Source organism: Mesorhizobium sp. CNPSo 4670, assembly GCF_057784235.1.
This window is the reverse complement of the sequence record NZ_JBWJFQ010000002.1, coordinates 503,300-560,153: the sequence shown is the minus strand read 5'-3', so window position 1 is coordinate 560,153 and position 56,854 is coordinate 503,300. Positions and strand designations below refer to the sequence as shown.

The following is a 56,854-nucleotide window of genomic DNA, read 5'->3' as shown; positions in this document are numbered from 1 at the left end:
TGCGGCTGTTGCCGCCGCCATGTTCCCTGACCAGATCGGCAATGCCGGCGGCCCAGCGGCGGACTTTTTGTTCGGTCAGTTCGCCACCATAGAGATACATCCATGAGACAGCGGGCCGCACCTCGTCGACGACGCCGGAATGGTCGGACAGGTGCTCGCAGGAAAAATAATCGAACAGCACCACCGGCCCGTCGGTGGCGACGAAACAATGCCGTGTCGGGTTGTGCGCCACCCACAGCTGCATATTGGTGGAATCGGTGGCGTAGCGGATGTTGACCGGGTCGTAGAGTAGGGCGCCGGCATAGTCGCGGCGGTTCAACTCGGCACGGATGCGGTCCAGCCGGTATCGGCGCATCGTCGGCAGATCGGGAGCGGCAATACCTGCCGCCGCCCATTCAGCTTCCGCCTGCGCGCCATAGCCCAGCACATGCTGGTTGAGCGACGCCGCCTTCTGGCGGGAAGCGTGGCGCAGCGCCTCGATCGAGCCAGGCTCGAACGGCATGATCTTGCGATGGCGGCCAAAGCTGCCCTTCGGCCCCGCGCTGTCCATGACCGAACCTCAGGTCCGCATCTTCTCGCCACTCGGGTCGAAAGGCGCTTCGACGTTGATGCGGGCCGGGCGCCGGTGTCCCAAGATCTCGATCTCGAACAGCCCGGCACTTTCGTCCTCGGCGAGTGCTGCCGGGACGTAACCCTGCGCCATCGACTTCTGCACATAGTGCGCATAGCCGCCTGATGTCACCCAGCCGACCACGCGCCAGTCGCCGTCAACGATGCCGCGCACGGCCGAAGCGCCTTCAGCTGCCTTGGAGCCGCGTATTTCCTCGCCGCCATCGTCGAAGCGCGGCGCGCCGTAGCCATGCGGCTTTTCCACCGTGCCATAGTCCTTGGAGACCTTGGCCCAGATCGGCTCGTCGCCCATCACATCGGCGTCGGCGGCATCGACGATGAAGGAGACACGGCGCAGTTTTGGCCCCTCGGCCTGTTCCTTGGCGGCAGCCTCGCGGCCGATGAAATCGTTCTTCTCGAGCTTGATGAAGCGATCCATCGCGCCTTCGAACGGTCCGTAGATCGGCCGCAACTCGCGAAACCAGGTCGGGAAGTTCTTTTCCAGGCGCATCGACAGCAAAGCGCGCATGCCGAAATCGACGAGGCCGAATTCCTCGCCGGCATCCTTGATCGCCTTATAGACAAGGCGCTGGTAGGCCGGCGCCATCCAGATCTCGTAGCCGAGATCACCGGTGTAGGTGATGCGATTGACCAAACAGGGCGCACCGCCGACCGCCATCTCGCGGAAATCCATGAAGCGGAAGGCTTTTGTCGAGATGTCGACATCGACGAGCTTCTGCAAGAGGTCGCGGGACTTAGGCCCGGCGATCGACAGACCGACCAGCGTCTGGTCGAAACGGTGGATGCGCACGGAACCGTCCTTAGGCAGATGCTTCTCGAACCAGCGCATGTGATATTTCTGCGCCGCCGACGAGCCCCAGATCATGAACCGGTCCTCGCCGGCCTTGGCGATGGTGAAGTCGCCGATCAGCTTGCCAAATTCGTTGATCATCGGCGTCAGCACGATGCGGCCGGTCTTCGGCATACGGTTGGTCATCAGCCGGTTGAGGAAATCCTCCGCCCCTGGTCCGGACACTTCGTATTTGGCGAAGTTGGCGATCTCGGTGACGCCGACGCGCTCGCGGGTAGCGCGCACTTCCTCGCCGATCGGCCCAAAATCATTGGAGCGGTGGAAGGAGACGATGTCTTTCGGCTCCTTGCCCTTCGGGGCAAACCAGAGCGGGGTTTCGAGACCCCAGGAGTCGCCCATGACGGCGTTATTGGCGAGCATCGTATCGTAGAGCGGCGTCGTCTGCGCCGGGCGTGCGGCCGGCAGTTCCTCATTGGGGAAGCGGATGGAGAAGCGGCGCGAATAATTTTCGCGCACCTTGGCGTTGGTGTAGCGCAGGCCGGCCCATTCGCCGAAGCGGGCGATGTCCATGCCCCAGACGTCGAAGCCTGGATCGCCGTGGACCATCCAGTTCGACAGCGCCAGACCGACGCCGCCACCCTGGCTGAAGCCGGCCATGACGGCGCAGGCGCACCAGAAATTGGTCAGGCCCTGCACTGGGCCGACCAGCGGGTTGCCGTCGAGCGCGAAGGTGAAGGGGCCGTTGATGATCTGCTTGATGCCGGCCTTCTCGATGCCGGGGAAATGCTTGAAGCCGATCTCCAGCGACGGCGCAATGCGGTCGAGGTCGGGGGCGAGCAATTCATGGCCGAAATCCCACGGCGTGTTGACCGGCGACCACGGCTTGCATGCCTTTTCATAGGTGCCGAGCAGGATGCCGTTGCGCTCCTGGCGGGTGTAGATCTCGCCCTTGAAGTCAAGCACACCGATCATCTCGCGACCGGTCGACTTGTTGAATTCCTCGACCTCCGGCATTGGCTCGGTGAGCAGGTACATGTGCTCCATGGCCAGCACCGGCAATTCGACGCCGACCATGCGGCCGATCTCACGTGCCCACAGGCCGCCGCAGTTGACGACATGCTCGGCATGAACCGTGCCCTGTTCGGTGACAACGTTCCAGGTGCCGTCGACCTCTTGCGTCAGCTCGACGACGCGGTTGCGTAGCACGATCTCGGCACCGAGCTTCTTGGCCGCCTTGGAATAAGCGATCGTCGTGCCGGACGGATCAAGATGGCCCTCGACCGGATCCCACATGGCGCCGACGAAGTTGGTCTCGTCCATCAGCGGGAACATCGCCTTGGCTTCGGACGGCGTGATCAACTCGGTGTCCATGCCGAGATAGCGGCCCTTGGCGTGGGCGAGCCGCAGGAAGTCCATGCGCTCCGGCGTGTCCGCCATCATCACGCCGCCGGTCAGGTGCAGCGAGCAGGACTGGCCGGAAATCTCCTCGATCTCCTTGTAGAGCTGCACCGTGTAGGCCTGCAGTTTGGCGACGTTGGGGTCGCCGTTCAGCGTGTGGAAGCCACCCGCCGCATGCCAGGACGAACCGGAGGTAAGCTCCGAGCGCTCGATCAGCATGATGTCGGTCCAGCCGGCCTTGGCCAGATGGTAGAGAACCGAGCAGCCGACGACGCCGCCGCCGATGACAACTGCTTTTACATGAGATTTCATCAAGATAGGTCCGTTTTTGCGTAAACTGAATCAGGTTTTTGGGTCGGCGGTGGAACGCCTCGACGCCGAGGTCAGCAGTCGTCGCGTGCCATTTAGAAGTCGGTCGGCGCACCGCCCTCGGACCGGCGCTTTTCGACGAAGGCGTTGAGTTCCTCGCGAATGGCCGGGTCCATATAGGGCTCTTCGTAGGAGGCCAGGCGCTCCTTCCACACCTTGTTGGCCTTTTCCAGCGCTGTCGGCGAGCCGGCTTCCGCCCAGGTCTCGAAATTGCGCCAGTCGGAGAGGATCGGCGAGTAGAAGGCGGTCTTGTAGCGGTCCTGCGTGTGCTGGGTGCCGAAGAAATGGCCGCCGGGGCCGACTGACTGGATGGCGTCGAAGCCGAGCGCTTCTTCGGACAGGTCGAGCGGGGTCAGGAACTCCGCCACCATCTGCAGCAGGTCGATGTCCAAAATGGTCTTCTCGTAGGAGCAGCGCAGGCCGCCCTCGAGCCAGCCGGCCGCGTGCATCATCAGATTGCCACCGCCCTGGATGGCACCCCACAGCGAGAACACGCTTTCGTAGGCCGCCTGCGCATCGACCGTGTTGGCGGCGCAGGTGTTGGAGGTGCGGTAGGGGATGTTGTAGCGGCGGGCAAGCTGACCACCGACCAACTGCGCCTTCATGTACTCCGGCGTACCGAAGGCCGGTGAACCGGACTTCATGTCGACATTGGAGGTGAAGCCGCCATAGCCCACGGGCGCACCCTTGCGCACCATCTGGGCAAAGGCGATGCCGGACAGCGCTTCGGCGTTCTGCTGCACCAGCGCGCCGGCGATCGTCACCGGCGCCATGGCCCCCGAAAGGGTGAACGGCGTGACGACGACGACCTGGCCCTTGCTCGACATCTGGATGATGCCTTCCATCATCGGCACATCGAGCTTGAGCGGCGAATTGGTGTTGATGATGGTGAAGACCGACGGCTCCTCGAGCAACTGCTCGTGGCTGATGCCGCGCGCGATCCTGGCGATCTCGATGCCGTCGACATTGCGCTCCTTGCCGAGCGAATAGATGTGAAACACCTTATCGGTCAGCGTGGCGAGGTCGCGGACGCACTCCAGGTGCCGGACCGACGGATGGATATCGGTCGGCTCCACCGGATAGCCGCCGGTGCAGTTCAGGATGTTGTGCATCTGAGCGAGCTTGAGGAAGTTGCGGTAATCCTGCTGGTTGCCGGGCCGGCGGCCGCGGTCGATGTCGGAGCAGTTGGGCGCCGATGCCATCATCGAGATGATCAGATTGTTGCCGCCGAAGCGCACATTGTGCGCCGGGTTGCGCGAGTGGATGGTGAACTCCGACGGGCAGTGCGATACCAGTTCGAGGATCATGTCGCTGTCGAAGCGAACCCGTTCGCTGCCGTCACGCACGTCGGCGCCATGCGCCTTCATGATGCGGCGGGCCTCGTCATGCAGAACATCGACGCCGATTTCCCTCAGCACGCGCAAGGAGGCGAGATGGATCGATTCCAGCTCGTCGTCCGAAACCAGCCTGGTCGGCGCGAGCGGGTTCTTCAGCTGCCGGAAAGCCGGCTGCTCGAACGCGGCCGAACCGCCGGCGCGCTTTCCAGCGCGGCCGCCACGACGGGCGCGGTCGGTGGCCAATGCCGGTTCTGCAGGTTGTAGGGCGGCGGTCATGATGGTCCTCGTACGATGCGGTAGCGGGCGGCATAATGGACCGGCGACCCGCCGGTCGTTGCGGAGGCGGCGACCACTAGGGCGAGGGAAGCGACATGCCGGAACGGCAGTTGCACGGCAAGAATATCGCCCCGATCGCGGCGATACGCTGGCCTGGGACCAGCGGCCGGATCGACGCTAAGTGAAACGCGTTACACATCCGTCTTTTACTTCTGCTATATTGGCGCGCCGAACGTCTCTGGAGGGAACGCCATGCCTGACGTCGTCAAAGTGCGCGCCGCGACAAACAACGAAGTCGCGTTCCTTTCCTGGGATATAGACGGCATGATCCCTGGCTGCCTCGGCTTCGAGATCGTGCGCATCTATCCCGACACTGGCGAGGAACGTTGCCTGGCCTCCTGGGTGCCTTTCAAGGGCCAACGCAATCCACGGTGGATTCCCCAGGATACCGGCGTCTGGCCGGTGCAGAAGACTTTCTGGCGCGATCTCACTGTGCGGCGTCGGCGCGACAGCATCGACCTCAGGCCAGAGGGTGAAATGATCGCCTACCGGGTGCGGCCGGTCGGCGACATGAAGCCGGGCCTCGACCCTGTGCCGGTGCGCCCCGACCAGGTCGTCGATGGCAAACCCGCCTACACCGGGCCGGCGCGTCCGCTCGGTTATCTCGGCCAGGGTGCGGTCAGCCCGCCGATCTTTCTCGGGCAGATGTTCGGCAAGGCGCGGGTTGCCTTCACCAACGGCGTGCTGTCGACGCAATGGATGTCGCATGCGCTGCAAGAGGCCGGCATCAAGGTCGGGCAGCGCGACAAGATCAAGGCGGTGCTGCAGGATCCGACCAGCAAGATACGCGCCTATCTGCATGGCGATGTGCCTGATGTGCTGACCAGCCTGCTGAAACGGGCCAAGACCGAAGGCGGCACCGTCAGGCTTGCGCTCTACGAGCTTGGCGACGACGAGCTGTGCGACGCCATCGTCGCGGCCAAGGACGTCGTCGAGGTCATTCTTGCCAATTCGGGCAGGGACGACCAGACCAAGGCCTGGGACGTCGGCAATGCGCCGTACAGGAAGCGTTTGCACGACGCGGGCGTCGTGGTGAGCGACCGCCTGTTCAACAACAACCATATTGGCCACAACAAGTTTGCCGTCTACCGCGACGCCCAGGGCAAGCCGCAAGCGGTGATGACCGGCAGCACCAACTGGACGTCGACGGGCATCTGCGGACAATCCAACAACGCCTTCATCCGGGACGATCCAGCAATGGCCGAGATCTTCGACGCCTATTGGCAGCGCATGAAGGCTGACGTGTTCCCGCCGCCGGCCTCGGAAAGCGCCGCCGGTCACGTCGTGCAGACGCAAGGCGTGCCGTTTCGTAGGGAAAACCACCTGCGCAATCCGCTGAACGGCGTCACGGCGACGCTGGACGGCATGACGGTCTGGTTCTCGCCCAATGATCCCGACCGCAACAAGAAGGACATCTCGGTGCGGCCGGTCGACCTCGAGGATGTCTTCGCCCGTATCAAGGCGGCGAAGCGCGCGGTGCTCTTCCTGGTGTTCAATCCGTCGCTGCTCGGCGAAAACTCGATCGTCGACGAGGCCGTCGCGGCAGCCAAGGCCGATCCGAATTTGATCGTGCAAGGCGCGATCAGCGACGAAACCGCGATGCCCAACTATGTCGCGCCGACCAAGGATCCGGTCACCCACAAGTCGAACAAGGACGGCAAGTCGCCCTTCGTCTTTCCGGAGAAGGTCTGGGAGATGCCAAACGTCTCCATCGTGCGGGCGGCAAACCTGACCGGCGCCACGATCGCCCGCGATTTCCAGGCGGAAGTACTGACCGTCGGCCATGCGATCGTGCACGACAAGATCGTCATCATCGACCCGATGGAGGACAACGCCACCGTCATCACCGGCAGCCACAATCTCGGTTACAAGGCTTCGTACGAGAATGACGAGAATATGGTGATCGTAGAAGGCGACAAGACTTTCGCCGCCGCCTATGCGGTGCATATGCTCGACGTGTTCGACCACTACAAGTTCCGCGCCTGGCGCAGGACGATCGGCAAGGGACCTTCCGACGATGACGGGATCTCCATCGACGACAAGTGGCTGAAGCCTTACGCCGACGGCAAGAAGGGGGCTATCGCCCGGTATTTTCCGTAGCCTCCACCAGGTTCAGCACCTGCCTCCATTCGATGAGGGACCGATCGGCTTCAGCCGACAGCACGGGTCCGGTGGCGCAAGCGGATTTCGCCGTCCGGCCCTTCCTTTCCCCAAATCGAACCAGTAGCTAGTCGGGCTTGCCGGCGGGATGGCCTGCACTTTCACATGGATGACAGTATCAGCATGGTCGCGACCGGCTCGAGCGAAGGCGAAGCGGGAACGCAGTGGGCAGCGCTTGCCGGCGTCACCGCAGCACTTGCCATGTTCGGCGCCGCGCAAGGGCTGAGCTCGCCGCTGTTCACGCTGCTGATGCAGAAGCAGGGAATGTCGCCCGCGCTGATCGGCTTGTCGGCGGCGATGATGCCGCTCGGCCTGATTCTTTCGGCTTCCTTCGTGCCGGCCGCGGTGCGGCTGGTCGGCGCACGCACGCTGGCGGTCGGCTGCTCGCTGATCGGCGCGCTCTGCTTCCTGGGCATCGGCTATCTGCAGGACTGGGTGGCCTGGTTCGTCATCCGCTTCATCATCGGCGTGGTCATCAATCCGCTCTACATACTTGGCGAGGTCTGGGCGCTATCGCTGGCGCCGCCATCGCGGCGGGGCCGGGTCATGGGCGTGTTCAACACGCTGCTGGGCGCCGGCTATGCGGCCGGGCCATTCGCACTGACCCTGCTGGGCACGTCGGGCTGGGCTCCATTCCTTGTCGGTGTCGCCGGCTTTACACTCTGCGCGGTGATCCTGCACGCCGTCTCTTCCAGGCTCACCGGTTTCGAGGATGACGGCCAACCCGCCAGCGGCCTTGTCGGCTTCGCCAAGGTGGCGCCGGCACTGCTGCTTGCCGTCCTGGTTTCGGCCGCGGTCCAGCAAAGCACCTATGCGCTGTTGCCGGTGTTTGGCGCCAGCTACGGCCTGGCGGAGGCCGTGCTTGCCTCGCTGGTGATGGCGCTTTCGCTGGGCAACATCCTGCTGCAGATCCCACTCGGCCTGCTGGCGGAACGTTTTGGCGGTCGTGCCATGATCATCGTCTGTGCTCTGGCAACCGCGACTTGCGCGCTTTTGCTGCCGCTGCTGGTCATGACGCCGCTGATCTGGGTCGTGTTGCTGGTGATGGGCGCCGTCGGCTACGGCGTCTACACGATGGCGCTGGTCGAACTGGGCAGCCGCTTCAAGGGCTCGGTGCTGGTCGCCGGCAACGCTGCCTTCGCGCTGATGTGGGGCGTCGGCGGTATTGTCGGCCCGCCGGGTGCCGGGCTGCTCATGCAAGGCATAGGCCCGCTCGGCCTGCCGGTCGTGATCGCCGGTCTCGACGCGTTGCTGGTGATGTTCGCGCTGTATCGCTCGTCCGTGCGCCGGAGCGGCAAGGCATGATCACGAACGGTTCGAGCGACAGTGAGACCGCGATGCAGTGGGCGGCGATCACCGGCGTGATCGCGACCGTCTCGGTGTTCGCGATCGCGCAAGGCCTGTCCTATCCGCTGCTGAGCTTCATCCTGCAGCGCCAGGGCGTCTCACCGGCGATGATCGGCCTGTCGGCGGCAATGACACCGATAGGTTTCATCGTCTCGTCACCACTGATCCCGGCGCTGGCGCGCCGGTTCGGGGCAGGGCGCACGGCACTCTCCTGCGCGGCGCTTTCGGCGATCGTGCTGGTGCTGATCGGCTGGACGCAGGATGTCTATCTGTGGTTTCCCCTGCGCTTCCTGATCGGCGTCGTCACCAACCCGCTTTACGTGCTGAGCGAGATCTGGGTGATCGCGCTGGCGCCGCCGGCCCGGCGCGGCCGCGTCATGGGCGTCTATTCGACGATCATCTCGGCCGGCTTCGCAGCCGGGCCGCTTTGCCTGCTTGCCGTCGGCACAGAGGGCTGGCCGCCCTTCCTCGTCGGCATTTTCGCCTTCGTGCTGTGCGGCATCTGCCTGGCCTCGGTGCTGCCGCGTCTGCCCAAGGTCGACGAGGCCGGGCATCGGGTTTCCGTCCTGGGCTTCGTGCCCTTGGCGTGGCTGCTTCTGTTTGCCGTTATCGTTGCCGCCGGCTTCGAGCAGGGCGCGCTGGCCTTGCTGCCCGTCTATGGCACCCATCACGGCATCACTGAGACCCGCATGTCGGCGCTGCTTTCGGTGATGATCGCCGGCAACATCGCCATGCAGGTGCCACTTGGCCTGCTGGCCGAAAGGCTCTCCGCGCGTCTGGTGCGGCTTGCCTGTGTCGCGATCACGGTGCTTGGCTGCCTGCTCCTGCCGTTTCTCATCGAGACGCCACTGATCTGGCCGATGATCTTTGTCTGGGGGGCGGTTTCCTACGGCATCTACACGATGTCGATCATCGAGCTCGGCGAGCGCTTCACCGGCTCGACACTGGTTGCCGGCAACGCCGCCTTCTCCCTGATGTGGGGCGTCGGCGGCATCGCGGTGCCGCCGCTGGCCGGCACAGCGATGGATGTTCTGGGTGCAAGAGGCCTGCCGATTATCCTTGGCCTGATGTGTCTGGCGCTGGCGGTTGCGAGCATCGTTGGTCGAAGGTCAGTCTGACGCTATTGTGGGATGCTGCTGCTCGTCATCGCCTCGCCATCTCGAAATTGCCCATATGTCACAATGGGCGTGACGTTCCTCAGGGTGCATCCGGCGCAGCATATCCTGAAGTTCAACGGCACGATCAAAGTCGGGTATCAGCCCAACTTGAGATAACTCCGAATTCGCAAACACGTCGGGAAATCCACCGCAGTTGGTCAACGCGCTTATGGAACCTTCTTGATCCAACAAGTCGTAGCCCAGGAAGATGAAACCGCCCCAATCAATCGAATGCACGTCCGTCGACGGCTTTCGAATTACGCTTAAAATATTCAGTTCGTTCGTATCTGCCAGTTGCGAAAGCAGAAACTCCAGGTCCACAAAGAAATCGAGCATCCAGTCCTCGTTGACAATGTGGGGCCAGTAGCTGTCCTTTGTCTCGCCAAGCGCGACCGGACCAAGCATTCCATCGAGGGTGACGACTTCGGTCAGTTGGGTGAGGCCCGACCACTCGATGTATTTCGTCCATTCCGTGCCCCTGGACGGATCAAATCTCTCTTTCGCAATGTAGAGAAATTGCATGAGGCTTCCTCGTAGCGACACATGGCCGGATAAGGTTTCGCACTTGATGCGGTATGGCGGGTCGCTTCTTTCGCGCGTTCCAATTGAATTTCGGTAGTGACATGACGATGTTTGCGACACCGAGCCTTGATGAGTTTACCGGAGACCCTATGACCAAGTCGACCACACAGACCCTGCCAAATTCCACCCCTTCGACCGAAGATCCCTTTCTCTGGCTGGAGGACAGGACAGCCAAGCAGTCGCTCGACTGGGTGCATGGTCAGAACGAGGTAACGGTCGGTGAATTGCAGGGCGATCCGTCCTATCAGGCGTCGTTCCAGACCGCGCTCGACCTGATGACTGCCGAGGACAATATCGCGGTCGGTGCCGCGATTGCCGGCCATGCATACAATTTCTGGCAGGACAAGACCAATGTGCTCGGGCTGTGGCGCCGCACGACGGTCGCTTCCTACAAGACCGATAAGCCCGACTGGGAAACGATCGTCGACTTCGACCAGCTAGCGGCCAAGGACGGAATCAAGTGGGTGTTCAGCGGCGCCAGCCGGCTCCATCCGGACTTCAACCTCTGCCTTGTCTCGATGTCGCCGGATGGCGGTGACGCCAGCGAGATGCGCGAATTCGACATCGCGACCAAATCCTTTGTCGAGGGCGGATTTCGCGCACCCGCGTCCAAGTCCGGCTTCGGCTGGCTGGACAAGGACACCGTCATCGTCTCGGCGGCTTTCGAGGACGAGGACAAGACGCAATCCGGTTATCCGCGCGTGGTCAAGCTGTGGAAGCGCGGCACCAAACTGGAAGACGCGACACCGATCTTCGAGGGGCGGAAGGAGGATCTCGCGGTTGGCGCTGGCGTCGAGTTCGACGGCGACAGACGTTATCTGATCCTGGCCCGGACGCTCGATTTCTTCGCCTCGCATATCTTCTTGCGGTTGCCTTCCGGCGAGAACAAACGTCTGCCGCTGCCTGACGACGTGACCGATACGGCGATCTTCAGGGACCAGCTCGTCTTCGGCGTGCGCAGCCCGTGGACGGCGCCGGATGGCACCTCGTGCAAGCCTGACGGTCTCTATTCGCTGGATTTGGCACACTGGGTCGAGGCTGGCACGCTCGGCCCGGTGGAGACCTTGCTGGAGCCGGCATATCGCGTGTCGATTGCCGGCATTGCCCGCACGCAGGACCGCCTGTTCATCAATCTGATGGACAACGTGCGCGGCAAGGTCGTCGTCTGCGAGCGCAAGGATGGCGGCTGGTCGCAGAAGCCCGTGGCACTGCCCGAGAACGGCAATGTCGGCATCAGCCACGCCGAGCATTTCGGCTCCAGCGTTTCCTTCTCCTTCACCGACTTCCTGACGCCGAGTTCGATCATCTGGTCGGACGACGATGGCGAGACGCTCGCCACCGTGAAGTCGCAGCCGGCCCGCTTCGATGCGGCGCCGCTGATCTCGGAGCAGTTCGAGGCGCGCTCGAAGGACGGCACGATGATCCCGTACTTCGTCGTCCGGCGGCGCGACCAGAAGGGTCCGGTGCCGACGCTGCTTTATGGCTATGGTGGTTTCGAAGTCCCGCTTCTGCCAAGCTATGCCGGCGTGCGCGGCAGGCTGTGGCTGGAAAGGGGCAATGCCTATGTCCAAGCCTGTATTCGCGGCGGCGGCGAGTTCGGCCCGGCCTGGCATCAGGCGGCGCTCAAGGGCAACCGCCAGAACGCCTTCGACGATTTCGCCGCGGTCGCGCAGGACGTCGTCAAGCGCGGGATCGCCACGGCGGCTTCGCTCGGCATCCAGGGCGGTTCGAACGGCGGCTTGCTAACCGGCGTTTCCATGACGCAGCATCCCGAGTTTTTCGGTGCCGTCATCATCGAGGTGCCGCTGCTCGACATGCTGCGCTACACCGAATTGCCGCCTGGTGCCTCCTGGATGGCCGAATATGGCGATCCGTCGAAACCGGAAGATGCGAAGTGGCTTTCGGCCTATTCGCCCTACCAGCATGTCGCGGCCGATGCCGCCTATCCTCCGGTGCTGCTGACCACCTCGACCGCTGACGACCGCGTCCATCCCGGTCATGCGCGCAAGATGGCGGCCCGCCTGCAGGAAGCCGGCCACGCCCGGACGCTGTTCTTCGAGGAGACCGAGGGCGGACATGGTGGACGCGGCGACCGCCGGCCGCAGGCGGCGCAGACGGCGATGAAATATGTGTTCCTACAAAGGGCGCTGAGCGGCAAGGCATGAGCCGAAGTCTCGGCGCTGCAAAAGCAAAGGGTGGCTCACCTCGACCGCCCTTTGCTCGCTCTTTGTTTTGATGCAATTCCCAGGGGAAAGCGCTACGCGCTTTTCCCGGGAAAACCGCTTCACTCTTTTCCTGGAATTGCTCTAAGGTGCCGTCCATGGCTCTCGTCAGAACATTGGCTCCCTTATTTGGGGCTCGCGCATTCCGTGTCGCGGTGACACCGTCACCGCGCACGCTGCGCGCCGAGCTTTTGCGGCTGTGCGCCCGCATCGGTTATTCACCACCTGCTTGCCTCTGACGCATTCGCTCCCGGCACGGCCGGATAGAATCCAGAGGAAAGATCAGATCAATGACCTATCAGAATTATTCGCTGAAGCAGCTTCAGCAGATCGACGCCGCGCACCATCTCCATCCGTTCACCGACCACAAGGAATTGCGCGAGGCCGGCTCACGCATCATCACCCATGCCAACGGGCCGTTCATCTACGATTCCGAGGGGACTGAGATCCTCGACGGCATGGCCGGGCTGTGGTGCGTCAACATCGGCTATGGCCGTGACGAACTGGCCGAGGCCGCCTATGCGCAGATGAAGCAGCTTCCCTACTACAACTCCTTCTTCAAATGCTCGACGCCGACGCCGGTGCTGTTGTCCAAGAAGCTGGCGGAAATCGCGCCGAAGCACGTCAACCAGGTGTTCTACGGGTCGTCCGGTTCGGAAGCCAACGACACGGCGCTTCGCCTTGTCCGCCACTACTGGGTGCTGGAAGGCAAGCCGGAGAAGAACCGCATCATCTCGCGCAAGATGGCTTATCACGGCTCGACCGTCGCCGGCACCTCGCTCGGCGGCATGGATGCCATGCACAAGCAACTCGGCGGCGCGGTGCCCAACATCGTCCATGTGATGATGCCTTATGCCTATGAACTGGCACTGCCGGGCGAGAGCGATCATGACTTCGGCCTGCGGGCGGCCAAGGCCGTCGAGGATGCGATCCTCGAAGCCGGTGCCGACAAGGTTGCGGCCTTCATCGGCGAGCCGGTGATGGGGGCAGGCGGCGTGAAGATACCGCCGGTCAGCTACTGGCCGGAAGTGCAGCGCATCTGCCGCAAATACGATGTCCTGCTGATGCTGGACGAGGTCATCACCGGCTATGGCCGCACCGGTGAATGGTTCGCATCACAAACGCTCGGCATCGAGCCGGACACCATCACCACGGCCAAGGCACTGACCTCGGGCTACCAGCCGCTGTCGGCATTGCTGGTCGGCGACCGCATCGCCGCGACACTGGTCGGGAAGGGCGGCGAGTTCAATCACGGCTATACGTATTCCGGTCATCCGGTGGCCTGTGCGGTGGCGCTGAAGAACCTCGAGATCATCGAGCGGGAAGGGCTGGTCGATCGCGTCAGGAACGATACCGGGCCGTATTTCGCCAGGGCGTTGCAGGAGCGTATTGCCGGGCATGATCTGGTCGGCGAGGTGCGCTCGATCGGGCTGATGGGCGCGATCGAAATCGTCAAGGACAAGGCGACCAAGGAGCGGTTCTTGCCGTCGGGAAGTGCGGCGGTGACCGTGCGCGACCACGCGATCGCGCATGGCATGATGCTGCGCGCCACCGGCGACACGATGATCCTGTCGCCGCCGCTGATCTGGACCCGTGACACGATCGACATGGCTTGCGAGCGCATCTCAAAGGCGCTGGACCTGGCGCAGGCGGATCTGCGCAAGCGGTAGGGATCGGTACCTCGACCGGGCGTTCTCGATGGGAATGCCCGGCTTCGAGAAACATTTCGTTGGGGAACGAATTTCACCCTCAGCGCTTAGTGTGCGGGTCAGCAGCCGACGTGGCTGCGACAAGGGGGCTGTTTCCATGAAAAAGACCGGCAAGAGCCGACGGCTGCAAGATGCAGCCAGCATCGGCGGTGACCTGATGCTGGCGCCGATGGTGGCGCTGATGCGACTGCCGTTGATGGCGCTGGATGCCGGGAGCAGCAAGCCATGGGGCACGGAGACGGCGCGCGCGGTGAACGAGAAGACCGTAGCGATGGCCGAAGGGGCGTTTGCGGCGCAAATGTCCTTCCTGCAGTCGGCATCGCGGTTCTGGCCGGAAATCCTTGCCGGCCGCACGCCGTCGTTGTTCAACGGCGTCGCGGCGGAACGGTCGATCAGCGCCGCACTGAAGCCGGCAAGCCGTGCGGTGAAGGCGAATTTTCGCCGGCTTTCCAACAAGGCCTGACAAAGAAAGGCCGCTCGGGAAAAACCGATTCCCGTTTTTCGAGGTCATACGCTAGAACCCATCAAGCACATCTGCCGATGGGGGAACATCATGGCCGGACAGCCGCTCAATCAGCCCGCCGAAATTCCGGCCGAACTTGACCGCTGGAACTGGGGCGCCTTCTTCCTCAACTGGATCTGGGGTATCGGCAACAGCACCTTCATCGCGCTGCTGGCACTGATCCCTGTCGTCAACATCGTCATGATCATCGTACTGGGTGCGCGCGGCAGTCGCTGGGCCTGGCAGAACCGCGCCTGGCGCGACGCGGAACAGTTCCGCAAGACGCAACGTAACTGGGCGATCGCCGGCCTTGTCATCTGGGTGGTCAGCATCGGCGGCTGTGCGGCGATGGTCGGCGGCATTCCTTACGTCCTGAAAGGCAGCGATGCCTATCATATGACCATGGACAAGCTTCGCGCCGACGACCGCGTCAAGGCCGCCCTCGGTGATGACCTGACCGAGAGTTTCTGGGTCGGTGGCCATCTCAATGTCAATGCGAATGGGGCGGGCGATGCCCAGTTCAGCATTCCGGTCCATGGCGCCAAGGGCAAGGGCACCGCCTTCTCGACCGCTCTCCGGACAGCGGGTACGTGGAGCCTGCGCCTGCTGGTTGTCAGGGTCGAGGGCGCCGATGCACCGATCGTGCTGATCAATGAAGATCATGTCGCGATCCCGAATGCGGCAATCGGTATATAAAACAGGCTGCGCTGATGAAACCGGCGGAAATGCAAAAACCGCGCTCCAATGGGAGCGCGGCTTTGCCAGATACGCATGGCGTTTCGCTACGCAAACACTTGGCGAAACTTACGGGCTCCGGTACGCGAGACCTGATCCGGAGCGCCGGGCGGATGCGATATGTCCGCCTCGCATTCCGTTTTACAGAAACATCGTTACCGGGGGGTTATCGAGAGCTTAAGCAAACCTAAATTTGACCGGTTTCTCTCAAGATACGCAAAAAACCCAGTTATATTAGGAGCTTATGGATTGGCTCCGCGTAGAAAATTAATGATTCCGGAAAAATCGGCGCCTGCATGCCCTTGAGCGTTGAACAGCGCATAGAGCTGAGCCGCCTCAGCACCAAGCGGGGTCACAGCGCCGGACCCTTGTGCTGCCTCCTGCGCCAGCTTCAGGTCCTTCAGCATCAGAGCGGCGGCAAAGCCTGGCTTGTAGTCGCGGTTGGCGGGCGAGGTCGGCACAGGACCGGGAACCGGGCAGTAGGTGGTCAGCGACCAGCACTGGCCTGACGAGGTCGAGGCGACGTCGAACAGCGCCTGATGCGAGAGGCCGAGCTTTTCCGCCAGCACGAAGGCTTCGGCGACGCCGATCATCGAAATGCCAAGGATCATGTTGTTGCAGATCTTGGCGGCCTGTCCTGCGCCGTCGCCGCCGCAATGGACGACACGCCCGGCCATTGGCTTCAAGATCGGCTCGGCGGCGGTGAAGGCATCGTCGGAGCCACCGGCCATGAAGGTCAGCGTGCCGGCCGCCGCGCCGCCGGTGCCGCCCGAGACGGGTGCATCGATGGACAGCAGGCCGTGTTTGGCGGCAATGGCATGCGCCTTGCGCGCCGATTCGACATCGATGGTCGACGAATCGATGAACACCGCGCCTTTTCTGGCCTTGGGTGCGATATCCTCATAGACCGACAGCACATGCTTGCCGGCCGGCAGCATGGTGATCACCGCATCGGCGTCCTTCACCGCGGCTGGCGCATTGGCCATGATGACGACGCCATGCTCGCGGGCGACCGTCAGGTTCTCCGGCATCAGGTCGAAGCCATGCACGGCATGCCCGGCCTTGACCAGATTGGCCGCCATTGGATTGCCCATGTTGCCGAGGCCAATGAAGGCGATCGTCGTCATTGTCTGTCTCCCAGGTTCTTCTGGCGTCAGCGGCCGATCAGGGCTCGCGCGATGATGACGCGCATGATCTCGTTGGTGCCTTCGAGGATCTGGTGGACGCGCAGGTCCCGCACCAGCTTCTCGATGCCGTAATCGTGCAGGTAGCCGTAGCCGCCAAGCAGTTGCAGCGCGTCGTTGGCCACGGTGAAGCCGGTGTCGGTGACGAAGCGCTTGGCCATCGCCGACCATTTGCCGGCATCCGGCGCCTTGCGGTCGAGCTTTGAGGCGGCTGCGTAGAGGAAGATGCGCGCCGCCTGCAGTTCGGTCTCCATATCGGCCAGCCTGAACTGCAGCGCCTGGAACTGGTTGATCCTGGAGCCGAACGCCTTGCGCTCGGCGGCGTAGGACAGCGCCTTGTCGAGCGCCGATTGTGCGCCGCCCAACGAACAGGCGGCGATGTTCAGCCGGCCGCCGTCGAGCCCGGCCATGGCGATGCCGAAGCCGGCGCCTTCGCCCGACAGCAGGTTCTCCGCCGGCACCTTGCAGTCTTCGAAAATGACCTGCCGGGTCGACTGCATATGCCAGCCCATCTTGTGTTCGTTGGCGCCGAAGGAAAGGCCGGGCGCGTCCTTGGGCACGACGATGGTGGAGATGCCTTTAGGCCCGTCGGAGCCTGTGCGCACCATGACGGCGTAGACATCACTGTCGCCGGCGCCCGAGATGAACTGCTTGGTGCCGTTGAGGACGTAATCACCGCCGCTCTTCACAGCGCGCGTCTTCAACGCCGCGGCATCCGATCCAGAGCCCGGTTCGGTCAGGCAGTAGCTCGCCAGCCATTCCATCGACGTGAGTTTCGGCAGGAAGCGCTGGCGTTGCACCTCATTGCCGAAACGATCGATCATCGAGGCGACCATGTTGTGGATCGAGATGAAGGACGAAAAGGCCGGATCGGCTTGCGAGAGCGCCTCGAAGATCAGCACCGCGTCGAGCCGGCCGAGCGCGGAACCACCGACATCGTCCCGGACATAGATGCCGCCGAGGCCCAGCGGCCCGGTCTCGCGGATCACGTCGGCGGGGAAGTGTTTCCTGCGGTCCCAATCGAGCGCGTTCGGCGCGACGCGGTCGGCGGCGAAGGCCTGCGCCGTCTCCTGGATGGCGCGCTGTTCTTCGTTGAGTTCGAACTGGCTGGTGCTCGCATCGACCGCGGCGTCCATGGCGTGCTCCCTATGTGCTGGCCAGCTAGTTTATGTTGATATTCAGGTGATGCCGGCCTGCAAACGTCGGTTTCCTGCGCTTCCGGTGCTCACGTACTTTAAGTACGCTCCGCTCCGGTTCTCCAAAACCGCCGTTTTCGGCTCGGCCTGACCTGAATCTCAACACATCTTAAGCTCGCTGGCCTGTTGTTTTTGGCTTTGCGCGCGCACCAATCTAGACCAATGATGCCGCCGCGCAACCCGACCTCCCGCGGAGCGGCTGTGCATCAATGCATGTCCGGAGCGAGATGTGACGACAAAATTCGATGAACTGCTGGAACGGTTCCACGCCTATCTCGCTTCCGTGGACGACGCCCTGGTACGCGACGCAACGGCGGGGATCGGCTGGGACATGCCAGCCCGCGCTCTGGAGCCACATCCGCTTGGCTGCCTGCGCCACCTCGATCGCGCCGCCGAACTGGCGCCGCCCGATGCCAAGCCGCTGGTGCGATTGCTTGCGGAACGTCGGAATGATCTCCGCTGGGGGCAGACCTATAGTAAGGCGGATTTCGGTGAGGCATTCATCGACAATTACGGCTGGCTCGAAGTGTTCGGCACCCGTGGCCACTTCGCCAACGACAAGGTTGCGGCCGGCCTGCTGATTCTTGGCCCGGATATCGTCTATCCCGACCATCATCATGTTGCCGAGGAGATCTATATCCCGCTGACCGGCGGCACCGAGTGGAGGATGGGTGAGAGCGGGTTTTGCCGGCGCGCGGCCGGCGAGATCGTCCACCACGCTTCCAACGTCAACCACGCAATGCGCACCGGCATGGAGCCATTGCTGGCGCTTTACATCTGGCGCGGCGGGCCACTGGCTGCAAAATCCACGATCACCGGAACCGTGGCGCAGGGCAGGGGCTGATGGCCAAGGCGATCATGCTGCAAGGCACGGGTTCGGATGTCGGCAAGACGGTGCTGGTCGCCGGTCTTTGCCGGGCAGCAAAAAAGCGTGGGCTGAAGGTGCGGCCCTTCAAGCCGCAGAATATGTCGAACAACGCTGCCGTCGCCGACATTCCCGGCGACAACAAGGCCGGCGGCGGCGAGATCGGCCGCGCGCAATGGCTGCAGGCGATCGCCTGCGGTGTGGCGCCGTCGGTCCATATGAACCCGGTGCTGCTCAAGCCGCAGACCGATGTCGGTGCGCAGGTCATCGTGCAGGGCAAGGTGTTTGGCGAAGCAAGGGCGCGCGACTATCAGGCGCTGAAGGGCCAACTGATGGACGCCGTGCTGGACTCCTGGAACAAGGTCGGCGAGGGCGCCGACCTGGTCATCGTGGAGGGCGCCGGTTCGCCGGCCGAGATCAACCTGCGCAACCGCGACATTGCCAATATGGGCTTTGCGACCCGGGCCAACGTGCCGGTGGTGCTGGTCGGCGATATCGATCGCGGCGGCGTCATCGCCTCGGTGGCCGGCACGCATCTGATCCTGCCGGAAGAGGACCGGCGCATGATCGTCGGCTACCTCATCAACAAGTTTCGCGGCGACGTCTCGCTGTTCGACGATGGCATAAGGTCGATCGAGAAATTTACCGGCTGGCGGTGTTTTGGCGTGGTGCCGTGGCTCAAGGCGGCAGCGCGGCTGCCTTCGGAGGATTCGGTGGTGCTGGAACGGCTGGCGTCCGGCGAGACGCGCGCACTGAAGGTGGCCGTGCCGATGCTTGGCCGCATCGCCAATTTTGACGATCTCGATCCGCTCAAGGCCGAACCGCAGATCGAGGTGGTGTTCGTGCCGCCCGGAAGGCCGTTGCCGGCCGATGCCGGGCTGGTGGTCATTCCCGGCTCCAAGTCGACGATCGGCGATCTCCTGAAATTCCGCGAGAACGGCTGGGACCGGGACCTTCTTGCCCACCGCAAGCGGGGCGGCCATGTCGTTGGCATTTGCGGCGGCTTCCAGATGCTTGGCCGCTCGGTGCACGACCCGGACGGCATCGAAGGCAGCGTAACCGAAGCCGAAGGGCTTGGCCTGCTCGACGTCGAGACGATGATGGAACCGGAGAAGACGGTGCGCAATGTCAGTGCCCGCTCGGTACAATTCGACCTGCCGCTCGAGGGTTACGAGATCCACCTTGGCCGCACCACGGGTCCGGACACCATGCGACCGTCGGCGATCATTAATGGTGTCGAGGATGGCGCTGTCTCCGCCGACGGCAAGGTGATCGGCACCTATATGCATGGCCTATTCGGCGCCGACGGCTTTCGCGGCAAATTCCTCGAAAGCCTCGGCATCAAGGGTGGTGGCATCGATTATCGGGCAGAAGTCGAGCGGGCGCTGGACGAGGTCGCAGCCGAGCTGGAAATCTATCTCGACTGCGATGCGATTTTCGCGCTGGCGCGCTAGACCTTGCCTATGCCTTTTCGCCAGCCTTCGGCCAGTAGGTGCCGAACGACCAGACATTGCCTTCCGGATCGCGGCAGATGAACTCGCGGCTGCCATAGTCGCGGTTGGTCAATTCCTGGATGATCGTGGCGCCGGCCTCCCTGGCTTTGGCATAGGCGGCATCGGCATCGTCGACGGCAATGTAGATCGACTTGCCGCCGCCTAAGCCGGGCTCGCCAACCATCTTGCCGTAGTCGTCGTCGCGCAGCGTGCCCAGCATGATCATTGACGAGCCGAAAACCAGTTCGGCATGGTGCACGACATCGCCTTCGCCATAGCGGGCACGGACGCTGAAGCCGAAGGCTTCGCACAGCCAGTCGATCATTCTTGCCGCGTTCTTGTAGCGCAGGGCGGGGTAGAGACGCGGCGCTTCCGTGGTGGTGGGCATGGGAACTCCTTCAGTTGGGTAGGTCGATGAACCTGGTTTGTGCATACCCAAAACCGCTGCGCACTTTTGGGCGACATGCATCACTCTGGTCGAAGGCCGTTCCAGCGTCTTGAAGAAATGTTACCTGGCAAGTGCGGTCGGCGTCTCGCCGGCAAGGTCGCGGAATTCGCGTACCAGATGCGCCTGGTCGGCGTAGCCGCAATCGGCGGCGATATCCGCCCAGTCGACGGTCTGCTGCCTTGACAGGCCAAGCGCCCGGTTGAAGCGCACGATGCGCGACAGCGTCTTGGGGCCGATACCGATCGTATCGGAAAAGCCGCTGGCGAGATGCTTGCGGCTCCGGCCCAGCCTTTCGGCAAGCGCCGAAATGCGGGTCCGGCCACCAGAGGTGATGATGCGGTCATAGGCCCAGGCGATTTCGAGCGGCGTTTCGGCGGCATTCTCGAGACGGCTCGCGACGAAGGCTTCGGCGATGTCGAAACGCGCCGCCCAGTCCGGCGCGTTGCCAAGCCGTTCGCGCAGAGCCATGCCTTGGGCGCCAAGCACGTCGTCGAGGACGACCATGCTGTCGGTCAGTTCGCTCATCGGCTGGCGGAAAAACCGGCGTGCGCCGAGCGGCGTGAAGTTGACCTGGACGCAGCAGGCGCCACCGAAGGATTCAATCACCACCGGTCCGGCAAAAAGGCCGGCGGCGAAACTGGCGAAACGGTCATTGTCGCCCGGCGCCTTGCCGAGGCCGATGGCGAAGGGTTCGGCAAAGCTGATCACCAGCGGCACGATCAGCGATGCATATTCGACATTGTGGAAATGGCCAGGAGCCGTTTCGCGATAGCCGCAGATGTCGGTGACGATGCCTTCAAGTGCAGGACCGGGCAGGCGCCGGCGCATCTCGCACCGCCCGGCGACGGAGTGGTCCTGTTCCTTCCGGTGCTGCATCTCGACTGGCATCGGCTATCCTTCCGCCGAGGCAAATCTAGCAGACCATTGACAAGAATCAAAAGCGCCCGGCTTTTGGCCGGGCGCTCCAGGTCCCCACTTCAAGGGAAACTGGTCAGGCGCCGCGCATCAAGCAGCCGCCGGCAAGCACGATGAAGGCAATAAGAACAATCCACACCGATGCGAGTGGAATGAACGCAAGAACGCCAAGAGCGGCGAGAACGCCGATGATGGCGATAACAACTGCAATGATGAAAACAATCTGGGTGGGTGCGCTAAGATTCATGTCTGGCTCCTCGCAACATGATTCGAACAGCGGCATTCTATCAGGGCGCGTGATCACACACCAATCATGACGCGCAGCGGGTTCGTCGGGTCGGCCAAGAGCTTCACCGCCAGCGCAAGGCAGACGACCACCAGCAACGGCTTGATCAGTCTTGCACCGATGCGCATGGCCAGACTGGCGCCGACGCGGGCGCCGAGAAATTGGGCAACGCCCATCATCAAACCGATCTTCCAGTAGACGACGCCGACCGCGGCGAAGACGATGAAGCCGCCGATGTTGGAGGCGAAATTGAGCAGCTTGGTATGCGCAGTCGCCTTGAGGACGCCGAAACCGGCGAGTGCGACGAAGGCCAGCATGTAGAAGGAGCCGGCGCCGGGTCCAAACAGGCCGTCGTAGAAGCCGATTGCGGGCGCGACAGTCAACCCGAACAGGAACGGTGACAGCCGCTCGGCACGGTCGACATCACCCATGTTGGGTTTTATGGCGAAATAAAATGCGATGGCGATCAGCAGAAGCGGCAGCGAGGCGCGTAGAATATCGCCCGGCACAATCGTTGCCAGCAAGGCACCGGCAGTGCCGCCGGCAAGCGCCAGCAAGGCTGACGGCAGCTGTCGTCGCAGGTCGACATGGCCATTCGCGGCGTAATGGATTGTGGCCGAGCCAGAGCCGAACATGCCTTGCAGTTTGTTGGTTCCAAGCGTTTCGATGGGTGAGAAACCGGCGAGAAGCAGTGCGGGAATGGTGATCAATCCGCCGCCTCCGGCGATCGAGTCGACAAAGCCCGCGGCAAAGCCGGCGAACGCCAGCATGGCGACGGTCTGGATGGTGAGGTCGATCATCTGAAGTGTGGAAATGTCCGGTGGGCTGAGATATCGGGCGTTCGACCACGACGGCCCTGTTTGCGCAAGGCCGATTCCGCGCTACCTCTATCCAAGCGCGTCGCGCTTGGGTGGAATCATGCGACGCATCTGAATCGGAAAGGGGCTCCTGATGGCATTCGCATTGCTGGACCAGATACGCTCGATCTTCGACGGCGACCCGGGCGTGCGCAAGGTGGCGGACGATCCGGTCCTGTCGGCGGAACTCTTGATGCTGTTCCGCATGATCCTGGCCGACGGGTCGGTCAGCGAGAGCGAGATGGTTGCCTTCCGGCGCATCTGCAAGGACGCCTTCGGCATTGCCGAAACCAGCATCGACAGCGTCATCGAATATCTCAACGAGTTCGGCTACGAGACCAACGGCTCGCAGGCCATTGCGTTGTTCCGCGATCTCGACATCGAACGGCGCAAGCAATTGGCCCGCCACATGGCCGAGATCGCCAAGGCGGATTCGCAACTGGCCGAGAGCGAGGTGCGGCTGCTCCGGCGCACGCTCGACCTGCTCGACATCAGTCCAGTCGACGTGGTCAAGCCGGAAGGCTGAGGTAACGGTTTCGTTAGCTGCGGGAGCGTTTGAATGGCCTTTGCCGACAGCTATCTGGGACAATTGCGAGCGCTAATCGGGAATCGTATGGTGCTGATGCCGGGCGCTCGCATCGTCGTCGCGCCGACGGCAGCATCCTGTTGCAGAAACGAACAGATTTTGGCTTGTGGGGCCTGCCAGGCGGCAATGCCGAGGAAGGCGAGGGCCTGGAGACCGTGGTTATCCGCGAGGTACTCGAGGAAACCGGGTTGATCGTCAGCGATGTCGAGCCGTTCGGGTTTGGCTGTGACCCGCACTATGAAACCTTCCAGTTTCCCAATGGCGATCGCGCCCAGTTTTTCGCGCTGATGTTCTACACGCGCTCCTTTGAAGGCGAGCCGGCCGTCACCGATGACGAGAGCAGTGCCGTCGGCTGGTTCGCGCCCGACGACTTGCCCGAAATGTTGCCCAATATGGCCCGCAGCATCGATGCCTATCTCCGGTTCAGGACCACTGGAAAATTCCAGATGACCTGATGGGGCTAACCTTGTTCCTGCATTCGCCGAGCGATTGCCCGGTGCAGGTCCGGGGCGGCGGTGACCAGCGCCTTGGCGGCCTCGGATTGCGGGTGATCCAGCACCCCGTTCGTCTTGCCGCGCTCGACGATCTTGCCGTCATGCATGACCAGCACCTCGTCGGTGATGGCGCGGGCGACGGTCAGGTCGTGGGTGATGAAGAGATAGGCGATGCCGAGTTTTTGGTTGAGCTCGGCGAACAGGTCGAGGATCTGGGCACGGATCGAGACGTCGAGCGCCGAGACCGGCTCGTCGGCGACGAGAAGCTTGGGGCGGGTGATGATGGCGCGGGCGATTGACAGGCGCTGGCGCTGGCCGCCGGAAAACTCATGCGGATATTTGTCCATGTCGCGCTGGTCGAGGCCGACCTCGTGCAGCGCATGCGCCACCATCTCGCGACGTTCGGCGCGCGTCGGCTTCTTGTCCAGCACATGCAGGGGTTCGGCGACCAGTTTTTCGACCTTCTGGCGCGGGTCGAAGGAGCCGTAGGGATCCTGGAAGACAACCTGCATGTCACGCCGGGCAGGCTTCAGCTCCGCTTCGTTCTTGCCGGTGATGGCCTCGCCGCGAAACCGGATCGTGCCCGAGCTTGGTCGGTCGAGCGCCAGGATCATGCGGGCGAGTGTTGACTTGCCGCAGCCGGAGCGGCCGACCAACGCCACCGATTGGCCCGGCGCCATCGACAGGGACACGTCATTGACGGCACGGATATCAGGGGCACGCTTCAACATCGAGGTGCGCCGGCCGGGATAGTCGCGGGTCACGCCCTCGACCTGAAGCAGGGGTTGACCCGATCCGACGCCATGCCGTCTTGCCCGCGCCGGCACATGCATCGAGGCCTGCGCCAGCTGGCGCGTGTAAGGGTGGGACTGTTCGGACAGCGTGCGCGCCGTGTCGCCGGCTTCCATCACCTCGCCGTGGCGCAGGATGGTGATGCGGTCGGCCATCTCGGTCACCACCGCGAGATCGTGCGAGATCAACAGCAGGCCCATCCGGCTCTCCGCGACGAGGTCGCGCAGGAGGTCGAGGATCTGGGCTTGCAAGACAACGTCGAGCGCCGTCGTCGGCTCATCAGCAATCAGCAGCTTCGGCTTCAACGCACAGGCGATGGCGATGACGACGCGCTGTCGTTGGCCGCCGGACAGTTCGTGCGGATAGCGCGACAGCGGGAATTTTGCCGAGGGCAAGCCGACGCGGTCGAGCATTTTTCGCGCACGCTCATCGGCCTCGGCGCGGCTTGCCCTGGTGTGCCAGCGTATGCCTTCGGCGACCTGTTCGCCGATGGTCTTGACCGGATTGAGCGCCGTCATCGGCTCCTGGAACACCATGCCGATGTCGTCACCGCGCAGCGCGCACATCTGGTCCTCGGTTGCCGCGAGGATGTCGATGCCGTCGAACGAGACGCGCCCGGTGGCGCGCGCGGCATGAGGCAGAAGCTGCATCACCGTCAGCGCGGTCATCGACTTGCCCGAGCCGGATTCACCGACCAGCCCCATCACCTCGCCGGGCGCGACAGAAAGCTCCATGCCTCTGAGGATCGGCGTGTCGCCAATGGTCAGCGACAGGTTCTCGATGTCGAGCAGGCTCATCGCTGCCGCCGCGATTTAGGGTCGAGGATGTCGGCGATGCCATCGCCCAGGAGGTTGAGCCCAAGCACGGTGACGACGATCGCCATTCCCGGAAAGATCGCCATCCATGGCGCCACTGCCATGCGGGTCTGCGCGTCGAACAGCATGCGGCCCCAACTCGGCATTGGCGGCTGGGCGCCAAGGCCCAGATAGGAAAGCCCGGCTTCGGCCAGGATGCCTAGCGCGAACTGGATGGTGCCTTGCACCAGAAGCAGCGTGGCAATGTTGGGCAGCACATGTTCGATGCTGATCTGGGTGCTGCTCTTGCCGGCGGCACGCGCGGCAAGAATGAACTCGCGCGGCCAGATCGCCAGCGCGCCGGCGCGGGCCACGCGGGCAAACACCGGAATGTTGAATATGCCGATGGCGATGATGGCGTTGACGGCGCCCGGTCCGAAGATGGCGGTGATCATGATGGCCGACAGCAGGGCGGGGAAGGCGAAGACGAGATCGTTCAGCCGCATCAGCGCCTCGTCGACGAGGCCACCGCGCGCCGCTGCAAAAGCGCCGAGCGGCACACCGATCCCCATGCCGATGCCGACCGCGACCAATGCCACGGCAATCGAATTGCGGGCGCCGACCATCACCATCGACAGGATGTCGCGGCCGAAATGATCTGTGCCGAACCAGTGCGCCAGCGAGGGGGCTTGCGTCTTGTCTGATATCACCAGTTTCGTGACGTCGTAGGGTGTCCAGACGTAGGAGATGATCGCCATCGTCAGGATCAGCAAGGTGATGACGAAGCCGGCAACGAAAGCGGTGTTCCTGAACGCCTTGGCCAGGATACTGCCTAACGTCTCCTTGGGGATGTCGATGTGCAGCGTCATTGCCGGCTCCTCAGGCGCGGATCGACGACTGCATAAGAAAGATCGACGAGGAGGTTGACGGCAATAACGGCGGCGACCAGCAGCATGACGACGCTTTCGACGACGATCAGGTCGCGCTGCGTGATCGCCTGGAACACCAGCCGGCCGAGCCCGGGCAGATAAAAGACATTCTCGATGATGATGGTGCCGGCAAGCAGGAAGGCGAACTGCAGGCCAAGAATGGTCAGCACCGGGATCATGGCGTTGCGCAGCGCGTGCCGCCACAGCACTGCGCGATAGGGCAGGCCCTTGGCGCGGGCGGTGCGGATATAGTCCTCGTTCAGCACCTCGTTCAGCGCCGAGCGGGTGACGCGCGCCAGGATGGCGGCCTGCGGCAAGGCAAGTGCCACTGCCGGCAGCAGCAGCGATTTCAGCGCCGGCAAGATGCCGGCGCCCCAGCCGGGAAAGCCGCCGGCCGGGACCAGCCGCAGCCAGACGGCGAAGACATAGATCAGCATCAGCGCGAACCAGAAATTGGGGACAGCGACGCCAAGCTGAGCGGCGCCCATCGCCACCGTATCGCCGGCCCGTCCGCGCCGGCTGGCCGAAAACAGGCCGACCGGAATGGCGATGACGGTGGAGAGCGCCAGCGCAATCAGCGCCAGCGGCAGGGAGACAGCCAGCCGCTCGCGCACGAGATCGATGACCGGCACCGAATAGGTGTAGGAGCGGCCGAAATCGAGACTGAGCAGGCCGCCGGCCCAATGCAGGTAGCGCCAAGGCAGCGGCGCGTTGAGGCCCATCTGGTTGCGCAACAGCTCGACCTGGTCGGCGCTGGCGTTCATGCCCAGCATCAGCCGCGCCGGGTCGCCGGGCAGGATTTCCAGCACGGCGAATACCACCATGGAGGCCAGCACAAGCGTGGCAATGGCGATGGCGAGGCGCTTGAGGAGATAGGGCGTCATGAGACCGCTGCGTTGCCGAGGGCAAAGAGCTGGGAATGGTATCGCTCCGTACCACCCCCCTCTGCCCTGCCGGGCATCTCCCCCGCAAGGGGGGAGATTGCGCTCTCACCGTGGCTCTCGCCAACCACCGATGTTGTGCAAATCAATAAGATCGCAAAACGGGAGCCGTCGGCCGAACTGCCGATCTCCCCCGTTGCGGGGGAGATGCCCGGCAGGGCAGAGGGGGGTGGGACGGAACGCAAGTTCCGCAGGAAAGAATGAGTCTTCAATCCGACCACTTCACCTTGGTCAGGTCATTGGCCTGGATCGGAGCGTTTTCCCACAGCCCTTGCAGCTTGGCATCCCATACGCCGACCTTGGGCAGTTCGAAGAGGAAGCCGACCACGGCATCATCGGCCAGGATCTTCTGCGCCTGTCCGAGCAATTCCTTGCGCTTGGCCTCGTCGGAGGTGAGGTTCAGATCGGTAATCACCTTGTCGAAGGCCGGATTGTCGTAGTTGAAGTAATAGTCCTTGCGCGAATAGATATCGATGTCGTTGGGCTCGGTGTGCGAGACGATGGTCAGGTCGTAGTCCTTCTTGGTGAACACTTGATCCAGCCACTGCGCCCATTCGACCGGGATGATCTCGAGATCGATGCCGACGTCGCGAAGTTCCGAGGCGATGATCTCGCCGCCGAGCCGCGCGTAAGAGGGCGGCGGCAATTTCAGGGTCGCCTTGAAGCCGTTCTCCAGTCCTGCTTCCTTCAGCAGTTCCTTGGCCTTGGCGACATCATGCGGATAACGGCCGGTGAGGTCGACATAGTCCTTGTTGGCCGGTGACATGTGCGAGCCGATCGGCTGGCCGAGGCCGGCCGAGGCGCCGTCGATGAGCGCCTTGCGGTCGAGCGCATAGGAGATCGCTTGTCTCACCTGCAATTTGTCGAAAGGCGGCTTCTTGTTGTTGATCGACAGGAGGGTTTCGCCTTCGGTCGCGCCGATCACCACCTTGAAGCGCGGGTCGTCCTTGACCTGCGCGACGCTGTCGGCATCGAAGAACGGGAAAGCCTGGATGTCGCCAGACAGCAGCGCCGGCACATAGGCCGCGGCATCCGGCACGATGCGGAACTCGGCCTTGTCGAGGAACGCTGGCGTGCCCCAGTAATTGTCCGATTTGACCAGCGTGATCGACGATCCCTTAGCCCAGCTCTGGAATTTGAATGGGCCGGTGCCGATCGGCTTCTCCTTGTTGGTGTCGGCCGATTCCGGTGCCACGATCACCGCGTCGCCCCAGCCCATATTGTAGAGGAAGGACCCTTGAGGGTTCTTCAAAGTCACCTTGACCGTAGCCGGGTCAACCACGTCGACCTTGTCGATCGCGGCGAACAAGCCTTTCTGCGCATTGACCGAATTGTCGGCGCGGGCGCGGTCGAGCGAGAACTTCACGTCGCTGGCGTCGAAATCGGTGCCCTCGTGGAATTTGACGCCGGTGTGCAGCTTGAAGGTGTAGACCTTGCCATCATCGGAAATGGCCCAGCTTTCGGCCAGATCCGGCAGCACCTCGCCATTCGGCCCGATGCGGGTCAGGCCCTCGAACACATTGGCGTAGAGAACCTCGTCGATGGCCGCGGCAGCACCGGCGGTCGGATCGAGATGCGGCGGTTCGAGCGGGATGCCGACGACTAGGTCGGTTCGCGCGGCGAATGCCGATGTGCCAGTGGCCAGGGACAGCACCGCTGCGGCCAGGATGGTTTTCCACAATCTCATCGTGCGACTCCCCATGCGTTTCAGACGTGCTCAAACCCGGGCGATAGAAGCGTGATTTGGCCACGGAGTAAATTGCGTTTCGTTCTGCCCGGCAGGATGGCTGGGAATGTTTTTGCCGTGACAGCCCTGTCGGCTGGTCGAAGCTTGTTGCGATGCGAAGCTATCCCTCTTCCGTGCCGCGCAGCAGTACGTTGAGCCCGATCGCCATCACCTTGGCCGCTTCCACCATGTCCGATATCCCGACCCATTCGTCCGGCCGGTGGGCGAGGTCGAGAATGCCCGGGCCATAGGCGATGCAATCATAGATGTGGCCGATGCGGGCAATGTGCTTCTGGTCGTAGGTGCCGGGCGAGATGACATAGTCCGGTTCGCGGTCGAAGATCGCCATGATGCCTTGCGCCACCGCCTTGACCACGGGCGCGTCGCGCTCCGTCATCAGCGGCAGCACTTCCATCAAGTCGCGGATCTCATAGTCGAATTTTTTCCGCTCGCGCTTCAGCCGGTCGAGAATGCCGGTCACTTCACCTTTGACCGTGTCGAGGTCCTCCTCGAGCAGGAAGCGGCGGTCGATGGTCAGCCGGCAGGAATCGGGCACGTTCGGCGAAGGCAGGCCGGGCCGGAAATCCTCGGTCTGGCCACCGTGGATGGAGTTGATGTTCATGGTCGAGCGCTTGGCGCCTTCGGGCACGACCGGCATGCGCGTTGTCTTGCGGTCGAGCGCGGGGAACAGTTCATCCTCGAACGCCTGCAGCACGGCGCCCATATGGCGCACCGCATTGTCGCCGAGAAACGGCATCGAGCCGTGCGCGATCTCGCCCTTGGTCTCGATCTCCGCCCACCAGACGCCGCGATGACCAAGGCAGATGCGGTCCTTGTTCAGTGGCTCGGGAATGATGACGTGGTCGACCCTGGGTTTCGAGAAATAGCCGAGCCTGGCCAGATGGGCGACGCCGCCGAAGCCGCCGGACTCCTCGTCGACAGTGCCTGATATTTCGATGGCGCCTGGAAAGTCGGGAAACACCTCCATGAAGGCCTCGGCTGCAATGACCGAGGCGGCAAGGCCGCCCTTCATGTCGCAGGCACCACGGCCGTAGACCTTGCCGTCCCGGACGACGCCGGCAAAGGGATCGACGGTCCAGCCGTCGCCCGCCTCGACAACGTCGATATGCGAGTTGAAGTGGACGCAGGCACCCGGCGACCGTCCGTCGAACCGTGCAACGACATTGACACGCGGGTAGCGATCGCTGTCGCCGGGCGTGCCTTCGGCGCGGATGAATTCGGTCTCGAAGCCACTCTTCTTCAGTCGCGCACTGAGATATTCGGCGCATGGCCGGTAGGCCTCGCCGGGTGGGTTGATGGTCGGAAATCGGATCAGGTCGGCGGTCAGCGCGACGACATCGTCGCGCCGGTCATCGATTGCCTTGAGGAGTCGCTCGTTCATCCGACGAGTTGAGCAGCGATATCAGCGGTTTTGCAAGCCCGCCGATGAACAGACCCGTGCGACGTGTCGTGGCGGCAACTATCGCGCGAAATCGTTCAAATTCGCTGCTTTGGATTGGCGAATTGGTCAAGGAGTGTGTGTTATCCGTTAGCTGCCATTAAAAAGATGAAAAACAACGTGATGGCAGGCAAGTAAGGGGCAATCAAAGGGGTTTGATCGCATGAAAAAGACTGTTCTCATGGCAGCCGTGTTTGTCGCGATGCTGTTCGGAGCTGCGGGGCAAGGCTGGGCGGCCAGCCTCGTTGCAAACATAGACGTGTCGTCGCAGACGATGACGGTCAGATACGGCTTTTCGGTTTACCGGTGGAGCGTGTCCACCGCGCGATCCGGCTATTTCACGCCGCGTGGCACCTATCGGCCGCAACGCACGGCACGGATGTGGTATTCGCGCAAATACCATATGTCGCCAATGCCTTATTCCGTTTTCTTCCATGGCGGCTATGCCATCCATGGAACCGGCGCCGTCAGGCAACTCGGCAGGCCGGCATCGCATGGCTGCGTGCGGCTGCACACGGCCAACGCCGCGACCTTCTATTCGATGGTGCGGGAAGTGGGTTTCGGCAACACGCGGATTGTCGTGACGAACTAGGCCGTCGGCATATTCCGGATCGCGGCGCAGTCTTGTCTTTGTTAGCCGGTTCAACGTCGGTGGGGCGCTGAACCGGTCCAACCGTTTGTTGGCACTTTCGGTGAACTTGCTTTGGCTGTCGACGCCAGTGGCAAGTCGGAACGCGTACATTCCTGGCATGGTGTAGCTGCCGACTGCCGGGCCTCTTTGTAAAGTGGCGCCAATTTTCATTACCATGTGGAAAGCATTGGTATGAGACGTTCCGCCGGTGGTGGCAGCACCTGGGCGACCAGTTTCTATATTAGATGTCTCTTACTTTTTGCAGGCCGGTCAATCGGTAACCAGAAGTCTCGCCACTGCGCACCGATTGTCGGAATTGACAGATGCTCTCCCAGCCAGAAATGGACGATCGTGTTTCCAGTCGACCCGCCGGGGTGGTTATTCTTGGTGGGGCGCACGGGACGCTGGCGCTGGCCAGGAGCCTTGGCGCACAGAAAGTGCCGGTCTGGTTGGTAAGCGCGGACACACCTTTGCCCCGCTTTTCGCGTTACGCGCATCGGCAGATGATGTGGCCCGGCCCCGAGGATGACGGCGCCGTTGCCTTCCTGCTCGACCTGGCTGCGACCCAGCGATTGGGCGGCTTTCTTCTGGTTCCCGGCGGCGACCCTGAAGTTCGCCTGGTGTCGCAATCCATCGAGCAACTGTCGGACGTATTCGACGTGGTGCTGCCGCCGTGGCAGCACCTGAAATGGGTTTGTGAGAAGCCACTTCTGTATCGCCGTGCCCGCGAACTGGCGCTCGCCATTCCGCAGACCTACGAGTTTACTTCGCTGGAGCAGGCAAGGGCGGCGGAGCTTCGCTTTCCCGTCATCCTGAAGCCGAACATGGGCGGGCGCAGCCGTTTTGCTCGCGCAAAGGTCATTCTCGCCAACGACCAGGCGTCGTTTTTGACAGCCTACAAATGGGCCGCCGAAGAGATCGGTTTCGAGAATGTCGTCATTCAGGAAATGATACCGGGAGGAGGAGAAAACCAGTTTTCCTACGCGGCGCTGTGGAACCGGGGTGCGCCGGTGGCCGAGTTCACTGCCCGCCGCAGCCGGCAATATCCGGTCGATTTCGGCTACACCAGCACGTTCGTGGAGGTCGTCGACGAGCCGCAACTGATCGACGCCGCGCGCCGTCTTCTTGGATCCATCGGCCACCACGGACTGGTGGAGGTCGAATTCAAGCGCGACCCCCGCGATGGCTCGTTGAAGATACTCGATGTCAATCCGCGACCCTGGACATGGTTTGGGCTTGCCGCTGCCGCGGGCGTCGATCTCGGCGCCATGCTTTGGGCGATCAGGTCGGGCCGCGAGGTCGGGGCGGTCTCGGCGCGACCGAATACATCCTGGATGTATTTGGTTCGGGACTTGGTGGCCGTCAGCAAGTTGATCTCAAGTGGCCGGCTGACAAGGCAAGCCTATTTGCGCTCGTTCGGTTCGGTACGGGCATGGGCGACATTCACGGCAAGCGACCCAATGCCGGGCCTGATCGACATACCCTTGACCATGTGGAGAGTGCTGACGAGGCGAATACTTCGCAGGCGGTGAAACCATTAACCGACAACGCCAGGTCATCTGCCGGACAGGCGGTAGGATGCGGTTCATTTCCGCATTCTTAACCTGGGAATGTTTAGGACGACAGGGTGTCCGACCGGGTTTCAGTCGGGATCAGGCGTCGAGAAAACGGAACCACGAGACCAGCGACATGACCGCTCCCATGCCCAGGATCGACTGCGAGGTGGCTGTGATCGGTGTCGGACCCTTCGGGCTGGCCGTTGCTTCCGCGCTCAAGGCGGCGGGCATAGAAACGCTTGCCTTCGGTAGCGCCATGTCTTTCTGGCGCGATCACATGCCAAGAGGCATGAGGCTGCGCTCACCCTGGCACGCGACCTATATCGGCCACACCAAAGGTCCGCTCTCGCTCGATTCTTACGCTGCGGTCCTTGGAATCTCGCCGCGCGAACCGCTGCTGCTTGAAAACTTCGTCGACTATGGACTGTGGATACAGGCCCAAACGGTTCCCGATCTGGATACGCGCATGGTTGGCCGGGTCGAGACGGCGAGGGGAGGGTTTCGCCTCGCCCTTGCCGAGGGTAATGCCGTCCATGCGCGGCGTGTCGTTGTTGCCACCGGGCTGATGAACCAGCAGATGATCCCCGCCGTCTTCGATGGAATGCCCGCCGAACTGGTCAGCCATGCCAGCGAACATGCCGGCTATGAGGCCTTCCGCGGCAAGCGGGTCGCCGTCATCGGGCGCGGGCAGAGTGCTTGCGAATCCGCGGTGCTGCTCAAGCGAAGCGGGGCGGATGTCGAACTTGTCTGCCGTGGCGACATCCATTGGCTTGGGTATCGAACGCTCTCGGGAAACAAAAGCTGGAGTTTGCGCGACTTCGCTTCGGAGCGTCTTGCGTCTCCCTCTAGGGTCGGCCCCTTCCCACTGTCCTGGCTGGTCGAAGTTCCAGGCTTCGTGCACCGGTTTCCGGAGGCAGCCAGAGACGGGCTCAACATCCGCAGTCTTGGGGCCGGCGCGTCAGGCTGGCTGAAGCCGGACTTCGATGGAATAACGGTCAATGCTGGCAGCAGGATTGTCGGTGCTGCCGCCAAGGACCACGCCATTGAACTGCGGTTCGAGAAGGATGTCGCCACCTTCGATCACGTGCTGCTGGGAACTGGCTACCGGATCGATATCGCTAGGCTCGGGCTGTTCGCGCCCGATGTGCTTGCCGCGATTGCGCGCCGGCAAGGGGCCCCGGTGCTCTCCGCGGGGTTCGAATCGAGCATTCCAGGCCTGCATTTCGTCGGTGCGAGCGCCGTCGGCAGCTTTGGTCCGCTGATGCGTTTCACCGCCGGCACTCCCTTCGCCGCGCGCAATGTCACGCGTTTCGTCAAGGCCAGAAGCAAGAGCTACGCTCCGGCGCGAAACTGAAACACCGCGTAGTCGATGGTTCGGATTGCATCGAGAAAGCCGGGCATCGGCGGCACGGGAAGTTCGATGAAAACGCCGGCCTCGCGGATTGCCGGCCTTGCCCAATCGATGGCGCGATGGCTTGAGCTTCCGTAGACGATGAAGCAGTCCCGCCTGTGCCGTTCAAGCGACGACACGAGATTCTTCAGAACGATGTCGAAAACGTCCTTGGAAAAAGGATTGTAGAAATAAACCACCAGCGGCGCATCGGGAAATTCGTAAGCCGCCGCGTCCGCCTCGATGACACTGAGCGCGCGGCATTTCTGCGACGGATCCCTGAAGCGCCTTATGTTGCCCCTGGCGATTTCGACCAGTTCGCGAGCAAACTCCACCCCGATGATCTCTGCAAACGGATAGCGCGACGCCAGCAACAGCGTTCGCGATTTTCCTGAGCCGATATCGATGAATGTATGGCCCTGGAGGTCCTGGGGCAGCGACTTCATGATGAAATCAAAGGTCTTCGGCGAGGTGCATACGGCTTCGTTGCCCTTGCTGCGATGCGGGCCGACGACATCCAGCGCGGCGAGCTGGATCGAACCGGCCGTATCGACATCGTGCCGGCGATCCCATTTTCGCGCGAGGCGGTCGGCGACGATATAGCGGACGTTCCGCACGATAAAGCCAACGCTCGCGCCGATCCCATGCTGACGAACGAGCCTGACCGGCTCTAGCAAGCCTCGCTGGCGGATAAAGGACCAGGCCCTGCCAAAACGGTCAAACGAGCGGTCTTCGAGCCTATCCCGGTCGGCGCGACGCGTTTGGACACTAACCATGCAACGGTCCCAGCCGATGAACATCCCTGGGATATCTGCGCCCCGGCCGTTTAAGATTCCCTGACCAACAAAGCTACGAATGTTAGGACCGGTGGCCAATCAACGGGCTTAGGCGCCAGCGACTGGCGCTCCCGCCTGCGGGGGCCGCTTTCTGCGCCGGCCGCCGATCTCCCACCTTTTGTGGAACCACATCCACTGGCCGGGGTCTTCGCGCACCCAGCGCTCGACGACGTCGTTGAGAAGCTGGGTGGTGGCGCGGACATCGACGATGCCGTCAGCGGTCCGCGGCAAGGTCAGCTTGTCCTCGATCTCGAGCCGGAAGCGGTTACCCGGAAGCCTGACGCAGCGCGCCGGATAGACGTCGCAGTCGTAGTGACGGGCAAGGGTTCCCAGGACGCGATTGCTCTGGCAGGGGCGGCCGAAGAACGTCGTCTCCAGGCCGTTGGTGAATTTCTGGTCGACCAAGACACCGATGTTGCCGCCATTCTCCAAGACCCCGGCCAACGCAAACGAGGCGCCGGCCATCGATGGCAGCAGTGATCCCATCGTCGAGCGGCGCGTCGAGAGGATGTAGTCGGCGAGATAGGGATTGTTGGGCGGGCGAAACAGCGCCGTGATGTTCATGCCGAAGGTTGCGGCGGCCACCGGCAGCAATTCGAAATTGCCGAGATGGCCGGTGAAGACGATGTGCGGCTGCTTTTCGGCCGCGATCTCGATGAAGTGTTCTATCCCCTTGACCTCGACGCGTCCCGGACTCGTGGCGGCTGGATCGTAGTCGAACAGGGCGTCGAGAAAGATGTATTCGGCGGCCAGGCGGGCCATGTTGCCCCACATATCGGAGGCGATGGCCTGGATTTCGGCTTCGCTCTTTTCCGGATAGGCCTTGCGCAGATTGTCGACGGCGACCTGATGGCGCCCTACCCGGGGGCCGACACGGCGCGCGACGCGGTCGGCGAAATTCAGTGCGCTGTCGGCCGGCAGCAGCCGCAGGGCCGAGATGATCATCATCGCCGCACGCGCCACCAGCCAGTAGTTCAACTGGCGCAACTGCCTGCCATAGCGAAATTTGAGATCCCGGCGAAACTTCTTGAGCACTGAGGTCAAGCTCTAGTCGACGCGCAGGATGATCTTGCCGAACACGTCGCGGCCTTCCATGCGCTTCAACGCGGCATCGATATCGTCGAAGCCGACTTCGGTGTCGATGACCGGTGCGACCTGTCCCGCCGCCATTTTCTGCATGGCGTTGGCCATGTTCTCCATGCGGCAGCCGAAGGAGCCGAGCAGTTTCAACTGCTGCTGGAACAGCTGCATCAGGTTGATCTGCGTCGAGACGCCCGAGGTCGAGCCGCAGGTTACCAGGCGACCGCCGCGCTTCAGGCACAGCATCGAGGCGGCAAAAGTGTCGGCGCCGACATGTTCGAAAACGACATCGACGCCCTTCTTCTTGGTCAGCTTGCGCACGACGCCTTCGAAACGGTCGTCGCGATAGTTGATGACATGGTCGGCGCCGAGCGCCCTGGCCTTGTCGATCTTGTCGTTCGAGCCGACCGTGGTGATGATCGTGCAGCCCATCCGCTTCGCCAGCTGGATGGCCGCCGAGCCGATGCCGGAGCCGCCGGCATGGACAAGGATGGTCTCGCCTGGCTGCAGCCGGGCATTGTCGAACAGCATGTGCTCGACGGTGCCGAAGGTGACGGGCGCAACCGCGGCACCGATATCGGTCACGCCGGGCGGGGCGGGGACCAGAAGGCGTGCCGGCAGGTTGATCTTTTCCTGCGCGAAGCCGTCAAGGTGGAAGCCGTGAACCCCCGAAACATGCTCGCAGAGATTGTCGCGGCCTTCGCGGCAGGCATGGCAAAGGCCGCAGGTGCGCGCGCCGTAGATCGAAACCAACTGTCCGGGCAGCAGGCTGGAAACGCCGGGACCGACCGCCTCGACCTCGCCGGAGGCTTCCGCACCGACGACCAGCGGCAGCTTGCGCTTGGCGAAGGCCATGCCGCGCCAGCCCCAGACGTCGATGTGGTTCAGCGCTACCGCCTTGATGCGCAGCGTGACTTCGCCAAGTGCCGGCGGCGGGGGAGGCGGCAGGTCCACCGTTTCAAGACGGCGGTCCTCGATAAGTTGCAGTGCGCGCATGGAGCCTGTCGGTTCTGATTGGCGGAAAAAGGTCGCTTAGACCGGTTCCCGCGCCATGACAAGGCAAGTGTTCTGGCCGCCGAAGCCGAAGGAGTTCGACAGAACGGAGCGAACCTCGGCATTGCGCTTCTCGTTCGGCACCACGTCGAGCACGATCGCGGGGTCGGGATTGTCGTAGTTGATGGTCGGCGGAATGACGCTTTCGCGCATCGTCATCAGCGAGAACGCCGCCTCGACAGCACCGGCCGCCGACAGTGTGTGGCCGATCATCGACTTGTTCGACGAGACCGGCATCGAGCCGATCCGCTCGCCGAACACCGTCGACAGCGACAGGTGCTCCATCTTGTCGTTTTCCGGCGTCGAGGTGCCATGGGCGTTGACGTAGTCGATCTCGTCTTTGCTCAGGCCGGCATCGGCAAGGGCGGCACGAACCGCCGCGATTGCCGGCGAACCGTCGGGCTTCGAGCGGGTGCGATGGAAGTCGTCGGCCTTCTCGCCGCAGCCGCGCAGGATGCCAAGAACGGTGGCGCCGCGCGCGAGTGCGGCCTCCAGCGATTCCAGCACGAGCGCGCCGGAACCCTCGGCCAGCACGAAGCCGTCGCGGTCCTTGGAGAAGGGTTTTGAGGCTTTTTCCGGGATGTCGTTGTGGGTCGAAAGCGCCGACAGCAGCGAGAAGCGGATCAGCGCCTCTGCGGTCGCCGAACCGTCGGCGCCGATCGACAGCGCCCGGTCGCATTCGCCGCGGCGGATCGCCTCGACACCGAGCTGGATGGCGGTGGCGCCGGAGGCACAAGCGGTCGACAGCGTGATTGGCAGGCCGCGTGTGCCGAAACGGTCGGCGAGACGGTCGGCGATCGAACCGAACTGGGTGGTCTCGAAAATGTCTGTTTCCTTCAGCCCGCGGGCCACCCGCAGCAGCCTTTCGGCGCCGGCATCCTGTTTGTCGGAATTGTAGAGCGAGAAGCGTTCGTGCCAGTCGAGTTCGACCGGTGGCGATGCCAGAAACAGAGGACCACCGAAATCACTTGAATTGAGACCGGCTTCGGCCACGGCCTCGTACGCGGCGGTTTCGGCCAGTTCGTAGGTGAGGGGACTGGCGCCCTTCGAACTCGACGCCAGGAAGTCGACGGTGCCGGAGATGCGGGTGTTGAGATGGTCGACCGGAAAGCGGGTTATCGGGTGGATGCCCGACTTGCCCGAGGTCAGCGCCGCCCAATTGTCGGCCTTGCCGACGCCAAGTGACGTCACCACGCCGATGCCGGTGACGGCGACGATCGGCCTGCCCATGTGATCGTTCAGATTGGCCATCCGGGAGCCCTCGAGCGTTTGTCGTTGCAGCATGGATCGCAGGGCACCGCCTCAGGCGGCGTTGACCAGCGCCATGCCCTCGAATTGGTGATAGCCGATCGCCGTTGCAAGGACGGTTGCGGGAACGCCTTCGAATGGGCTCTCGGCAACGGTATCAAAAACAGGGTAGGCGGCCTTGCGGTCGACGGCGAGTGCGGCCAGCGCCACGGCGAAGGGAAACTGCGCTTCCTTCATGTGTCCGGTCAGCGTCGAGAAGCCGCGAGAAGCGATGGCCGGATTGGCATCGAGCGCTGCTTTCTCGGCGCTGGTTGCCGCATGAGCGCCCGACGCGCCCGACAGGGCAAGCAGCTTGCCGTTCGGCAGCGCCGCCTGGCTGAGCAGCGCGGCGATCTCGGTGTCGAGTTCGCCCCGTCGCCGCCTAGCGCGGCCGGAAACGATCGGCCCGAGTTCGGCATAGATCTTGCGCCTCCGGCTCGTCGCGTGTTCGCGCTGCTCGAGCACCAGGAAGGCAGCACCGGAGCCTGACACCACGCCGCCACCTTCAGCGCCCTGTCTTTGCCAGACCGGCTTCCACGGGCCGCGATGCAGGTAGCCGGCAAGCTCGTAGCCGAGCAGCATGTCGGAATGTTCGGTCTGGAAGGCGCCGCCGACCAGAATGTGCGTCGACTGGCCCGAGCGGATGCGCGCGGCGGCCGTCTCGACGGCGGCGACGCCCGCACCTTCCTCACCCATGAAGGTTCTGGACGAGCCGGTTACCTTATGGACGATCGAGATGTTGCCGGCGAGCAGATTGGAAAGCTGGGCCAGGAACAGTGTCGGCCGCAGTTCGGTCGTCAGCTTCTCGTTAAGCAGCACGTCGCGGTCGTTGCGGCTTTCCGAAGCGGCGAGAATGGCAGCATCGACCGCCTCGTCACGCTCGCCGCCACCGGCGGCCACAACCATGTCCATGGTCGTGCAGAGTTCGTCATTGCCCTTGATGCCGGCGTCGTCCAGCGCCAGGCCGGCGGCATAGGTGCCGAGCCTCTGCCAGGTCTCCATCTGACGCTGGTCGCCGCGCTTGGCGATCTGCAGGTTCCAGTCGATCTCCGGCAGCGGGTGGACGGTGTAGGGGGCGAAACGCGCGGCCTCGAGCACCGGCTGCAGGCCGGGCTGGGCGAGCTTCTGCCAGTGGGCGTCCGGACCCTCTCCCAGAGAGGAGACAAGGCCGATACCAGTGATGACGACGTCGCGGGGGCTGCTCATGGGCGGCTTTGTGGGTCAGGCGGCAGAGCGCGTCAAGGTCGCGCGCTCAACTGACGTCAGGCAGTCTTGGCGGCGACCAGCGCGTCGATCTTGGCGCACAGGTTCTTCATGACGAAGTAATCGTCGGTCGAGGCCTTGCCGTCATTGACCTCCTGTGTCCACTTTTCCAGTGGCACCTTGATGCCGAATTCCTTGTCGATGGCGAAGACGATGTCGAGGAAATCGAGACTGTCGATGCCGAGATCGTCGATCGTGTGGCTCTCGGGCGTGATGGTGTCGATATCGATCTCGCTGGTGTCGGCAATGATCTTGGCGACTTTGTCGAACGTGGTGGACAAGAGGCTTTTCCTTCGGTTGCGGGCGGAATCTGTCCGCATGTGTTTGGGCGCTGTCTAATCGGTTTTTCCCGGCAGGAAAAGGCCTGATACGCGGGGCGCAGATGGGTAGGGCGCTCAAGAAACGCAAGAAGGGCCACCGGTCGACCCGGCGGCCCCTCCCATTGACGTTGCGTAAGCTCAGCTGTCGCGGAGCTTGACCAGGTCGTTGAGCAGCCCGCCCGTTCCGTTGTGGACGGTCAGCCGCTCGACCTTGCCGGCGATCGTTTCCAGAGCCTCGAGCTCCTTTAGCCGCAGCATCACCGGGTTCTCCGCCATCACCCTGGCCGTGTTGAGCAGCGAACGCGTGGCGTTCGTCTCCTCGCGGCGACGGATGATGTTGGCCTCGGCCTGCTTTTCGGCCGACACCACCTGGTTGAGGATCTCGCGCATCTCGCCCGGCAGGATGACATCCTTGAGGGCGATATCGCTGACCTCGACGCCGATCTCGGCCATGTCGGCACGTACCTTGGCCGCCGCTTCCTCGTCGATCGTCACCTTCTTCTCAAGGATCTGGTCGAGCGTCAGCGCGCCAAGCGTCTTGCGGAAGGCGTACTGCAGGGCACGGTAGAGGGCTTCGGAGAAGTCCTTCACAGCACTCACCGCCTTGACCGGATCGACGACCCGGTATTCGGCGGCGATGTTGACGCGGATCGTGACGCGATCCTTGGTCAGCACTTCCTGCCCGGCAACGTCGAGCGACTGGCGCTTGAGGTCGACGACCTTGATCTGCACCATGCGTCCGACATTCCAGAAAGCATGCACGCCCGCCGTCAGCGTCCGCACAAGGACACCGTCGATGAACAGCAGTCCGGCCTGACCGTCGACGACCGGATGGACGGACATCAATTCCGCCTTCCGGGCCTGGCCGAGCCGGCGCATGACCGCCGCGTCGATGGCGAGATCGACCGACGTGTCGATCAGCGTCACCTTCCACGGACCGACATCCGTCCACAGCACGAGTTTGCGATCCGGCGCCAGTACGGCATGCAGGTTGCCGTCACGCTCGATGACGGCGACCTCCGTGCGCCCGGTGCGAACGACGGTGAAGTGGTGCGCGGCCACGTCCGGCAGCTTGTCGAACAACGCCTTCTCGTATGCCGAAACGAATTCCGGGTTCTTCAGGTCGTGCCGCGACACCTCGAGGCTTCCGCGCCGGTTGGCGAGCCAATGTTCGCCTGGCAGCAGGACAGCCTTGATCTCACCCTTGTAGAGGGTGAGGGCACGTTCGTTTTCCCTTACGAGGACGCGCTCGCGTCCAAGAACCTTGTCGAGAATGGTCATTGTCTTACTCCTGTCGGGCATGGCCCCATGCGAGGCGTCAAGTCATGCGTCGATCTTCCCTTCGCTTCTCGTTTCACATCGTCTCTTGCGTCATGGTTCGGGCACGAATGATCCGGGGACTGGTGGCATCAATCCGTGGCGGGCCTTCGAGAGCGGATCGCGGGGCAGCGAAGCGGACGCCGGAGGCCGAAGCCTCCCTTGCCGGCGACGTTGCGCCTTGATCGTCACCGCGGGCCTGGCCGCGAGCCGATGGCGTCAGACTTTCAGGATGACCCGCGCCCGAAAGCTTGGGCCGTCCGTCCGATCTTCAGCATTCCAGTCCCCAGACCGTTTTCAGATAACACCTGGCAGGGTGTTGGCTTATCAGGCCAATGGAGAAGGATTCGAACCTTCGACAATCAGAACCTAAATCTGATGCTCTACCAAACTGAGCTATCCGTGGTGCAGACAGCAGGAATCGAACCTGCGACCTCCGGACCCAAATCCGGCGCTCTTCCGCTGAGCTATATCCGCGATCCCAATCCCCAAAGCGGCGCCGTATACAGGGCGGCAAACCGCCTGCACGGGCGGAGACGAAAGCTCCAACCGTTGTGCTCACTTCGGTTTTCGTGACCGGGTGCGCGCCTATAGCCCCTGCGACGGGTTGTCGCAAGCGGTATTGTCGTGGCCAATTCGCGGCTTCTTTCTTGGTGGCATTTCGGCAACACCGCGTCCCAACGTCGACGACGAAGCGCCAGCCTGTCAGAACGTGACCCGGCCGAGCACGCGCAGGCCGTCGCCTTGCGGCTCGACGACCACGGCCTCGCCTTCGCGCGGCGAGACGCCGGTCAGCGCCACGATGTCTTCCAGATGGGTGACCATGACCAGATTGTCGGAGCCGGAATAGGCGCGGATTTCCTTCATGATCGCCGCGATCTGCGCCGCCTTCTGCGTTTCGTCGCCCTTCAGGAGATCGAGCGGCGCAAACAGCTCCGGCTCGGCCTCGAAGGCGATGCGCGCGGTGTCGAGGCAGCGGCAATAGCGGCTGGACAACACCCGCTCGATGGGTGCCGCCCGCGCCGCAAACAAGGCGCCGATCTTGCTCGCCTGCTGCTTGCCGCGCGCCGACAGGTTGACCTGGGTGGCACAGCTGTCGATGTCGAAATTGGCCGGATCGGTGGTGCCGGTGACCATGGCATGGCGAAGCAGCACGACATGGCCGCCATCGCGCAACAGCGCCCAGCCGGCGTCCGTTGCGTGGGCCGCGGCCGGGATGGCGAACAGAAGCAAAGCCAGTACAAATCGAATCATAGGCTATCCTTCTCCGGTTCCCGGCATGGGCTCCGGTGACTGGACATATAGGGACGGTAAAGCCAGCCGAAAGACAAGGCGCGGTCGGCAAGAGCGCTACTTCTTCGCCAGCTGTTTCTTCACCAGATCGATCTTCTGGTCGGTCAGCGGGATGGGCAAAATGTAGCCGGCTTCGGTAAAGCCCTGCTTGGCGTTCTCGAAGAATTCGATCGCCTTTCGATATTCGGCCTTGCCGCCACCATAGCTGGCGCGGTTCCAGTGGATGTCGCCGAGATTGTTCTGTTCGAAGGCCCATTGCATCGGCTGGCTTTCGCGGGTGAATACCTTCAGCGCTGCCATGAAGGCAGCCTCGGCATCGCCGAGATATTTATCGGTCCGCTGGAGATTGCCGAGGTTGAGCAGGCTCATGCCGATGCCGTTCTGCGCATTGGCCCAGTCGACGGGTGCGGCTTCGACGGTCAACACTTCAAGTGCCGCCCGCCGCGCGGCGATGGACTGAAGCAGGGTCTTCGGGTCGGCGTTGCTCATGCTCAGCCAGTGCAGCGTCGAGCCAAGGCCGGCCTGGGCCATTGCCCATTGCCGCGGGTTCGTCTCGCGCTTGTATTCGCGCAACGCATCGCGGTAGGCAGCGATGGCCTCGCCATAGTATTCCGGCTTGTCGGTCACGCCTCCAAGCAGCTGCAGCGTGTTGCCGAGATTGTAGTGGCTCATTGCCCAGTCGAGCGGGAATTTCCGTCTGACATAGACCTGTCGGGCGGCCTGGAACGCCGCCGCCGACTGTTCGAGCCTGGCCGCGTCGCGGCTGCGCTGGCCAAGCGTTTGGTAAATCGAACCGAGATTGTTCTGCGCCGACGCCCAGTCCATTGGAAAACGCTGCTGGGTAAACACCGTCAGCGCATCGTCATAGGCCGCCGCAGCCTCCTCAAGCGCGCTGGTGCCCAAGTCGAAGCGGGCGACGCCACTCAGCGCGTTGCCGAGGTTGAGCCGGCTGGTGGCCCAGGAGACCGGGAAGGTTTCACGGGTTCGCACCTCGAGTGCGGCACGGAAGGCGTCGGCCGCCGCGTTGATCTTTGCCTTGTCGTTGAGCTGGATGCCAAGCGACACAAGCGTGTTGCCGAGATTGTTCTCGACCATTGCCCATTCCACCGGCGCCTTTTCGCGGGTGTATTCCTCAAGCGCCAGCCGGTAGGCCGCCTCCGCTTGGGCCAGATGCTCGCCGGCGGCCTCGCGTTCGGACAGTGCGTAGAGCGCCAGGCCGAGGTTGTTCTGCGAAGCTGCCCAGTCGAGCGGCACCTTGTCGCGCGGGCGCTTGTCGAGGGTGGCGCGCATTGCCGCCACCGCTTCATTCAGGCGCTTTGGGTCGCTCTCGCGTTCGCCGATCTTCAAGAGCACATTGGCCAGGTTGTTCTGCGCGGCGGCCCAGTTGAGGTCGTCCTTCTCGCGCTCGAACACGATGAGGGAATCGCGAAAGATCTGTGCCGCTTCGTCGAGATGCGCGGTTTCGGTCTCGCGCTCGCCGATGGTCTGCAGCACCACCGCCATGTTGTTGCGGGTGATCGCCCAGTCGCGATTCTGTTCGCCATTAGGGATGAAGTTCAGGATGATGCGATAGGCCTCGATGGAGCGCTGCAGCGCATCGAGATCGCCGGAGGCATAGCCATAAGCATTCAACGCCTCGGCTTCCTGGTTCTTGTAGTTCCAGCGCAGCTTGGCGTCCCATTTTTCGGCTAGCGAAAACGCCTTGGCGTAGTCGCCGGCAGCGGACTTGTAATCGAAGACCAGCGCCGAGGCATCGGCGCGCCTGACGTAGATCGCGGCATCGGCGAGGCGCTTCTGCTTGACGAGATCTTCTGCATCATCGACCGCAGCGCCTGTCTGCTCGACCCGGCCGACCGCCTCATCGAGGAATTTGCGCGCCGTCACGATGGCGCCCTGGGCGATGGCCGCGTCGGCGGAAGCAACGAGGCGTTTGATCTCGGGATCGTCGGTGCGCAACGCCGCGCGCTCGGACATCATCTTCTTCAGGCGCTCGGCCTGGGCGTCGAGAACCTTTTGCAGATCCGTCGGATCCTCGGGGATTTTTTCCGTGCCGAGCGCCTTCAGCACGCCATAAAGCGCGTCGAGCGGCACGCCCTCCTGCAGCGAGGCCAGTTCCACCTGTGCCCGCTTCGGATCGGGCAGGTCGGAAATGGTCAACAGTAACTGCCGCCGCTCGCCGGTGATCAACCCTTCGTCGCCGGTCGGTTCCGGTGGCGCGATGCCGAAATAGAGCAGGCGGCGCAGGCTCTCATTGACCCAGGGGCGCTGCTTGGCCTTGGTGTCGAGATAGACCTCCTCGGTCACCATGCGCATAACCGAGCCGAACTCGGTGCCTTTCATCGCCGCGAGGTGGCGCAGCAGGGCGGCCGCGTAAGGGCTGTTTTCACCAGCAGCGCCATCGAGCGCCGGGCGACCGGGTTCGGCGGCGAAGCCGACCACGGTGCCCAGACTCTCGTCTGTCGCCGGCGTGTTGCCGAGGGCCTTGGCGCCGCGCATCGGTTCCAGCCCGCCGGCGCCAATCGGCGAGGCGGAGGCAGTCGGAGCGCGCCGCACCACGGCGTCTGCCGGAAACGGATTTGTGCGGCATGCATCGAGCAGCACGATCGTCACCGGCACGGTCTTCTTCAACGCATCCATGACGGCGGAAATCGGCACCAGGGCCGCGTCGGCATCTTTCAGGGACGATATGTCGGCATCGACCGGTACCAGATAGTTCTCGCCACCGGCCTCGATGCCATGACCGGAATAGTAAATGAAAGCGACATCGGCGCCTTCGGCATCCTCGCTGAATCGCTCCAGGTCGCGCTTCAGCTTGGCGGCGTCGCGGTCGGTGACGTTACGAGCGTCGAAGCCGAGGTCGGTCAGCATCTTGGCCATGTCGCGAGCGTCGTTGGCCGGGTTGGGGAGGGCCGCGATGTGTTCGTATTTCGACTGGCCGATGATGAGCGCCACGCCCTTGAGACTTTTCGTTTCGGCGGCCTGAAGCGCTGTCGCGGCAAGGCAAAACAGAGCAGTGGCGAAAGCTGTCAGCCACGCCTGCCGGAAAAGATTACGCTTCGAACTTTCGACAAAGGCCATTTGTCGTTCGCGCCCGCCCCGATGATCCAAATCCTCTATAACGCTGCCAGCCGACCATGATCAAATTCAGGCGCGATTGCGCCACGACCGTGGCTCGCCTATCACGGGAAAAATGTCTCCGCTCACCGAAACCGTCCTGTTCGTCTTCAGCCTTGTCGCGCTCGGCTATCTCGCCGGGTTCACAGGCTATCTCAGACCGGCGAGCGGCGAGGGGATATCCGATTTCGCGGTCAGCGTGGCGATGCCGCTGCTGTTGTTCCAGACCATGGTGAACGCCGATTTCCACGGCGTCGCGCCATGGTCCCTGTGGGGCGCCTATTTCGCGGCGGTGGCGATCACCTGGGGCGCCGGTCATCTCGTCACCACGCGGATCTTCGGACGGGATGCACGTGCCGGGGTCGTCGGCGGCGTGTCGTCGGCCTACTCCAATGTCGTGCTGCTCGGTGCCCCCTTCATTCTCGGCATATTCGGCCCGAGCGGCTTCGAAGTGCTGTCGCTGCTCGTCTCCGTGCATCTGCCAATCATGATGATGGCATCGATCGTCCTGTTCGAGATGTTCGGCCGGAGTGGCAGCGAGCCTATGCACCCCTTACGCATCATCCGCAGTTTCCTGAGGCGGCTGTTCATCAATCCGCTGATCATCGGCATTCTGGCGGGACTGGCATGGCGCCTCAGCGGTGTGCCGCTGCCCGACCTTGCCATGCGGCTTGTCGATGCGCTGGCCGATACGGCCGGGCCGGTGGCGCTGTTTGCCATGGGGCTCAGCCTGCGCCGCTTCGGCATTTCCGGCAATGTCCGTCCGGCGCTGGCGCTTTCGGTGCTGAAGCTGTTCCTGATGCCGGCGCTGGTTCTTGCCTTCGTCTGGCTGCTCGGCCTGCCGCCCTTGACGGCCAAGGTGGCGGTCGTGATCGCGGCGCTGCCGTCCGGCATCAATTCCTATCTCATCGCCGTCCAGTTCAACACCGGGCAGGCGCTGGCATCCAACCAGATGACCATCGCCACGGCCTGCGCCGCCGTGACGACTGCTTTCTGGCTGACGGTGGTGCTCCACGTTTTCTGATCGGGTACGAAGATATCCAGATGATACCGGCCTGCGATCGGCATGCCATATGTCGGCCTGCTCTCGCCTCGGGCTGGCCCAACCCCTATATGCCATGTAGCGATTGCTTGCGGGCCTTGCCCTAGGTAAAGAGCAGTGGCTCCGGCGCGTGCCGGCTTCAGTCTAGGCGCACGCTCACCGCAGACTTCACAGACCGGCCCGTCAGTGCGCCGAACGGAGGATAGACCATGCTTCAGAAAACCAGCCATTTCATGCGGCAGGCCAATCTCATCAACGGCGAATGGGTGCAGGCAGACAGCGGCCAGACGGTCGACGTCAACAACCCGGCCACCGGTCTCAAGATCGGCACCGTGCCGAAGTCGGGCAAGGCCGAGACCCGCCGTGCCATCGAGGCCGCCGAAGCTGCCTTCAAGTCGTGGCGCAAGACGACCGCGCTCGAGCGCTCGAAGCTACTGCGCAAGCTGCACGACGCGATGATGGACAATCAGGACGTGTTGGCCGAATTGCTCACCATCGAGCAGGGCAAGTCCCTGTTCGAGTCCAAGGGCGAGATCGGCTCGGCCGCTTCCTACATCCTGTGGTTCGCCGAGGAAGGCCGCCGCACCTATGGCGACGTCGTGCCGTCGCCATGGGCTGACCGCCGTATCCTGGTGACCAAGGAACCGGTTGGCGTCATCGCCGCCATCACGCCGTGGAATTTCCCGTCCTCGATGCTGGCCCGCAAGCTCGGCCCGGCGCTTGCCGCCGGCTGTACCGCGGTCGTCAAGCCGGCCTCGCAGACGCCGTACTCGGGTCTCGCCTGGGGCGCGCTCGCCGAGGAAGTCGGTTTCCCCAAGGGCGTCATCAATATCCTGACCGGTTCGGCCAGCGAGATCGGCGACGAGATCTGCGCCAACCCGCTGGTGTCGAAGATCACCTTCACCGGATCGACCGAGGTCGGCAAGCTTCTCATCCAGAAGTCCTCGGTCACCGTCAAGAAGGTGTCGATGGAGCTCGGCGGCAACGCGCCGTTCATCGTCTTCGACGATGCCGATATCGAGCGTGCCGTTGCCGGCGCGATCACCGCCAAATACCGCAATTCCGGGCAGACCTGCGTTTGCACCAACCGCTTCCTGGTTCAGGCCGGCGTCTATGACAAGTTCGTCGAAAAGCTCGCTGCCGCAAGCAACGGGTTGAAGGTCGGTTCCGGCCTCGAGGACGGCGTGCAGCAGGGACCGCTGATCGACGAAAAGGCTGTCGAGAAGGTCGAGGAGCTGATTGCCGACGCGACTGCCAAGGGCGGCAAGATCGTCGCAGGGGGCAAGCGTCATGCGCTCGGCGGTTCGTTCTTCCAGCCGACCGTCATCGCCAATGCGACGCCCAAGATGCGCTTCATGAAGGAAGAAATCTTTGGCCCGGTCGCACCGGTGTTCAAGTTCGAGACCGAGGAAGAGGCAATCGCGCTTGCCAACGACACCGAATTCGGCCTCGCCTGCTATTTCTACACCGGCGATCTCGGCCGCGCCTTCCGCATCATGGAAGGGCTGAAATACGGCATGGTCGGCGTTAATGAAGGCCTCATCACCACCCCCGAGGCGCCGTTCGGCGGCGTCAAGGAATCCGGCCTCGGCAAGGAAGGCGGACATCAGGGCATCGAGGACTACCTCGACACCAAATATGTCTGCATCGGTGGCCTCGGCCTCTGATAGACTGGCTCTAAGCGGGCAGGTCTGTGACCTGCCCGCTTGAGTCGAGCAAACCAGCCGAAATTCTCTGAATCAACTGGCTATTGCGGGCATGGCGAATGAAGGACGGTGAGGTTTTCGGCACGACGCAGGCGGGAGAGCCGGTGCGTCGCTTTACGATCAGGGGTGGCGGTCTCACCGCCAACATCATCGGGCTCGGCGCAATCATCCAGGATCTGCGCCTCACCGGACACGATGCGCCGCTGGTGCTCGGCTACAACAATCTGGAGGCCTATGAGACCGACACCGCCTTCTTCGGTGCGGTCGTCGGCCGCTACGCCAATCGCATCCGGGACGGCCGCTTCACCATCGCCGGCCAGCGCTACCAGACCGAACGCAACTTCCTAGACAAGCACACGCTGCATGGCGGCTCGCAAGGCTATTTCCACCGGCCGTGGACGGTTTCGCTGCATGGCAGGGATTTCGTCACGCTGACGCTGCATGATCCCGACGGCACGATGGGCTTTCCCGGCGCGCTCGACGTCACCTGCACCTACCGGCTGAAGATCCCCGGCACGCTCAGCGTCGAACTGACCGCGACCTGCGAGGAGCCGACGCTGTGCAATCTCACCCAGCATTCCTATTTCAACCTGGATGATGGTGGCGCCGGCGACATTCTCGACCACAGGATGATGCTGAATGCCGGCGCCTATCTGCCTGTCGATGGCGACATGATCCCGACCGGCGTGGTCAAGCCGGTTGACGGAACGCCCTTCGATTTCCGCCAGGCGCGGCCGCTACGCATGGAGACCGAGGGCGAACAGCTGCCCTATGACCAGAATTTCTGCCTCGCTCCAACGCGCGGGCCGCTCAAACAGGCAGCTTGGACGCAAGGGGCGAGTTCCGGGGTCGAGATGGAGGTGTGGACCACGGAGCCCGGCGTCCAGCTCTACACCGGCCAGTACGTGACGCCGCGCAAGGGGTTGGAAGGGCGAGACTACAAGGCCTTCTGCGGATTCTGCCTGGAACCGCAGGTGTGGCCGGATGCGCCGAACCGCCCGTATTTCCCGCAGGCGACGCTGTGGCCCGGCGCGATCTACCATCACGTCACCGAATACCGTTTCCGGCTGCCCTAAGGTCTGTTGATATTCAGGTGAGGCCGGCCTGCAAATGGCTGATACCTGTGCTTCCTGTGCTCACGTACCCAAACGTACGATCCGCTCCGGTACTCGGAACCCGTCATTTTCGACTCGGCCTAACCTGAATCTCAACGGACCTTAGCCGTCGAAAGCGGTTCGTAGAACCTCGAACGGGGCCAAGGCGCCGCGCACCTGTACTACGGCTGCGGCGACGCGGTGCGCGCGCGATACGGCATCCACCGGGGCGTGACCGGCGAGGCGAGCGGCCAGATAGGCGCCATTGAAGGAATCGCCGGCGCCGGTTGTGTCGACGGGGGCGGCGACATAGATCGCCGGCACGTCGTGCGATGTTCCGTTGTCGGCAATCAGTGCCGGCGCCTCGCCGTTCTTGACAACAACCTCGCGGACCACTTGCCCAAGCCGCGCGGCAGTCGCTTGCGGGGTTGCATCGCCGAACAGCATCTGCTCGTCGGGAAAGGTCGGCAATGCGATGTCGGTGACGGCAAGCGCTTCGGCGATTGCCGCCTGCGCATCCTCGCGCCGACGCCAGAGCCGCGGCCGGTAGTTGGGGTCGAAGGCGACAGTCGAGCCTGCCGCGCGCGCCTTGGCCACCGCCGCCAATAGCGTGGCGCGCGCGGCGTCCTCCAGAATTGCCAAAGTGATTCCGGAAAAGTATACAAGCGCCTGATTTTCCAGGTTTTTCGACAATGCCGCCGGATCGGAGGCGAGCTGCCGGGCGGCGGCGTCGCCGCGCCAGTAGGTAAAGGAACGCTCGGCGCCGGTCAGCGTGATCGCGTAGAGACCGGGCCGCGCCCCGGCTATGACCGGGCTGGAACCGATGCCGATGCCGTTTTCAGCGAAGAAAGCGATCTGGCCTTGCGAGAAGGGATCGTCACCAAAGGCTGAGACATAGGTTGCTGGTCGCTCAGTGTTCAACGCGTGCAGCGCCCACAGCGTGTTGAACGTGTCGCCGGCAAAACCCATGCGCCAGTTCGGGCCCGACTGGCCCGACAATTCGAGCATGCATTCGCCGATCGTGGCGACGCCGTTTCCCGCCATCTACAATCCTCCAGTGATCCTGGTGCTGTAGCTTTTTGCCACGGGCAGCGCCATGCTTGGCAAGCAGGGTTTTTTCCGCCACAGCGTTTTCCCACAGGCTGGCGGGATGCGATCCGTCCGGCAAAACGTTGTCTGCAGAAGAGGAACCGGTTTGGCATCGTTATGGCGTTATCTTCTGGCGGGTCTTGGTCTGGCTGCCTTGCTGGTCGGCATCCTCGCGGTCGTCTATCTGACGGCGCCGCGATCGGTGCAGCCTGCCGGTCCGGATGTCTCGCGGACGAAGAACACCGACAACGGGCTTTTCGTGGCAAGTTTTTTGCCGGAGCGGGGCGTCGTGCGGCAAGGCGAACTGGAATCCTGGCTGCTGACCCTGAAGACAAAGGCCGGCGCGCCGGTGGAGGGGGCCGCGATCGCGATTTCCGGCGGCATGCCGCAGCACAATCACGGCCTGCCGACCAGCCCGCAGGCGACCGACTATCTCGGCGACGGGCGCTATCGGATCGAAGGGGTGAAATTCACGATGAGTGGCTGGTGGCAACTGCACTTCGCCATCTCGGCCACGGCCGGCTCCGACACGGTGCTGTTCAACGTGGTGCTGTGAGCGACCGATGAGGCACTTTCCGCGGTTTCTGGCGCTGTTGGCGGCCATCGTCCTCGCCGGTTGCGGCAAGCCGGATTTCTCTGACGCCGAGAAGAAGACCGTCGCCTCGCTGGCACTGTCAACGCTGCCGTCTCTGAAGCCCGACACCACCAACCGCTTTGCCGATGTGCCGGCGGCCGCCGCACTCGGCTCGACGCTGTTCTTCGATCAGGGGATGAGCCGCGACGGCACGGTGTCCTGCTCGACCTGCCACAAGATCGACCGCCAGTTCCAGGACGACCTGCCGCAAGCGGTCGGCGTCGGCCACACAAACCGGCGCACCATGCCGCTGGCGGGCGTGGCGCGCGATCCCTGGTTCTTCTGGGATGGCCGCCGCGACAGCCTGTGGGCGCAGGCGCTGACACCGCTCGAAAATCCGCTGGAGCAGGCGGGAAACCGTACCGCCTATGCGCATTACATGAAGGCGCGCTTCGGCGAACGCTACGAGCGCATCTTCGGACAGCTGCCCGATTTTTCCGGCATGCCGTTGAATGCAAGCCCACTCGGAACCGATGCCGAGAAGGCCGCCTGGAACGCGATGAGCGGCGCGCAGCGCGACGCCATCAACGGCGTCTATGCCAATATCGGCAAGGCGATTGCCGCCTTCGAACGGTCGATCGAGCCGGCGCCGACGCGCTTCGACCGCTTTGCGCTGGATCTCGCCACCGGCGCCGAGGCGAAAGGCGATGCCGCCTTTTCCCAGGAGGAAATCCTCGGGCTGAAATTGTTCATCGGCAAGGCCAATTGCGTGACATGCCACAATGGGCCACGCTTCACCGACAACAGTTTTCACAACACCGGCGTGCCACCTGTCGCGGATCTGCCGCCCGACCGCGGCCGCATCGATGCGGTACGCCAAGTCGAGGCCGACCCGTTCAACTGCCTCGGCGCCTATCGTGACGGCGACGCCAGTGCCTGCGGCGAACTGCGCTTCATGGTCAAGGATGGGCCGCAGTTGATCCGGGCCTACAAGACGCCCTCGTTGCGCGGTGCCGCCACGCGCCCACCCTATATGCATGCCGGGCAGTTTTCGTCGCTCGACGAGGTGGTCGCGCACTACGCCAAGGCTGCGCCCAGCGTTGAAGGAACATCCGAAATCCATCCGCTGCAGCTTTCGGACCACGAACGTGGGGCGCTGGTGGCCTTCCTGAAGACGCTGGCGGAGTGATCTACCGATCCTTGACCGTCTCCATCGCCACGAAGGTTGAGGTCTGGGCGACGTGGGGCAGGGCGGAGATGCGTTCGCCCAGCACGCGGCGATAGGCGGCGATGTCTCGGGTGCGGACCTTCAGCAGATAGTCGAAGCTGGACGCCATCATGTGGCATTGCTCGATCTCCGGCACCCCCTGCACGGATCGGTTGAAGGCATCTAAGGCGGCGGATCGGGTGTCGGACAGTTTCACCTGGACGAAGGCGACATGACCTTCGCCCATGCGCTCGCGGTCGATGATCGCCTGGTAGCCCCTGATGTAGCCGTCCTTCTCCAGCCGCTTGACCCGCGCCTGCACCGGCGTCTTCGACAGGCCGACCTTTGCCGCCAGTTCGGACATCGAAAGCCGCCCATCGCTTGCCAGAGCCGACAGGATATTCCCGTCGATGCGGTCCAATTGGTCTTCTGTCATCGAAAGCGCCGTCCATATGCCAGTTTTGTACCGTAATATTAGATCAAATGACCTAAAATGTCGATTTCTTCGGACCGACTGAAATTCGCACCTTGTGCTAGCTTGCGCCATTCGGTCCGGTGACCGCCGGTCCGCTCCCCGATGCTCGCTCCGCAGGACCGCCATGCCGCTTGATTCCATCCGCCAGCAGATCCGCGCCAACTATCTGCCCGACGAAGACGAGGCGGTGCAGCGACTGGCCGAGGCGACGGGGCTTTCCGCGAAAGACCGCAAGGCGATCTCGGCCCGGGCCGCCGATCTGGTGCGGGCCGTGCGCGGCTCGTCGGACCCCCGGCTGATGGAGGTGTTCCTCTCCGCTTACGGACTTTCCACCAAGGAAGGTGTGGCGCTGATGTGCCTGGCCGAGGCGCTGCTGCGCGTACCCGACACCGAGACGATGGACGATCTCATCGCCGACAAGATCGCGCCGCACGACTGGTCGGCGCATTCGGGCGGTTCGAGCTCCATCTTCGTCAACGCCTCGACCTGGGCGCTGATGCTGACCGGTCGTGTCCTCGATGAAGGCGAGGGCGGCATCGAAGGCACGCTGCGCTCGATGGTGCGCCGACTGGGCGAGCCGGTCATCCGCAAGGCTGTGGCGGCCGCCATGCGTGAGATGGGCGAGCAGTTCGTGCTCGGCCGCACCATCACCGAGGCCGTAAAGCGCGGCCGACCGATGACGCAGAAGGGCTATCTCTATTCCTTCGACATGCTGGGCGAAGCCGCACGCACCGAGGCCGACGCGTTGCGTTATCACAAGGCCTATGCCGACGCGATTTCCTCGCTAGATGCCGGTTCCAACGGGCCGGACATTCGCCAGAATCACGGCATCTCGGTCAAGCTCTCGGCGCTGCACCCACGCTACGAGGTGGCGCAGAAGGACGAGATGCTGCCTGTCATGGCCGAGCGGCTGTTGTCGCTGGCGCTGGCCGCTCGACATTCGCGCATGGGTCTCAACATCGACGCCGAGGAGGCCGATCGCCTCGATCTGTCGCTGGACGTCATCGAGCGGGTGCTGGCCGAACCGGAGCTTGCCGGGTGGAACGGCTTTGGCGTCGTCGTCCAGGCCTATGGCCCGCGTGCGGCGTTTGCGATCGACTGGCTCTATGCGCTGGCCAAGAAATACGACCGCACCATCATGGTGCGGCTGGTCAAGGGCGCCTATTGGGACACCGAGATCAAGCGGGCGCAGACGCTCGGACTGTCCGGTTATCCCGTCTTCACCCGCAAGGCCAACACCGACGTTTCCTACATGGCTTGCGCCAAAAAGCTGCTGTCGATGACCGACCGCATCTATCCGCAATTCGCCACCCACAACGCCCACACCGTCGCCGCCATTTTGTCGATGGCCGGGGACCGCGATTCCTTCGAGTTCCAACGTCTGCACGGCATGGGCGAGGCGCTGCACGAGACGGTGCGCAAGGCCGAAGGCACGCGCTGCCGCATCTATGCGCCGGTCGGGGCGCATTCCGATCTGCTTGCCTATCTGGTTCGGCGGCTGCTGGAGAACGGCGCCAATTCCTCCTTCGTGCATCAACTGACCGACGAGGAGGTCGAGCCGGAGGACATCGCCCGCGATCCGCTCGAAACGGTCGAAAACCAAGGCCCCGCCGCCAATCCGGCGATTGCCCGGCCTTCCGAGATCTTCGGCGCCGGTCGCCGCAATTCGAAGGGTTTTGACATCACCGACACGGTGACGCTGGCGGCGATCGACAAGGCCAAGACGGCGTTCGCAGGTCCCGACCGCTGGCATGCCAAGCCGATCACGCGGGCCGCCGGCTATGGCAAGCAGCGCCCTGTCGTCAATCCGGCCAAGCCCGCCGAAGTCGTCGGCACAGTCAGCGAAGCCACCGCCAAGCAGGTGGCGACCGCCGTGCGCATCGCCGTTGAGGCCCAGCCGGCCTGGGCAAAGCGTCCTGTCGCCGAGCGCGCCGCCATCCTCAATCGCGCCGCCGATATTTATGAGGCCAACGCCGTCGAGTTCTTCGCGCTGGCCACCCGGGAAGCCGGCAAATCGCTGGCCGACGGTGTGGCCGAAGTGCGCGAGGCCGTCGACTTCCTGCGCTACTACGCGGCCGAGGCGGCTAATGCCGAACCGGGCACGCAGGCGCGCGGTGCCATCGTCTGCATTTCGCCGTGGAATTTTCCGCTCGCCATTTTCACCGGCCAGATCGCGGCTGCTCTCGTCACCGGCAATTCGGTGATCGCCAAGCCGGCCGAGCAGACGCCGCTGATCGCCTTCCGCGCCGTCGAAATGCTGCGCGAGGCCGGCGTGCCGGAAGACGTCATCCAGCTTCTACCCGGCGACGGCCCCTCGGTCGGCGGCCCGCTGACCGCCGATCCGCGCATCGCCGGTGTCTGCTTCACTGGCTCGACCGAGGTCGCCAAGCTGATCGAGAAGCAGCTGGCCGAAACCGCCGCGCCCGACGCCATGCTGATCGCCGAGACCGGCGGGTTGAATGCGATGATCGTCGATTCCACCGCGCTGCCCGAACAAGCGGTGCGCGACATCCTGGCTTCGGCCTTCCAGAGCGCCGGCCAGCGCTGTTCGGCGCTGCGCGTGCTCTATGTGCAGAAGGACGTCGAGAAGAAGATGCTCGAGATGCTGAAAGGCGCCATGGAGGCGCTCAGCATCGGCGATCCCTGGCGGATTTCGACCGACGTCGGCCCGGTCATCGACGACGAGGCGCAGACTTCGATCCGCGATTACTGCACGAAGATGGGCCTGCAGGGCCGGCTGATCGCCAAGCTCGAGGCGCCGAAGGATGGCCGCTTCGTCGCGCCGCATGTCTTCCGGGTCAAGGGCATCGAGGACATGGAGCGCGAGGTGTTCGGGCCAGTGCTGCATGTCGCCACGTTCGACGCCGACGAGATCGACGTGGTCATCGCCGCCATCAACCGCAAGGGCTATGGCCTGACCTTCGGCCTGCACACCCGCATCGAGGGCCGCGTGCAGCATTTCGTCGACGGCATCCATGCCGGCAACATCTACGTCAACCGCAACCAGATCGGCGCCGTCGTCGGTTCGCAACCGTTCGGCGGCGAGGGGCTGTCGGGCACCGGGCCGAAGGCTGGCGGGCCGCACTATCTCCGTCGCTTCCGCAAGGGGCCGGAGGCCGGCACGGACATTGCCGAAGGCCACAAGGTGACGGCGACCGAGCTTGCCGACAATCTGCCTGACCCGACGCTGGGCGGCTGGTCGACGCGGCCGGACCGGGTCGCCATCCTGAGGAAGCATCTGCGCGGGAAGGGCGCGGCAGCCATTGGTGCCGCCGCCGGCATCGATTTCGGCCAGGTCGACCTGCCCGGGCCGACCGGCGAGGCCAACACGCTGTCGCTGTCGCCGCGCGGGCGGGTGCTCTGTCTCGGCCCCGATGGCGAAACCCTGCTTGCCCAGGCGATCCAGGCGCTCGCCGCCGGCAACGCGGTGCTGGCCGTTGCACCGGGCGCACCGGCGGCGCTCTCTGCGCTGACCGGCAAGGGCTTGCCGCTGGCCGCCATCGACGGCCGTCCGGATCCGGTCGAAGCGCGCTCGCTGCACGTCGACGTGGTCGCTTTCTCGGGCACACCGGAGGCAGCCCGGATCGTGCGCAAGGTTATCGCCGACCGCTCAGGGCCAATCGTGCCGCTGGTCAGTGAGGTGCTCAACCCGGCGGCCTATGCGCATGAGCGCGCCGTCTGTGTCGACACCACCGCGGCGGGCGGCAATGCCAGCCTGCTGGCCGGCTCCTGACGGACCGGCTGCTCAGACCTCTTCGGGTGCGCAGCCGAACTTCAGCAGATTGCCGTGCGGGTCCCGGATATGGAATTCCTTCATGTTCCACGGCCGCACGGTGAACGGACTGAGGTGCCTCACCTGGCGCGCTGAAAATTCGGCATGCAGCGCCGGCACCTCGCCGCCCCTGATATAGCAGGACGAAACTTCGGGAAGTTTGTGGTCATCGCTCTTCCAGAAATGGATTTCGATGTCGCCCCGGCGCACGATCAGATATTCGTCCATCTCCGGCTCGACGACACCGAAGCCGAGCTCGTCGCGATAGAAATCCCGCGTTGCCTCGATGTCGGGCGAGGGCAGGATCGGAATGCTGCGCGCGGGGTCTTCGGCAGGCGTTGCCATCTCAGGCCCCTTCCACGACGGAAAAACCCTCGAATTGCGGATGGCCGAGATAGTGGACTTTCGTGGTGCCGACATTTCTGTGGGCGGCGCGGAAATTCTCGGACTTGGTCCAGGCGACGAAATCATCGTGGCTCGCCCACACCGTGTGCGAGGCAAACAGCGTGTAGCCTT

Annotated in this window: 48 protein-coding genes and 2 tRNA genes (2 of these 50 cut by a window edge); 20 read left to right on the top strand and 30 right to left on the bottom strand. The window is 63.3% G+C overall.

Going from position 1 to position 56,854, the window contains the following annotated elements:
- The 3 genes from AC0ZT5_RS06135 to AC0ZT5_RS06125 form a co-directional block, all read right to left on the bottom strand.
- A protein-coding gene (locus AC0ZT5_RS06135) for a M24 family metallopeptidase (protein ID WP_488495682.1) crosses the window boundary here: on the bottom strand, positions 1-550 show its 5' end (the start). The gene continues 806 nt to the left of window position 1, outside the view; 550 of the gene's 1,356 nt are visible here — the first part of the coding sequence; its start codon is at positions 548-550; the stop codon falls past the left edge of the window.
- Between the two features lie 9 nt (positions 551-559).
- Entirely contained in the window at positions 560-3,130 is a 2,571-nt protein-coding gene (locus AC0ZT5_RS06130) for a GcvT family protein (RefSeq protein WP_488495681.1), read from the bottom strand.
- Positions 3,131-3,222: 92 nt separating this feature from the next.
- Positions 3,223-4,800, bottom strand: a complete 1,578-nt coding sequence (locus tag AC0ZT5_RS06125) for a trimethylamine methyltransferase family protein (protein WP_184873554.1) — start codon at positions 4,798-4,800, stop codon at positions 3,223-3,225.
- Between the two features lie 252 nt (positions 4,801-5,052).
- On the opposite strand from AC0ZT5_RS06125, the gene AC0ZT5_RS06120 reads away from it, so the two are divergent.
- From AC0ZT5_RS06120 to AC0ZT5_RS06110, 3 genes are all read left to right on the top strand, one after another.
- Positions 5,053-6,960, top strand: coding sequence for a phospholipase D-like domain-containing protein (locus AC0ZT5_RS06120; RefSeq protein WP_488495680.1), 1,908 nt, complete (start codon positions 5,053-5,055; stop codon positions 6,958-6,960).
- Positions 6,961-7,143: 183 nt separating this feature from the next.
- Positions 7,144-8,325 (top strand): MFS transporter, encoded by a 1,182-nt coding sequence (locus tag AC0ZT5_RS06115; protein WP_488495703.1) that lies wholly within the window; start codon positions 7,144-7,146, stop codon positions 8,323-8,325.
- The gene (locus AC0ZT5_RS06110; protein WP_488495679.1) at positions 8,322-9,485 is read left to right on the top strand and encodes an MFS transporter; all 1,164 of its coding nucleotides are present in this window, start codon (positions 8,322-8,324) and stop codon (positions 9,483-9,485) included. The genes AC0ZT5_RS06115 and AC0ZT5_RS06110 overlap by 4 nt, the downstream gene beginning before the upstream one ends.
- Here the strand turns inward: AC0ZT5_RS06110 and AC0ZT5_RS06105 are convergent.
- Entirely contained in the window at positions 9,477-10,046 is a 570-nt protein-coding gene (locus tag AC0ZT5_RS06105; RefSeq protein WP_488495678.1) for a hypothetical protein, read from the bottom strand. The genes AC0ZT5_RS06110 and AC0ZT5_RS06105 overlap by 9 nt on opposite strands.
- Positions 10,047-10,195: 149 nt before the next feature.
- On the opposite strand from AC0ZT5_RS06105, the gene AC0ZT5_RS06100 reads away from it, so the two are divergent.
- From AC0ZT5_RS06100 to AC0ZT5_RS06085, 4 genes are all read left to right on the top strand, one after another.
- A complete protein-coding gene (locus tag AC0ZT5_RS06100) occupies positions 10,196-12,271 on the top strand; it encodes a prolyl oligopeptidase family serine peptidase (RefSeq protein ID WP_488495677.1) in 2,076 nt (691 codons plus the stop codon).
- Between the two features lie 347 nt (positions 12,272-12,618).
- On the top strand, positions 12,619-13,998 hold the full coding sequence (locus tag AC0ZT5_RS06095) for an aspartate aminotransferase family protein (RefSeq protein ID WP_488495676.1): 1,380 nt from the start codon (positions 12,619-12,621) through the stop codon (positions 13,996-13,998).
- 136 nt (positions 13,999-14,134) lie between these two features.
- Entirely contained in the window at positions 14,135-14,500 is a 366-nt protein-coding gene (locus tag AC0ZT5_RS06090) for a hypothetical protein (RefSeq protein ID WP_488495675.1), read from the top strand.
- A 90-nt stretch (positions 14,501-14,590) separates the two neighbouring features.
- Entirely contained in the window at positions 14,591-15,235 is a 645-nt protein-coding gene (locus tag AC0ZT5_RS06085) for a cytochrome c oxidase assembly factor Coa1 family protein (protein ID WP_488495674.1), read from the top strand.
- A gap of 281 nt (positions 15,236-15,516) precedes the next feature.
- On the opposite strand, the gene mmsB is transcribed toward AC0ZT5_RS06085, so the two are convergent.
- Positions 15,517-16,401, bottom strand: a complete 885-nt coding sequence (gene mmsB, locus AC0ZT5_RS06080; protein WP_488495673.1) for a 3-hydroxyisobutyrate dehydrogenase — start codon at positions 16,399-16,401, stop codon at positions 15,517-15,519.
- Positions 16,402-16,427: 26 nt separating this feature from the next.
- Positions 16,428-17,594, bottom strand: a complete 1,167-nt coding sequence (locus AC0ZT5_RS06075) for an isobutyryl-CoA dehydrogenase (protein ID WP_488495672.1) — start codon at positions 17,592-17,594, stop codon at positions 16,428-16,430.
- A 289-nt stretch (positions 17,595-17,883) separates the two neighbouring features.
- On the opposite strand from AC0ZT5_RS06075, the gene AC0ZT5_RS06070 reads away from it, so the two are divergent.
- Positions 17,884-18,498 carry a dimethylsulfonioproprionate lyase family protein gene (locus AC0ZT5_RS06070; protein WP_488495671.1) on the top strand — a complete coding sequence of 205 codons (615 nt, stop codon included), beginning with the start codon at positions 17,884-17,886 and terminating at the stop codon, positions 18,496-18,498.
- Positions 18,498-19,973 (top strand): cobyric acid synthase, encoded by a 1,476-nt coding sequence (locus AC0ZT5_RS06065; protein ID WP_488495670.1) that lies wholly within the window; start codon positions 18,498-18,500, stop codon positions 19,971-19,973. The genes AC0ZT5_RS06070 and AC0ZT5_RS06065 overlap by 1 nt, the downstream gene beginning before the upstream one ends.
- Positions 19,974-19,980: 7 nt before the next feature.
- On the opposite strand, the gene AC0ZT5_RS06060 is transcribed toward AC0ZT5_RS06065, so the two are convergent.
- The 4 genes from AC0ZT5_RS06060 to AC0ZT5_RS06045 form a co-directional block, all read right to left on the bottom strand.
- Positions 19,981-20,400: a VOC family protein gene (locus tag AC0ZT5_RS06060; RefSeq protein ID WP_488495669.1), complete on the bottom strand. Its 420-nt coding sequence runs from the start codon at positions 20,398-20,400 to the stop codon at positions 19,981-19,983.
- Positions 20,401-20,520: 120 nt separating this feature from the next.
- The gene (locus AC0ZT5_RS06055) at positions 20,521-21,348 is read right to left on the bottom strand and encodes a helix-turn-helix domain-containing protein (RefSeq protein ID WP_488495668.1); all 828 of its coding nucleotides are present in this window, start codon (positions 21,346-21,348) and stop codon (positions 20,521-20,523) included.
- Positions 21,349-21,451: 103 nt separating this feature from the next.
- The gene (locus AC0ZT5_RS06050; RefSeq protein ID WP_095088023.1) at positions 21,452-21,622 is read right to left on the bottom strand and encodes a hypothetical protein; all 171 of its coding nucleotides are present in this window, start codon (positions 21,620-21,622) and stop codon (positions 21,452-21,454) included.
- A 53-nt stretch (positions 21,623-21,675) separates the two neighbouring features.
- Positions 21,676-22,461 carry a TSUP family transporter gene (locus AC0ZT5_RS06045; protein ID WP_488495667.1) on the bottom strand — a complete coding sequence of 262 codons (786 nt, stop codon included), beginning with the start codon at positions 22,459-22,461 and terminating at the stop codon, positions 21,676-21,678.
- A gap of 151 nt (positions 22,462-22,612) precedes the next feature.
- On the opposite strand from AC0ZT5_RS06045, the gene AC0ZT5_RS06040 reads away from it, so the two are divergent.
- Entirely contained in the window at positions 22,613-23,044 is a 432-nt protein-coding gene (locus AC0ZT5_RS06040) for a TerB family tellurite resistance protein (RefSeq protein WP_379096634.1), read from the top strand.
- Between the two features lie 29 nt (positions 23,045-23,073).
- On the top strand, positions 23,074-23,559 hold the full coding sequence (locus tag AC0ZT5_RS06035; protein WP_488495666.1) for an NUDIX domain-containing protein: 486 nt from the start codon (positions 23,074-23,076) through the stop codon (positions 23,557-23,559).
- Between the two features lie 5 nt (positions 23,560-23,564).
- On the opposite strand, the gene AC0ZT5_RS06030 is transcribed toward AC0ZT5_RS06035, so the two are convergent.
- The 5 genes from AC0ZT5_RS06030 to AC0ZT5_RS06010 all read right to left on the bottom strand — a co-directional run bounded on the left by AC0ZT5_RS06030 (position 23,565) and on the right by AC0ZT5_RS06010 (position 30,182).
- Positions 23,565-25,187: an ABC transporter ATP-binding protein gene (locus tag AC0ZT5_RS06030; RefSeq protein WP_488495665.1), complete on the bottom strand. Its 1,623-nt coding sequence runs from the start codon at positions 25,185-25,187 to the stop codon at positions 23,565-23,567.
- Complete coding sequence (locus tag AC0ZT5_RS06025; protein WP_488495664.1) at positions 25,184-26,053, bottom strand: ABC transporter permease; 870 nt, start codon at positions 26,051-26,053, stop codon at positions 25,184-25,186. The genes AC0ZT5_RS06030 and AC0ZT5_RS06025 overlap by 4 nt, the downstream gene beginning before the upstream one ends.
- The gene (locus AC0ZT5_RS06020) at positions 26,050-26,997 is read right to left on the bottom strand and encodes an ABC transporter permease (RefSeq protein ID WP_488495663.1); all 948 of its coding nucleotides are present in this window, start codon (positions 26,995-26,997) and stop codon (positions 26,050-26,052) included. Before AC0ZT5_RS06020 ends, AC0ZT5_RS06025 begins: the two co-directional genes overlap by 4 nt.
- A 265-nt stretch (positions 26,998-27,262) precedes the next feature.
- On the bottom strand, positions 27,263-28,741 hold the full coding sequence (locus tag AC0ZT5_RS06015; RefSeq protein WP_488495662.1) for an ABC transporter substrate-binding protein: 1,479 nt from the start codon (positions 28,739-28,741) through the stop codon (positions 27,263-27,265).
- A 160-nt stretch (positions 28,742-28,901) separates the two neighbouring features.
- Positions 28,902-30,182: an acetylornithine deacetylase/succinyl-diaminopimelate desuccinylase family protein gene (locus AC0ZT5_RS06010; RefSeq protein ID WP_488495661.1), complete on the bottom strand. Its 1,281-nt coding sequence runs from the start codon at positions 30,180-30,182 to the stop codon at positions 28,902-28,904.
- Positions 30,183-30,402: 220 nt separating this feature from the next.
- Here AC0ZT5_RS06010 and AC0ZT5_RS06005 point away from each other — a divergent pair, with 220 nt between their 5' ends.
- The 3 genes from AC0ZT5_RS06005 to AC0ZT5_RS05995 all read left to right on the top strand — a co-directional run bounded on the left by AC0ZT5_RS06005 (position 30,403) and on the right by AC0ZT5_RS05995 (position 33,780).
- Positions 30,403-30,831 carry a L,D-transpeptidase gene (locus AC0ZT5_RS06005; protein ID WP_095087450.1) on the top strand — a complete coding sequence of 143 codons (429 nt, stop codon included), beginning with the start codon at positions 30,403-30,405 and terminating at the stop codon, positions 30,829-30,831.
- Between the two features lie 509 nt (positions 30,832-31,340).
- A complete protein-coding gene (locus AC0ZT5_RS06000) occupies positions 31,341-32,402 on the top strand; it encodes a carboxylate--amine ligase (RefSeq protein ID WP_488495660.1) in 1,062 nt (353 codons plus the stop codon).
- Between the two features lie 157 nt (positions 32,403-32,559).
- A complete protein-coding gene (locus tag AC0ZT5_RS05995) occupies positions 32,560-33,780 on the top strand; it encodes an NAD(P)-binding domain-containing protein (protein WP_488495659.1) in 1,221 nt (406 codons plus the stop codon).
- Here AC0ZT5_RS05995 and AC0ZT5_RS05990 read toward each other — a convergent pair.
- From AC0ZT5_RS05990 to AC0ZT5_RS05940, 11 genes are all read right to left on the bottom strand, one after another.
- Positions 33,759-34,691: a class I SAM-dependent methyltransferase gene (locus AC0ZT5_RS05990; RefSeq protein ID WP_488495658.1), complete on the bottom strand. Its 933-nt coding sequence runs from the start codon at positions 34,689-34,691 to the stop codon at positions 33,759-33,761. The genes AC0ZT5_RS05995 and AC0ZT5_RS05990 overlap by 22 nt on opposite strands.
- A 9-nt stretch (positions 34,692-34,700) precedes the next feature.
- Positions 34,701-35,687, bottom strand: coding sequence for a lipid A biosynthesis lauroyl acyltransferase (locus AC0ZT5_RS05985; protein WP_488495702.1), 987 nt, complete (start codon positions 35,685-35,687; stop codon positions 34,701-34,703).
- 12 nt (positions 35,688-35,699) lie between these two features.
- Complete coding sequence (locus tag AC0ZT5_RS05980; RefSeq protein WP_488495657.1) at positions 35,700-36,728, bottom strand: zinc-binding dehydrogenase; 1,029 nt, start codon at positions 36,726-36,728, stop codon at positions 35,700-35,702.
- 36 nt (positions 36,729-36,764) lie between these two features.
- On the bottom strand, positions 36,765-38,036 hold the full coding sequence (locus tag AC0ZT5_RS05975; RefSeq protein WP_488495656.1) for a beta-ketoacyl-ACP synthase: 1,272 nt from the start codon (positions 38,034-38,036) through the stop codon (positions 36,765-36,767).
- Between the two features lie 51 nt (positions 38,037-38,087).
- Positions 38,088-39,278, bottom strand: coding sequence for a beta-ketoacyl-ACP synthase (locus AC0ZT5_RS05970; protein ID WP_488495655.1), 1,191 nt, complete (start codon positions 39,276-39,278; stop codon positions 38,088-38,090).
- A gap of 56 nt (positions 39,279-39,334) precedes the next feature.
- Positions 39,335-39,616: an acyl carrier protein gene (locus tag AC0ZT5_RS05965; protein ID WP_010909964.1), complete on the bottom strand. Its 282-nt coding sequence runs from the start codon at positions 39,614-39,616 to the stop codon at positions 39,335-39,337.
- Between the two features lie 177 nt (positions 39,617-39,793).
- Positions 39,794-40,936 carry a slipin family protein gene (locus AC0ZT5_RS05960; protein WP_488495654.1) on the bottom strand — a complete coding sequence of 381 codons (1,143 nt, stop codon included), beginning with the start codon at positions 40,934-40,936 and terminating at the stop codon, positions 39,794-39,796.
- Between the two features lie 368 nt (positions 40,937-41,304).
- Positions 41,305-41,373, bottom strand: a tRNA-Leu gene (locus AC0ZT5_RS05955).
- A 2-nt stretch (positions 41,374-41,375) separates the two neighbouring features.
- A tRNA-OTHER gene (locus AC0ZT5_RS05950) sits at positions 41,376-41,449 on the bottom strand.
- Positions 41,450-41,677: 228 nt separating this feature from the next.
- On the bottom strand, positions 41,678-42,226 hold the full coding sequence (locus tag AC0ZT5_RS05945) for a histidine phosphatase family protein (protein ID WP_488495653.1): 549 nt from the start codon (positions 42,224-42,226) through the stop codon (positions 41,678-41,680).
- Between the two features lie 96 nt (positions 42,227-42,322).
- Entirely contained in the window at positions 42,323-45,343 is a 3,021-nt protein-coding gene (locus AC0ZT5_RS05940; protein ID WP_488495652.1) for a caspase family protein, read from the bottom strand.
- Between the two features lie 112 nt (positions 45,344-45,455).
- Between AC0ZT5_RS05940 and AC0ZT5_RS05935 the strand changes: the two genes are divergently transcribed.
- The 3 genes from AC0ZT5_RS05935 to AC0ZT5_RS05925 all read left to right on the top strand — a co-directional run bounded on the left by AC0ZT5_RS05935 (position 45,456) and on the right by AC0ZT5_RS05925 (position 49,203).
- On the top strand, positions 45,456-46,403 hold the full coding sequence (locus AC0ZT5_RS05935; RefSeq protein ID WP_488495651.1) for an AEC family transporter: 948 nt from the start codon (positions 45,456-45,458) through the stop codon (positions 46,401-46,403).
- 227 nt (positions 46,404-46,630) lie between these two features.
- Positions 46,631-48,088 (top strand): NAD-dependent succinate-semialdehyde dehydrogenase, encoded by a 1,458-nt coding sequence (locus AC0ZT5_RS05930; protein WP_488495650.1) that lies wholly within the window; start codon positions 46,631-46,633, stop codon positions 48,086-48,088.
- A 98-nt stretch (positions 48,089-48,186) separates the two neighbouring features.
- Complete coding sequence (locus AC0ZT5_RS05925) at positions 48,187-49,203, top strand: aldose epimerase family protein (protein ID WP_488495649.1); 1,017 nt, start codon at positions 48,187-48,189, stop codon at positions 49,201-49,203.
- Positions 49,204-49,344: 141 nt separating this feature from the next.
- On the opposite strand, the gene AC0ZT5_RS05920 is transcribed toward AC0ZT5_RS05925, so the two are convergent.
- Complete coding sequence (locus AC0ZT5_RS05920) at positions 49,345-50,265, bottom strand: sugar kinase (RefSeq protein ID WP_488495648.1); 921 nt, start codon at positions 50,263-50,265, stop codon at positions 49,345-49,347.
- 151 nt (positions 50,266-50,416) lie between these two features.
- Here AC0ZT5_RS05920 and AC0ZT5_RS05915 point away from each other — a divergent pair, with 151 nt between their 5' ends.
- Entirely contained in the window at positions 50,417-50,866 is a 450-nt protein-coding gene (locus AC0ZT5_RS05915) for a FixH family protein (protein WP_477227550.1), read from the top strand.
- Positions 50,867-50,873: 7 nt separating this feature from the next.
- The gene (locus AC0ZT5_RS05910) at positions 50,874-52,073 is read left to right on the top strand and encodes a cytochrome-c peroxidase (RefSeq protein ID WP_477288041.1); all 1,200 of its coding nucleotides are present in this window, start codon (positions 50,874-50,876) and stop codon (positions 52,071-52,073) included.
- A 1-nt stretch (position 52,074) separates the two neighbouring features.
- Here the strand turns inward: AC0ZT5_RS05910 and AC0ZT5_RS05905 are convergent, their stop codons facing one another.
- Positions 52,075-52,527, bottom strand: a complete 453-nt coding sequence (locus tag AC0ZT5_RS05905) for an Lrp/AsnC family transcriptional regulator (RefSeq protein WP_488495647.1) — start codon at positions 52,525-52,527, stop codon at positions 52,075-52,077.
- A 163-nt stretch (positions 52,528-52,690) separates the two neighbouring features.
- On the opposite strand from AC0ZT5_RS05905, the gene putA reads away from it, so the two are divergent.
- A complete protein-coding gene (gene putA, locus AC0ZT5_RS05900) occupies positions 52,691-56,299 on the top strand; it encodes a bifunctional proline dehydrogenase/L-glutamate gamma-semialdehyde dehydrogenase PutA (protein ID WP_488495646.1) in 3,609 nt (1,202 codons plus the stop codon).
- 12 nt (positions 56,300-56,311) lie between these two features.
- Here putA and AC0ZT5_RS05895 read toward each other — a convergent pair whose 3' ends face one another.
- Positions 56,312-56,683 carry a bleomycin resistance protein gene (locus AC0ZT5_RS05895; protein ID WP_488495645.1) on the bottom strand — a complete coding sequence of 124 codons (372 nt, stop codon included), beginning with the start codon at positions 56,681-56,683 and terminating at the stop codon, positions 56,312-56,314.
- A 1-nt stretch (position 56,684) separates the two neighbouring features.
- A protein-coding gene (hmuQ, locus tag AC0ZT5_RS05890; RefSeq protein WP_477288049.1) for a heme-degrading protein HmuQ crosses the window boundary here: on the bottom strand, positions 56,685-56,854 show its 3' portion. The gene runs 145 nt beyond the window's last position; the window shows 170 of its 315 coding nt (coding positions 146-315); its start codon lies off the right edge, out of view — the gene reads right to left on this strand; it ends in the stop codon at positions 56,685-56,687.

Bases quoted from the DNA above. Each gene is read 5' to 3' on its own strand.
- AC0ZT5_RS06005 (WP_095087450.1), top strand. From the start codon at position 30,403: ATGAAAAAGACTGTTCTCATGGCAGCCGTGTTTGTCGCGATGCTGTTC.
- AC0ZT5_RS05935 (WP_488495651.1), top strand. From the start codon at position 45,456: ATGTCTCCGCTCACCGAAACCGTCCTGTTCGTCTTCAGCCTTGTCGCG.
- AC0ZT5_RS06090 (WP_488495675.1), top strand. From the start codon at position 14,135: ATGAAAAAGACCGGCAAGAGCCGACGGCTGCAAGATGCAGCCAGCATC.
- AC0ZT5_RS06100 (WP_488495677.1), top strand. From the start codon at position 10,196: ATGACCAAGTCGACCACACAGACCCTGCCAAATTCCACCCCTTCGACC.
- AC0ZT5_RS06010 (WP_488495661.1), bottom strand. From the start codon at position 30,182: ATGAACGAGCGACTCCTCAAGGCAATCGATGACCGGCGCGACGATGTC.
- AC0ZT5_RS06095 (WP_488495676.1), top strand. From the start codon at position 12,619: ATGACCTATCAGAATTATTCGCTGAAGCAGCTTCAGCAGATCGACGCC.
- AC0ZT5_RS06120 (WP_488495680.1), top strand. From the start codon at position 5,053: ATGCCTGACGTCGTCAAAGTGCGCGCCGCGACAAACAACGAAGTCGCG.
- AC0ZT5_RS05910 (WP_477288041.1), top strand. From the start codon at position 50,874: ATGAGGCACTTTCCGCGGTTTCTGGCGCTGTTGGCGGCCATCGTCCTC.
- putA (WP_488495646.1), top strand. From the start codon at position 52,691: ATGCCGCTTGATTCCATCCGCCAGCAGATCCGCGCCAACTATCTGCCC.
- AC0ZT5_RS06110 (WP_488495679.1), top strand. From the start codon at position 8,322: ATGATCACGAACGGTTCGAGCGACAGTGAGACCGCGATGCAGTGGGCG.
- AC0ZT5_RS05970 (WP_488495655.1), bottom strand. From the start codon at position 39,278: ATGAGCAGCCCCCGCGACGTCGTCATCACTGGTATCGGCCTTGTCTCC.
- AC0ZT5_RS05995 (WP_488495659.1), top strand. From the start codon at position 32,560: ATGACCGCTCCCATGCCCAGGATCGACTGCGAGGTGGCTGTGATCGGT.
- AC0ZT5_RS06085 (WP_488495674.1), top strand. From the start codon at position 14,591: ATGGCCGGACAGCCGCTCAATCAGCCCGCCGAAATTCCGGCCGAACTT.
- AC0ZT5_RS05905 (WP_488495647.1), bottom strand. From the start codon at position 52,527: ATGACAGAAGACCAATTGGACCGCATCGACGGGAATATCCTGTCGGCT.
- AC0ZT5_RS05975 (WP_488495656.1), bottom strand. From the start codon at position 38,036: ATGGCCAATCTGAACGATCACATGGGCAGGCCGATCGTCGCCGTCACC.
- AC0ZT5_RS06055 (WP_488495668.1), bottom strand. From the start codon at position 21,348: ATGCCAGTCGAGATGCAGCACCGGAAGGAACAGGACCACTCCGTCGCC.
- mmsB (WP_488495673.1), bottom strand. From the start codon at position 16,401: ATGACGACGATCGCCTTCATTGGCCTCGGCAACATGGGCAATCCAATG.
- AC0ZT5_RS06045 (WP_488495667.1), bottom strand. From the start codon at position 22,461: ATGATCGACCTCACCATCCAGACCGTCGCCATGCTGGCGTTCGCCGGC.
- AC0ZT5_RS05980 (WP_488495657.1), bottom strand. From the start codon at position 36,728: ATGCGCGCACTGCAACTTATCGAGGACCGCCGTCTTGAAACGGTGGAC.
- AC0ZT5_RS06040 (WP_379096634.1), top strand. From the start codon at position 22,613: ATGGCATTCGCATTGCTGGACCAGATACGCTCGATCTTCGACGGCGAC.
- AC0ZT5_RS05960 (WP_488495654.1), bottom strand. From the start codon at position 40,936: ATGACCATTCTCGACAAGGTTCTTGGACGCGAGCGCGTCCTCGTAAGG.
- AC0ZT5_RS05945 (WP_488495653.1), bottom strand. From the start codon at position 42,226: ATGATTCGATTTGTACTGGCTTTGCTTCTGTTCGCCATCCCGGCCGCG.
- AC0ZT5_RS06065 (WP_488495670.1), top strand. From the start codon at position 18,498: ATGGCCAAGGCGATCATGCTGCAAGGCACGGGTTCGGATGTCGGCAAG.
- AC0ZT5_RS06050 (WP_095088023.1), bottom strand. From the start codon at position 21,622: ATGAATCTTAGCGCACCCACCCAGATTGTTTTCATCATTGCAGTTGTT.
- AC0ZT5_RS06015 (WP_488495662.1), bottom strand. From the start codon at position 28,741: ATGAGATTGTGGAAAACCATCCTGGCCGCAGCGGTGCTGTCCCTGGCC.
- AC0ZT5_RS05920 (WP_488495648.1), bottom strand. From the start codon at position 50,265: ATGGCGGGAAACGGCGTCGCCACGATCGGCGAATGCATGCTCGAATTG.
- AC0ZT5_RS05940 (WP_488495652.1), bottom strand. From the start codon at position 45,343: ATGGCCTTTGTCGAAAGTTCGAAGCGTAATCTTTTCCGGCAGGCGTGG.
- AC0ZT5_RS06115 (WP_488495703.1), top strand. From the start codon at position 7,144: ATGGTCGCGACCGGCTCGAGCGAAGGCGAAGCGGGAACGCAGTGGGCA.
- AC0ZT5_RS06030 (WP_488495665.1), bottom strand. From the start codon at position 25,187: ATGAGCCTGCTCGACATCGAGAACCTGTCGCTGACCATTGGCGACACG.
- AC0ZT5_RS06105 (WP_488495678.1), bottom strand. From the start codon at position 10,046: ATGCAATTTCTCTACATTGCGAAAGAGAGATTTGATCCGTCCAGGGGC.
- AC0ZT5_RS05930 (WP_488495650.1), top strand. From the start codon at position 46,631: ATGCTTCAGAAAACCAGCCATTTCATGCGGCAGGCCAATCTCATCAAC.
- AC0ZT5_RS06020 (WP_488495663.1), bottom strand. From the start codon at position 26,997: ATGACGCCCTATCTCCTCAAGCGCCTCGCCATCGCCATTGCCACGCTT.
- AC0ZT5_RS06060 (WP_488495669.1), bottom strand. From the start codon at position 20,400: ATGCCCACCACCACGGAAGCGCCGCGTCTCTACCCCGCCCTGCGCTAC.
- AC0ZT5_RS06125 (WP_184873554.1), bottom strand. From the start codon at position 4,800: ATGACCGCCGCCCTACAACCTGCAGAACCGGCATTGGCCACCGACCGC.
- AC0ZT5_RS05925 (WP_488495649.1), top strand. From the start codon at position 48,187: ATGAAGGACGGTGAGGTTTTCGGCACGACGCAGGCGGGAGAGCCGGTG.
- AC0ZT5_RS06130 (WP_488495681.1), bottom strand. From the start codon at position 3,130: ATGAAATCTCATGTAAAAGCAGTTGTCATCGGCGGCGGCGTCGTCGGC.
- AC0ZT5_RS06075 (WP_488495672.1), bottom strand. From the start codon at position 17,594: ATGGACGCCGCGGTCGATGCGAGCACCAGCCAGTTCGAACTCAACGAA.
- AC0ZT5_RS06025 (WP_488495664.1), bottom strand. From the start codon at position 26,053: ATGACGCTGCACATCGACATCCCCAAGGAGACGTTAGGCAGTATCCTG.
- AC0ZT5_RS05895 (WP_488495645.1), bottom strand. From the start codon at position 56,683: ATGGCAACGCCTGCCGAAGACCCCGCGCGCAGCATTCCGATCCTGCCC.